General features: G+C 68.8%; 53 protein-coding genes (2 of these 53 cut by a window edge). 40 read left to right on the top strand and 13 right to left on the bottom strand.

Going from position 1 to position 57,671, the window contains the following annotated elements:
• On the top strand, positions 1-209 hold the 3' portion of the coding sequence (locus ABIC25_RS06980; protein ID WP_354560601.1) for a carboxylesterase/lipase family protein. It extends 1,339 nt beyond the left edge of the window; 209 of the gene's 1,548 nt are visible here — the last part of the coding sequence; its start codon lies beyond the left edge, outside the window; the stop codon is at positions 207-209.
• Positions 210-212: 3 nt separating this feature from the next.
• Here the strand turns inward: ABIC25_RS06980 and ABIC25_RS06975 are convergent, their stop codons facing one another.
• On the bottom strand, positions 213-1,016 hold the full coding sequence (locus tag ABIC25_RS06975) for an alpha/beta fold hydrolase (protein WP_239400019.1): 804 nt from the start codon (positions 1,014-1,016) through the stop codon (positions 213-215).
• Between the two features lie 245 nt (positions 1,017-1,261).
• Between ABIC25_RS06975 and ABIC25_RS06970 the strand changes: the two genes are divergently transcribed.
• The 4 genes from ABIC25_RS06970 to ABIC25_RS06955 are packed head-to-tail and all read left to right on the top strand — an operon-like array spanning position 1,262 to position 8,053.
• The gene (locus ABIC25_RS06970) at positions 1,262-3,223 is read left to right on the top strand and encodes a hypothetical protein (protein WP_354560599.1); all 1,962 of its coding nucleotides are present in this window, start codon (positions 1,262-1,264) and stop codon (positions 3,221-3,223) included.
• 5 nt (positions 3,224-3,228) lie between these two features.
• Positions 3,229-4,836: a hypothetical protein gene (locus tag ABIC25_RS06965; RefSeq protein ID WP_354560598.1), complete on the top strand. Its 1,608-nt coding sequence runs from the start codon at positions 3,229-3,231 to the stop codon at positions 4,834-4,836.
• On the top strand, positions 4,833-6,401 hold the full coding sequence (locus ABIC25_RS06960; RefSeq protein ID WP_004020887.1) for a glycosyltransferase: 1,569 nt from the start codon (positions 4,833-4,835) through the stop codon (positions 6,399-6,401). Before ABIC25_RS06965 ends, ABIC25_RS06960 begins: the two co-directional genes overlap by 4 nt.
• Positions 6,398-8,053 (top strand): glycosyltransferase family 39 protein, encoded by a 1,656-nt coding sequence (locus tag ABIC25_RS06955; RefSeq protein WP_354560597.1) that lies wholly within the window; start codon positions 6,398-6,400, stop codon positions 8,051-8,053. Before ABIC25_RS06960 ends, ABIC25_RS06955 begins: the two co-directional genes overlap by 4 nt.
• A gap of 13 nt (positions 8,054-8,066) precedes the next feature.
• On the opposite strand, the gene ABIC25_RS06950 is transcribed toward ABIC25_RS06955, so the two are convergent.
• Positions 8,067-9,215 (bottom strand): beta-mannosidase, encoded by a 1,149-nt coding sequence (locus ABIC25_RS06950; protein WP_354560595.1) that lies wholly within the window; start codon positions 9,213-9,215, stop codon positions 8,067-8,069.
• 13 nt (positions 9,216-9,228) lie between these two features.
• Here ABIC25_RS06950 and ABIC25_RS06945 point away from each other — a divergent pair, with 13 nt between their 5' ends.
• On the top strand, positions 9,229-9,774 hold the full coding sequence (locus ABIC25_RS06945; RefSeq protein WP_239400009.1) for a DUF2599 domain-containing protein: 546 nt from the start codon (positions 9,229-9,231) through the stop codon (positions 9,772-9,774).
• 27 nt (positions 9,775-9,801) lie between these two features.
• On the opposite strand, the gene ABIC25_RS06940 is transcribed toward ABIC25_RS06945, so the two are convergent.
• Genes ABIC25_RS06940 through ABIC25_RS06930 form a run of 3 tightly spaced genes read right to left on the bottom strand, consistent with a single transcriptional unit; the run spans position 9,802 to position 12,493 of the window.
• Complete coding sequence (locus ABIC25_RS06940; protein WP_033205332.1) at positions 9,802-10,671, bottom strand: metal ABC transporter permease; 870 nt, start codon at positions 10,669-10,671, stop codon at positions 9,802-9,804.
• The gene (locus tag ABIC25_RS06935) at positions 10,668-11,525 is read right to left on the bottom strand and encodes a metal ABC transporter ATP-binding protein (protein ID WP_354560593.1); all 858 of its coding nucleotides are present in this window, start codon (positions 11,523-11,525) and stop codon (positions 10,668-10,670) included. The genes ABIC25_RS06940 and ABIC25_RS06935 overlap by 4 nt, the downstream gene beginning before the upstream one ends.
• The gene (locus ABIC25_RS06930; RefSeq protein ID WP_354560591.1) at positions 11,522-12,493 is read right to left on the bottom strand and encodes a metal ABC transporter solute-binding protein, Zn/Mn family; all 972 of its coding nucleotides are present in this window, start codon (positions 12,491-12,493) and stop codon (positions 11,522-11,524) included. Before ABIC25_RS06930 ends, ABIC25_RS06935 begins: the two co-directional genes overlap by 4 nt.
• Positions 12,494-12,620: 127 nt before the next feature.
• Here ABIC25_RS06930 and mshA point away from each other — a divergent pair, with 127 nt between their 5' ends.
• The 3 genes from mshA (at position 12,621) to ABIC25_RS06915 (ending at position 16,295) form a co-directional block, all read left to right on the top strand.
• Entirely contained in the window at positions 12,621-13,970 is a 1,350-nt protein-coding gene (gene mshA, locus ABIC25_RS06925; protein WP_101820229.1) for a D-inositol-3-phosphate glycosyltransferase, read from the top strand.
• Positions 13,971-13,991: 21 nt separating this feature from the next.
• Positions 13,992-14,606 (top strand): type III secretion system chaperone family protein, encoded by a 615-nt coding sequence (locus ABIC25_RS06920; RefSeq protein WP_004020514.1) that lies wholly within the window; start codon positions 13,992-13,994, stop codon positions 14,604-14,606.
• Between the two features lie 81 nt (positions 14,607-14,687).
• On the top strand, positions 14,688-16,295 hold the full coding sequence (locus tag ABIC25_RS06915; RefSeq protein WP_354560589.1) for an AMP-binding protein: 1,608 nt from the start codon (positions 14,688-14,690) through the stop codon (positions 16,293-16,295).
• A gap of 67 nt (positions 16,296-16,362) precedes the next feature.
• Here the strand turns inward: ABIC25_RS06915 and ABIC25_RS06910 are convergent, their stop codons facing one another.
• Positions 16,363-17,811, bottom strand: coding sequence for an APC family permease (locus tag ABIC25_RS06910; protein WP_239399997.1), 1,449 nt, complete (start codon positions 17,809-17,811; stop codon positions 16,363-16,365).
• A 151-nt stretch (positions 17,812-17,962) separates the two neighbouring features.
• Between ABIC25_RS06910 and ABIC25_RS06905 the strand changes: the two genes are divergently transcribed.
• The 4 genes from ABIC25_RS06905 to ABIC25_RS06890 all read left to right on the top strand — a co-directional run bounded on the left by ABIC25_RS06905 (position 17,963) and on the right by ABIC25_RS06890 (position 21,328).
• Positions 17,963-18,709, top strand: coding sequence for a phosphoglyceromutase (locus ABIC25_RS06905; protein WP_004019975.1), 747 nt, complete (start codon positions 17,963-17,965; stop codon positions 18,707-18,709).
• An 81-nt stretch (positions 18,710-18,790) separates the two neighbouring features.
• A complete protein-coding gene (locus ABIC25_RS06900; RefSeq protein WP_004019974.1) occupies positions 18,791-19,111 on the top strand; it encodes a GNAT family N-acetyltransferase in 321 nt (106 codons plus the stop codon).
• A 118-nt stretch (positions 19,112-19,229) separates the two neighbouring features.
• Entirely contained in the window at positions 19,230-20,645 is a 1,416-nt protein-coding gene (locus ABIC25_RS06895; protein ID WP_248644738.1) for a sensor histidine kinase, read from the top strand.
• Positions 20,642-21,328: a response regulator gene (locus tag ABIC25_RS06890; RefSeq protein ID WP_354560586.1), complete on the top strand. Its 687-nt coding sequence runs from the start codon at positions 20,642-20,644 to the stop codon at positions 21,326-21,328. Before ABIC25_RS06895 ends, ABIC25_RS06890 begins: the two co-directional genes overlap by 4 nt.
• 27 nt (positions 21,329-21,355) lie before the next feature.
• Here the strand turns inward: ABIC25_RS06890 and ABIC25_RS06885 are convergent, their stop codons facing one another.
• Positions 21,356-22,216, bottom strand: a complete 861-nt coding sequence (locus tag ABIC25_RS06885) for a DUF3109 family protein (RefSeq protein WP_248644739.1) — start codon at positions 22,214-22,216, stop codon at positions 21,356-21,358.
• Positions 22,217-22,271: 55 nt separating this feature from the next.
• Here ABIC25_RS06885 and ABIC25_RS06880 point away from each other — a divergent pair, with 55 nt between their 5' ends.
• From ABIC25_RS06880 to ABIC25_RS06830, 11 genes are all read left to right on the top strand, one after another.
• Complete coding sequence (locus ABIC25_RS06880; protein WP_172622045.1) at positions 22,272-23,249, top strand: Ppx/GppA family phosphatase; 978 nt, start codon at positions 22,272-22,274, stop codon at positions 23,247-23,249.
• Positions 23,250-23,300: 51 nt separating this feature from the next.
• On the top strand, positions 23,301-25,076 hold the full coding sequence (locus ABIC25_RS06875) for an Rv0497 family membrane protein (RefSeq protein WP_239399988.1): 1,776 nt from the start codon (positions 23,301-23,303) through the stop codon (positions 25,074-25,076).
• Positions 25,077-25,090: 14 nt separating this feature from the next.
• On the top strand, positions 25,091-25,984 hold the full coding sequence (locus tag ABIC25_RS06870; RefSeq protein WP_239400332.1) for a sugar phosphate isomerase/epimerase family protein: 894 nt from the start codon (positions 25,091-25,093) through the stop codon (positions 25,982-25,984).
• A 38-nt stretch (positions 25,985-26,022) separates the two neighbouring features.
• Positions 26,023-26,880, top strand: a complete 858-nt coding sequence (locus ABIC25_RS06865) for a thioesterase family protein (protein WP_354560584.1) — start codon at positions 26,023-26,025, stop codon at positions 26,878-26,880.
• 6 nt (positions 26,881-26,886) lie between these two features.
• On the top strand, positions 26,887-27,747 hold the full coding sequence (gene proC / locus ABIC25_RS06860; protein ID WP_101820112.1) for a pyrroline-5-carboxylate reductase: 861 nt from the start codon (positions 26,887-26,889) through the stop codon (positions 27,745-27,747).
• A gap of 188 nt (positions 27,748-27,935) precedes the next feature.
• Entirely contained in the window at positions 27,936-28,169 is a 234-nt protein-coding gene (locus ABIC25_RS06855; RefSeq protein ID WP_004019963.1) for a helix-turn-helix domain-containing protein, read from the top strand.
• A 325-nt stretch (positions 28,170-28,494) separates the two neighbouring features.
• Entirely contained in the window at positions 28,495-28,596 is a 102-nt protein-coding gene (locus ABIC25_RS06850) for a 30S ribosomal protein bS22 (RefSeq protein WP_003402602.1), read from the top strand.
• Positions 28,597-28,693: 97 nt separating this feature from the next.
• Positions 28,694-29,746, top strand: coding sequence for an NAD-dependent epimerase/dehydratase family protein (locus tag ABIC25_RS06845; RefSeq protein ID WP_004019962.1), 1,053 nt, complete (start codon positions 28,694-28,696; stop codon positions 29,744-29,746).
• Between the two features lie 189 nt (positions 29,747-29,935).
• Positions 29,936-31,108, top strand: coding sequence for a lysophospholipid acyltransferase family protein (locus ABIC25_RS06840; RefSeq protein ID WP_180819348.1), 1,173 nt, complete (start codon positions 29,936-29,938; stop codon positions 31,106-31,108).
• 39 nt (positions 31,109-31,147) lie between these two features.
• Complete coding sequence (locus ABIC25_RS06835) at positions 31,148-32,311, top strand: zinc-binding dehydrogenase (RefSeq protein WP_354560582.1); 1,164 nt, start codon at positions 31,148-31,150, stop codon at positions 32,309-32,311.
• A gap of 329 nt (positions 32,312-32,640) precedes the next feature.
• Positions 32,641-34,314 (top strand): HNH endonuclease signature motif containing protein, encoded by a 1,674-nt coding sequence (locus tag ABIC25_RS06830; RefSeq protein ID WP_354560580.1) that lies wholly within the window; start codon positions 32,641-32,643, stop codon positions 34,312-34,314.
• A 21-nt stretch (positions 34,315-34,335) separates the two neighbouring features.
• Here ABIC25_RS06830 and ABIC25_RS06825 read toward each other — a convergent pair whose 3' ends face one another.
• Together ABIC25_RS06825 and ABIC25_RS06820 are read right to left on the bottom strand one after the other, a co-directional pair.
• Positions 34,336-36,702, bottom strand: a complete 2,367-nt coding sequence (locus ABIC25_RS06825; protein WP_354560578.1) for a transketolase-like TK C-terminal-containing protein — start codon at positions 36,700-36,702, stop codon at positions 34,336-34,338.
• A 31-nt stretch (positions 36,703-36,733) separates the two neighbouring features.
• A complete protein-coding gene (locus tag ABIC25_RS06820) occupies positions 36,734-37,861 on the bottom strand; it encodes an HAD family hydrolase (RefSeq protein WP_064569619.1) in 1,128 nt (375 codons plus the stop codon).
• Between the two features lie 159 nt (positions 37,862-38,020).
• On the opposite strand from ABIC25_RS06820, the gene ABIC25_RS06815 reads away from it, so the two are divergent.
• The 9 genes from ABIC25_RS06815 to mce1N all read left to right on the top strand — a co-directional run bounded on the left by ABIC25_RS06815 (position 38,021) and on the right by mce1N (position 46,137).
• A complete protein-coding gene (locus tag ABIC25_RS06815; RefSeq protein WP_064569635.1) occupies positions 38,021-38,275 on the top strand; it encodes a glutaredoxin family protein in 255 nt (84 codons plus the stop codon).
• A gap of 152 nt (positions 38,276-38,427) precedes the next feature.
• The gene (locus ABIC25_RS06810) at positions 38,428-39,216 is read left to right on the top strand and encodes a redox-sensing transcriptional repressor Rex (protein ID WP_354560576.1); all 789 of its coding nucleotides are present in this window, start codon (positions 38,428-38,430) and stop codon (positions 39,214-39,216) included.
• The gene (locus tag ABIC25_RS06805; RefSeq protein WP_101820117.1) at positions 39,213-40,601 is read left to right on the top strand and encodes a glutamyl-tRNA reductase; all 1,389 of its coding nucleotides are present in this window, start codon (positions 39,213-39,215) and stop codon (positions 40,599-40,601) included. Before ABIC25_RS06810 ends, ABIC25_RS06805 begins: the two co-directional genes overlap by 4 nt.
• A complete protein-coding gene (gene hemC / locus ABIC25_RS06800; RefSeq protein ID WP_004019953.1) occupies positions 40,598-41,542 on the top strand; it encodes a hydroxymethylbilane synthase in 945 nt (314 codons plus the stop codon). The genes ABIC25_RS06805 and hemC overlap by 4 nt, the downstream gene beginning before the upstream one ends.
• A gap of 49 nt (positions 41,543-41,591) precedes the next feature.
• Positions 41,592-43,277 carry a bifunctional uroporphyrinogen-III C-methyltransferase/uroporphyrinogen-III synthase gene (locus tag ABIC25_RS06795; RefSeq protein WP_354560574.1) on the top strand — a complete coding sequence of 562 codons (1,686 nt, stop codon included), beginning with the start codon at positions 41,592-41,594 and terminating at the stop codon, positions 43,275-43,277.
• Between the two features lie 16 nt (positions 43,278-43,293).
• Positions 43,294-44,271, top strand: a complete 978-nt coding sequence (gene hemB / locus ABIC25_RS06790; RefSeq protein ID WP_004019951.1) for a porphobilinogen synthase — start codon at positions 43,294-43,296, stop codon at positions 44,269-44,271.
• A 47-nt stretch (positions 44,272-44,318) separates the two neighbouring features.
• Positions 44,319-45,086 (top strand): hypothetical protein, encoded by a 768-nt coding sequence (locus tag ABIC25_RS06785; RefSeq protein WP_354560572.1) that lies wholly within the window; start codon positions 44,319-44,321, stop codon positions 45,084-45,086.
• Entirely contained in the window at positions 45,083-45,517 is a 435-nt protein-coding gene (locus ABIC25_RS06780) for a hypothetical protein (RefSeq protein ID WP_064569615.1), read from the top strand. Before ABIC25_RS06785 ends, ABIC25_RS06780 begins: the two co-directional genes overlap by 4 nt.
• Positions 45,514-46,137, top strand: coding sequence for a transport-regulating membrane protein Mce1N (gene mce1N / locus ABIC25_RS06775; protein ID WP_354560571.1), 624 nt, complete (start codon positions 45,514-45,516; stop codon positions 46,135-46,137). Before ABIC25_RS06780 ends, mce1N begins: the two co-directional genes overlap by 4 nt.
• On the opposite strand, the gene ABIC25_RS06770 is transcribed toward mce1N, so the two are convergent.
• Positions 46,119-46,823 (bottom strand): hypothetical protein, encoded by a 705-nt coding sequence (locus ABIC25_RS06770; protein WP_354560569.1) that lies wholly within the window; start codon positions 46,821-46,823, stop codon positions 46,119-46,121. The two genes, mce1N and ABIC25_RS06770, sit on opposite strands and share 19 nt — an antisense overlap.
• A 171-nt stretch (positions 46,824-46,994) precedes the next feature.
• Complete coding sequence (locus tag ABIC25_RS06765) at positions 46,995-49,088, bottom strand: acyl-CoA dehydrogenase family protein (protein ID WP_354560567.1); 2,094 nt, start codon at positions 49,086-49,088, stop codon at positions 46,995-46,997.
• 157 nt (positions 49,089-49,245) lie between these two features.
• Here ABIC25_RS06765 and ABIC25_RS06760 point away from each other — a divergent pair, with 157 nt between their 5' ends.
• Both ABIC25_RS06760 and ABIC25_RS06755 read left to right on the top strand, forming a co-directional pair.
• A complete protein-coding gene (locus ABIC25_RS06760) occupies positions 49,246-49,941 on the top strand; it encodes a TetR family transcriptional regulator (protein WP_101820122.1) in 696 nt (231 codons plus the stop codon).
• A 170-nt stretch (positions 49,942-50,111) separates the two neighbouring features.
• The gene (locus tag ABIC25_RS06755; protein ID WP_064569611.1) at positions 50,112-51,275 is read left to right on the top strand and encodes an acyl-CoA dehydrogenase; all 1,164 of its coding nucleotides are present in this window, start codon (positions 50,112-50,114) and stop codon (positions 51,273-51,275) included.
• Between the two features lie 152 nt (positions 51,276-51,427).
• On the opposite strand, the gene ABIC25_RS06750 is transcribed toward ABIC25_RS06755, so the two are convergent.
• Both ABIC25_RS06750 and ABIC25_RS06745 read right to left on the bottom strand, forming a co-directional pair.
• Positions 51,428-52,030: a YdcF family protein gene (locus ABIC25_RS06750; protein ID WP_004019943.1), complete on the bottom strand. Its 603-nt coding sequence runs from the start codon at positions 52,028-52,030 to the stop codon at positions 51,428-51,430.
• 82 nt (positions 52,031-52,112) lie between these two features.
• Positions 52,113-53,582 carry an NAD-dependent succinate-semialdehyde dehydrogenase gene (locus ABIC25_RS06745; RefSeq protein WP_354560565.1) on the bottom strand — a complete coding sequence of 490 codons (1,470 nt, stop codon included), beginning with the start codon at positions 53,580-53,582 and terminating at the stop codon, positions 52,113-52,115.
• Between the two features lie 135 nt (positions 53,583-53,717).
• Here ABIC25_RS06745 and ABIC25_RS06740 point away from each other — a divergent pair, with 135 nt between their 5' ends.
• From ABIC25_RS06740 to ABIC25_RS06720, 5 genes are all read left to right on the top strand, one after another.
• On the top strand, positions 53,718-54,680 hold the full coding sequence (locus tag ABIC25_RS06740; RefSeq protein ID WP_354560563.1) for an SGNH/GDSL hydrolase family protein: 963 nt from the start codon (positions 53,718-53,720) through the stop codon (positions 54,678-54,680).
• Positions 54,681-54,763: 83 nt separating this feature from the next.
• Positions 54,764-56,113 (top strand): glutamate-1-semialdehyde 2,1-aminomutase, encoded by a 1,350-nt coding sequence (gene hemL / locus ABIC25_RS06735; RefSeq protein WP_354560561.1) that lies wholly within the window; start codon positions 54,764-54,766, stop codon positions 56,111-56,113.
• Positions 56,113-56,739, top strand: a complete 627-nt coding sequence (locus ABIC25_RS06730; RefSeq protein ID WP_004019939.1) for a histidine phosphatase family protein — start codon at positions 56,113-56,115, stop codon at positions 56,737-56,739. Before hemL ends, ABIC25_RS06730 begins: the two co-directional genes overlap by 1 nt.
• 68 nt (positions 56,740-56,807) lie before the next feature.
• Positions 56,808-57,401: a TlpA family protein disulfide reductase gene (locus ABIC25_RS06725; RefSeq protein ID WP_354560559.1), complete on the top strand. Its 594-nt coding sequence runs from the start codon at positions 56,808-56,810 to the stop codon at positions 57,399-57,401.
• Positions 57,401-57,671 carry the beginning of a cytochrome c biogenesis CcdA family protein gene (locus ABIC25_RS06720; RefSeq protein WP_064569633.1) on the top strand. The gene runs 572 nt beyond the window's last position, so the window shows 271 of its 843 coding nt (coding positions 1-271); the start codon lies at positions 57,401-57,403; the stop codon falls past the right edge of the window. Before ABIC25_RS06725 ends, ABIC25_RS06720 begins: the two co-directional genes overlap by 1 nt.

The raw sequence follows: 57,671 nt of genomic DNA, 5'->3' as shown, positions 1-57,671 counted from the left end.
TCGCGGACTGGCCCGCCACCGGGCGGGTCACGAAGAACGTCCAGACGCGGTGGGGCGGATTCGCCCGCACCGGCGATCCGGGGTTCGGCTGGCCCGCCTACACCACGACAGACCGCAAGGTCCTCGTCCTCGACGACCCCGACCACGTCGAGGCCGACCCGGACACCCTGCGCCGCCAGGCGTGGTACCGCGTGCACTCGCCGGCCTGAGGGTCACCCGAACTCCCACACCGACGGCGGGTCGGCGGCGAGGAACGACAGGACGAGCGGGTTGAACAACTCGGGCGACTCCACCGGCAGGATGTGGGTGCCCGGGATGACCGCCAGCCGTCCGCGCGGCAACGTCCGGGCGAGTTCCAGCGCGTGTTCGAGGCGGACGAGACCGCGGTCGGCGACCACCACGAGCGTGGGCACCTCGACCCCCGCAAACCCGGCGACGTCACATTCCGGTTCTGTCGTCAGCATCCGGGCCGCCTTGTCGAAGACCGTGTCGAAGTGCTCGGGGCCGTCGGGTGATGTGGTGTCGTAGTAGATCCGCAGGTAGTCCATCGTGACCGGATCGCGCCGCGTGACCTGGTCGATGAAGGCGTCGGCGGTCCGGCCTGCGGCGTTGAGGTAACCGCCGACGACGACCAGCCGCGCGACCAGGTCCGGCCGCTCGCGGGCGACGAGCAACGCGACCGCGGCGCCGTCGGCCCATCCCACCAGATGAGCCGGTCGGCCCACGACACTCTCGAGATAGACGATCGTGCGTTCGACGATCCGCTCGATGCTGAAGTCGCCCGGGAGGTCGGGGCTGTGACCGTGACCGGGCCGTTCGGGCACGAACAACTGCCGGCCGGCGTCGAGGAACGCGGGGATCTGGGTTCCCCACGAGGACGCCGAGGCGAACAGGCCGTGGAGCAGCACCGTCGGCGGGCCGTACGCCTCGCCCGCGGTGAAGTGCCAGATCGTCGCGTCGGCGATGTCGACGTAGACGCCGCCGTCGACGTGTTCGCCGGCGTGAACCTGTCGCATCGCGCTCCCTCGAGTTCGCCGGACTCCTCGACCTGCAGGACATGGTCCCAGAGTCGGGTGGCGGTTCGTGGCGTCGTTCGCGAATCGAAACGGCATCGATCCATCGGATGCACCCACCGGCCCGAGCGCGCGACGTGGGGATCGGGAGCGCGGTCGCGCGAAAATATGTGCCACCCCGTCCGGTGCGATAGGTTTCTACGGGGTGGTACTGGGTCGGGCAACGGGGGTCACTCGGAGGGTGACATATGCACGTGTCCTGGAGATTCCGCGCGCGCGGGCACGCGGCGCGACGTCGCGGGCCGGCGGTACTGCTGGCCGGCCTGTTGCTGGCCGGTGTCGCATCGGTGGGGGCGTGGACGGCCCCGCAAGCCGACGCGGCGCCCGGTGATCCGCCTGCGCCGCTGAGCCTTCGGGATCTCGGCTCGTCGTCGACCATCGCGTTCCCCGGTCAGCAGGGCGAGGTGAGCCTGTCGCTGGCCGTCCCACCGAATCTGACGCCGACCGAGTTGCGTGGTGTCACGCAGTATCCCGCGTTCGTCACCGGTGGGAACATCGACGTGCTGCAGGACGACCGGTTGATCTCCCGAACACCGATCAATCCGACTGTGAACTCGCCGATCTCGCTGTCGTTGCGCGGAGTGCGCGTGGAGCGCAACGCCGCTGACATCGTGCTACGGACCTATCTGCGCACCGCGGGCTCATGCCTGTTCGATCCCGACTCGGGCCTGCGCATCCAGAACGCCACGGTCACCTACGGCGGCCGGGAGGCCGAGCCGAACAGCGTCGCCGAGTTCCTGCCGCCGGTCCTGCGCAAGCTGACCATCTTCGTGCCCGCCGACGTCCGGCCCGCCGAGGGCGCGGCCGCGGTCTCGCTCGCCACCGCGGTGGTCGCGAATTACGGTGCGGCGACGGTGGAGATCGAGACCGGCTCGCTGCCCCGCGGTGTCGCCGCACCCACCGAGGAGATCGAGCCGCTCGAACGACAGGTGGTCATCAACTCGGATCTCCCCGACGGCCTGAGCCTGGGCCCGGGTGCCGGCTGGCCGGTGTTGCGTATCGGCGGCAACGAGGACGAACTCGCCACCCAGGTCGACTTCCTCACCTCCGATCTGTCGTCGATCGCCGTCAGCTCCGCGGCGGTCGCCGGACCGCCCTTTGCCGCACCGCAACTCGCGCCCGAGGTGACCACACTGGCCGAACTGGGCGTCGGAGACCAGCGCGTCTCCGCGACGGGCTGGCCGACCATCTCGTTCGGGATCGACCAGACCCGCCTGGGACGGCCGTCCAAGAACATCCGGATGCAGTTGAAGGGCACCTACACCCCGATGGGTGGTCAGATCGCGGTGTCGATCGGTGACCGGGTGATCGCGTCCTGGCCCGCGGATGCCTCCGGCAGCTATGACGCATGGGTCGACGTACCCGCCGACCTGCTGACGCGGTACACCGAGGTCACCGTCACCTACAACCACGGCGACGTCGGCGAACAATGCGGAACGGGAGTGCGTAGCTCGCTGAGCCTGGATTCCTCCGGCGAGGTGCGATCCGAGGTCGCCGACCCGCCGACGCCGTCCGGGTTCGCGTCGCTGCCGCAGGCCCTGATGCCGCGCAACTCGCTGGCCTGGACGACCGGTGACGTCGATGACGTGGCCCGCGCCGTGGCGCTCATGTCCGGCCTGCAGCGACTGTCGGCGGTGCGCCTCGGCGTCGACGTGGTGCCGCTCGACGACGCGATGTCCTCGTCCGCGCCGGCCGTCGTCATCGCGGCCGACGGCGAGGGACTGCCCGACCTCTCGCTCCCGGTGACCGCCGACGGCGGCACGGTCTCGGTGCTCAATCCCGACGGTCAGCGCGCCGAGGTCCTGCTCTCGCCGACCGTGCGTTTCGGCTCACTACAGGTGGCGCGCGACGCCGGACGTACCGTCCTCGTCGCGACCTCGACCCGGGACGCCGCCGACCTCGATGCCCTGCTCGACTGGCTGGCCGCCGACCCCGACCGCTGGCCGTCACTGAACGGGGACGCCCTCCTGCAGGTGTCCGGTCAGGAACCGGTCCTGGTGGTCGACGACAACGCGCAGGACTCGGAATCATCGGCAGGCGGCACGACGTGGGTGGCGTTCGCCGTGGTCGGGGTGGGCATCGTGGTGGTGGCCGCCGTCGCTGCGACGCTGGTCCTGCGCCGCCGCCGGCACCGGACCGCCGAGGGCTGATCGCCGTGCCCGAGGCGTCTGCGACGACCACGGCCCAGCCCCCGGACGCGGTCCCGGCCGCGGGACCGGGTGCGTCGGCGAGGGCGGTCGACGCGATCGTCGGAGTCCTCACCCGACGCAAACCGGAGACGCCGAATCAGGTGTTCGTCGACCACCCGGAGTATCTGGTCGCTGCCAGATGGCTGTTCCTGATCGGGTGCACGGCACTCGGATTCTGGAACACCATCATCGCGGTCGTCGACGAACTGATGGCGCAGACGCTGATCCTCTACGTCCCGGTGCTGATCGTCCTGTCCCTTGTGGCCGTCATCGGCGTGTCGTGGCGCGACGTCGACGAACTGCCGATCTACGACCGGCAGACCGACGTCATCGTGGGCATCGTGGTGCTGATCCTGGCGCTGGCGATGAAGTACCTGGTCAATCCGCGCTATGCGCGCGCGTACCTCACGACCCACATGGACCTGCTGGCCCTGTGGCTGTTCGTCCTCGGCGCCGCGATCATGCTGTTCGGACTGCGGCCGGTGGGTCGCTACCGGTGGGCGTGGCTGCTGCTCCTGCTCATCTTTCCGCCCCCGGTCCGCGCGGTGGTGCTGCTACTGGGCGGCACGTCGCTCGCCGCCGGCTTCGTCGTGGTCCTGATGGCGGTGGCCGCCACCGCCATCGCCGTGGGCCGGACATGGCAGCGCAAAGTACTGGCTGCGCTGCTGGCCGGCGCCGTCGGCCTGATCGCGCTGTTCCTGTTCGACGCGCTCGGCGCGCCCCGCAGCGTCGTGGTGCCGTTTCCCGCGCTGATCGCGGCGTTCGCGACGTCGGTGTTCATGCTCGTCGACTATCGGCGCCGCGGCGGGCGGAAGTGGTCTCCACCGGTGGCCGGGCAGATCACCCCACCCAAGGTCGCGTTCGTGGGTCGTCCCGGCCTGGTGGTGCTGCTCGCGGCGATCCTGTTGGCCCTCAACCCGGTTCCGCCGGTAGGGAGCAACTACCAGAGCAACCGGTATGCGCAGCTGGGCATCGGATCTCCGCTCGTGGTCCCGGCGGGGTGGCGCCAGGAGTCCTTCGGCGTCTACGGCTGGGTGTCGCGACTGTACGGCCCGGGCTCCGTGCTGATCCGGCAGGTCCTGGTGCAGACCCGCGGCGACCGGGCGTACGACAAGTTCGCCCGCCCCCGACGTGTCGTCGTCGACAGCGTGGACAGTCGGCGACCACTGGTTCTCGACGTCTACCAGGACATCTTCCGATACGACCTCTCCGAGGATCGGACCAGCATCCCGATCGAGGTGGAGCTGTCCAACGGGGTGCGCGGGAGGCTGTGGAGCATCGTCGACGACAAGCGCTATCTCACGTACACGGTGGTGTCGTGGCGGTGGAACAACGGCAACCGAACGCAGCAGATCATGTTGTGGGCGGTCGACAACCACGAACCGGAAGCCTATTTCCCGGAGCCGCGCATCACGATCCTGGCAAACATGAACTCGCTGATGACCATCTTGTTGCGCGGCGACTCGGTGCTGCTGGACACCGACCCTCAGCTGAAGGACCGGGCGCTGCTCGTCGGACTCGGCGGCGCGCTCATCCGGGCCCAACTCGGCGCCGGCCAGGGGGGCGCCTCGTGACCATCGAGGAGGCGGGTTCACGCGATGCCGACGCCGACGCACCGGGAGTCGCACGCAGTACGCGACCGACGCGGCCGGTGCCCGAGCTGCTCGCCGACCCGGTCTATCGCGCTCAGGCCCTCGAAGACGCCGTCAACCGGTTGCGCAACGCCGACGAGGACATGTCGGCGTCGGTGGCCTTCAGCCGGATTCAGAAGATCATCGGATTCACACTGCTCGGCATCATCGCCGTTGCGATGGTGCTCGAGCCGGTCGGGACGTGCGCGACCCTCGTGTCGATCGCGACCGTCGGATACGTGGTCACCCTCGCCGACCGCCTGGTGATCTTCCGGCGCGGACTGGTCAACGGCGCCATCCGGGTCTCCGACGACGAAGCCCGTTCCATCCCCGACGACGAGCTGCCCGCCTACACCGTCTTCGTCCCGGCCTACGGCGAACCCGAGGTGGTCGGCCAGCTGGTGGCCGCGATGGAGACGATCGAGTATCCGCGGGACAAGTTGCAGGTCCTGTTGCTCCTCGAGGAGGACGACGAGCCGACGATCGAAGCGGCACGCGGGGTGGAGGACAACGGGATAGTCACCGTCGTCCTGACACCACCTGCCCAACCCCGGACGAAGCCGAAGGCCTGCAACTACGGCATGCACTTCGCAACCGGCGACATCGTCACCATCTTCGACGCCGAGGACAAACCGGACCCACTGCAGTTGCGCCGGGCGGTCTACGTACTCAACAACTCCGGTGACGACTCGGTGGTCTGCGTCCAGGGAAAGCTGAGCTTCCACAACGTTCGCGACAACATGCTGACCGAGTGGTTCACCGCCGACTACGGGATCTGGTTCGGCTTCCTGTTGCCGGGCATGATGGTCAGCCGGGCGCCGATTCCCCTGGGCGGCACGTCCAATCACTTCCGGCGGGATGTCCTCGACACGATCGGCGCCTGGGATCCGTACAACGTGACCGAGGACGCCGATCTCGGTGTCCGCATCGCCGACCACGGCTACCGCACCCTCGTGCTCGACTCGGTCACGATGGAGGAGGCGAATGTCGACGCCATCAACTGGATTCGTCAGCGCTCCCGTTGGTACAAGGGCTACATGCAGACGTGGCTCGTCCACATGCGTCATCCGGTCAAGCTGTGGCACATCCTCGGACCCGTCGCCTTCGTGCGGTTCACCCTGCTGATCGCCGGCACACCCGTCATCGCCTGTCTCAACATGGTGTTCTGGCTCATCCTGGCGCTGTGGATCGGCGGACAACCGCCGGTCGTCGCCGAGCTGTTCCCCGGGCCGATCTACTATCTGGCGCTCATCTCGATGCTCCTGGGCAACGGGGCGGCGATCTACATGAACCTCATCGCGATCCGGGAGGACGACCGGAGCGAACTCCTGCTCTCGGCGCTGCTCATCCCGGCGTACTGGGTGATGATGAGCGTCGCCGCCATCAAGGGTATGTGGCAGATCCTGGTGAATCCGTCGTACTGGGAGAAGACCTTTCACGGTCTGTCGACCAGCAGCGCGGCGGAGCCGGCGGACGATGACCCCCAGAAGACCGGAGAGGCCACGTGACCCGCCGCGTCCCGCCCGGGGTGCTCATCTTCCTCGCGACGTGGATTCCGTACCTCGTGATCGGGGTCTACCTCGCCAGCGAGGTGCAGCTGTTCTTCGGCGACGCGCTGTCGCGCGTCCAGTCGGCACAGAGCGTGTTGTTCAGCCGGACACCGCATCTCGCCGCGATCGGTTTCATCTTCACCCCGCTCACCGCGATCGTCCAGCTGCCGCTGACCGCGCTGACCCCGTGGATCCCCGAGATGACGACGCAGGCGCTCTCGGCGGTGATCATGTCCTCGGCCTTCATGGCGGGTTCGGTGGTCCAGGTGTCGGGGATCGCGCGTGATGCGGGCCTGAGACCCCTTGTCGCAGGCACGTTCACGGTGTTCTACGCCATCAACCCGATGATCGTCCTCTACGCCGCCAACGGGATGAGCGAGGCGCCCTACCTGTTCTTCCTGGCCTGGGCGTCGCGTCGCCTGATCCGCTGGGTGTCCTCCGACGACGTCCACGAACTCGTGGTCGCCGGTATCGCACTCGGGCTGTCCTACCTCACCCGCTACGACGGCGGTGCCGCCGCACTGGCCGCGGCCTTCGTCGTCGGCTGGGTGACCTATCGGCGGCACGACCACCGAAAACGGGTGCCGCGCACGCTGCTCGACATCACGTTGGTCGTGGCGCCGAGCGCGCTCGCCTTCCTGGCCTGGGCTGCGGCGGGATGGCTCATCACCGGAGACGCCTTCGCCCAGTTCACCTCCGAGTACGGCAACGCCGCCATCATCGCCCAATCCGGTGGTAGCGGGTCGTCGACGGCCGGGGACGCGCTCAGGTTCTCCCTCACCGAACTCTTCATCCTCGCACCACTGCTTCCGATACTCATTCTCGGAGTCATCGGAGTCCGTGCCCGACGTCGTCGGCTTGCGGCGATGTTGCCCGCGCTGCTGATCGTGGCAGTTCTGGCGTTTCAGGTTTTTGGTTACTCACGCGGCTCGACGTTCGGCTTCCTTCGGTTCTACATGACCGTGGTCCTGCTCGCCGCGGTCATCGCCCTCTTGGCTGTGCCCCTGCGGAAGCAGGTTCCGATGCGTCGCGAGGGCGGGCATTCTGACATTCTGCCGGCACGCCCCTATGCCTCGCGTTGGAGTAACAAGATCGCCGCGACGATCGTGATCGTGGTGGTGGCCACCGCGATCCCGGTCACCGCCATCGGGATGACCTCGCCGAAGTACGCGCCGCAGGAGTTCGCTCTCGGCTCGGTGGTCGACCCGCAGCCGGAGTCGGTGGACCAGAAGTACCTCGACGAACAGCGGATTGTGCGGTCCTTCTCCACCGAGCGTGCGCTGGCGCAGTATCTCGACGATCTGGATCTGCCGGACGGCGCCGTCCTGTGCGACACCGTGTACGGCTTCGCGGTGGTGGTCCAGTCCACCCGGCCGCGCCAGTTCGTCATCCCGTCGGACAGTGACTTCACCCAGTTGCTCAACGACCCGGTCGGCGGCGGAGTGCGCTACCTCCTGACCGTTCCCCGGGAGGGGCGAGGTCTCGCCGACGCCATCAACGAGCGCTATCCGACCGTCTACGAGAACGGTGCCCAGATCGCCGTGCTCGAACTCGAGGCCCGCAATCAGGGTGCGGACCTGCCGGACTGGCGCCTGTACCGGCTCGTGTGACGGACAGTCCCGGTCAGGAGGCGTTCTCGCGCACCACGTTCCATGCCGGGTCGTTCGGTCCGATGTCGTAGGTGCACTCCGTCCCGCGCGGATCCGGCACGAAGGACCACAGCAGTGCGCCGGCGACCCCGGCGGCGCGGTGTCGCGCGATGATGGTCTCGAACTGCTGGGCCCGGCTCGCGACGGAGCCACATGAGCCGGCGTGGATCCCGATCTCGTTGACCACGAGTGGTTTACCGAGTTCGCGAGCCTGCTCCAGTCGTGCGCGCAGATTGCTGCCCGCGGGCCCCGATTCGGGATCGACGTCGGAACGGTAGTCGTGGAAGTCGAGCACGTCCAGACCGGCCGAACGCCCGACCGCGGTGAACCCGGGGCCCGCGAGACCGCACTGGTCGCCGCCCACCAGACCCGAGAAGATCGGGCGGTCCGCGTCGAAGTCGCGGAGGTGGGCACCGGCCTGGTCGAAGAACGATCTCAGCACGGCCGTGGCGTCGGCAGGGCAGGTGCGGTAGCGCCAGTCGCAGGAGGTGGCGCCGCATTCGCTGGCCTCGGGTTCCCCGACCAGTTCCCAGCCGGCGATCGACGGCTCGTCGTGCCACCGCGTCACCGCGATCTCGATCCACTCCGCGTAGGACAATCCGCCGACCCGCTCGTCGGTGCGCCAGCCGTCGACGTAGAAGTCGCGCTCCTTGAACCGCTCGTCCTCACAGTCGCCCGACCCGCCGGTGAGCACCGGCAGCACCATCTGCCGGTGCCGGGCCGCGGCCGCGAAGACGCGGTCGATCGGACCGAAGTCGAGCAGTCCGCTGCGCTTGTCGACGGCGAACACCGAGTACAGGTTGAAGCGGGTGAGTGCTCGGGGCGGGAGTTTGGCGAAGTATCCGTCCGCGTCGACCTGGGCGCCGCAACCGCGGTTGACCGACCAGTCGGTGCTGAGCTGGTAGGCGTTGAAACCGGAGGGCCACCACGGCTTCCCGTCGAGCATCAGACCGTCCGGGGTGGCCGAGGCCCGGTGCGACTGGGTCGACCGGGGAGGTCCCGGATCGGGTGTGCGCGCACACCCGGCAAGGCACAGCAGGGCGACGACGATCGCGGTCAGCAGCACCGCGAGCGCCCGCTTCGTCGTGCGTCGGTGGACCACAAGGAGCAGGCTACCCGTCACCTAAGGTGTCGGTATGTCGACCGGGTTTCACAGGGCGGGTACGGGAGTGGCGGGCGCAGCGCCCAGGTCGTGGCGGGCCGCCGCCGGCGCGCTGGCCGTCGTCGCGGTCCTGTCGGCCTGCGGCACCGACGCCGCCGAGTCCGGACCGCAGGGGACGAGCACGGCCGGCGCGAGCACGACGAGTCCGTCGCCCACCCCGTATTCCTCGGGCCCGTACTCGCCCACCGAGAGCGCGCCGGCGATCGTCTACCGCCCGCCTTACATCGAGCGAACCGAATGGACCGACACCGCAGTCGGCCCGAGCCTCTCGGTGTTCCCCACGAACTCGGGGCGTTACACCACCGAGCCCGGCGCGATGACCGCGGCGTGGGCGGAGGTCGTCGCGCTCGATCCCACCGCCGACACCCCCGGCATGCAGGCCCAATTCGACTGCCACTGGCGGTTCGCGCGCCTCGTCGAACCGGAAAAGCCCAGCTGGAACCTGGAACCCGGCCGCCCCGTCGTCGCCGAGGAGGACATGGTCGGCGCCGGTTGCAATCCCGGCTTCGCCGAGGAGTGACTCAGCGCGTGCGATGCACGCCGTGACTCAGCGCGTGCGATGCACGCGGCGGTTGCCGATGATCCGGCACACGACGTAGATCGCGAACGAGATGATCGTGACGAACACCGACACCGGCAGTTTGGGGGCCAGCGACATCAGCAACCCGCCCACCGCCGCGACTTCGGCGAACACGACCGACAGCACCAGCGTGCGCGTCGGATTCGACGTGACGCGCGCGGCCGCGGCGCCGGGGGTGATCATCAGCGACATCACCAGCAGCGCGCCGATGATCTGCACGCCCTGTGCGGCCGCGAGGCCCATGATGATCGCGAACACCACGGACAGCGTCCGGATGGGTACGCCCTGCGCCTGTGCGACACGGGGGTCGGTCGAGGCGAACAGCAGCGGCCGGTAGATCAGGGCCAGCACGACGACGACGATGCCGGTCGTGATGGCGATCGCGACGAGGCCGTTGATGCCCACGCTGACGACCTGCCCGGTCAGCAAAGCGAAGCCGGTGCCGATCCGGCCGTACAGGGCCAGGAACAGCACGCCGATGCCGAGGCCGAACGCCATGACGACGCCGATCACCGAGTCGCGCTCCCGCGCCTTGTTGCCGAGGAAGCCGAACACCGCCGCGGCGATGACCGCACCGATGACACCGCCGAGGTTCACGCTGAACCCGATCAGCAGGGCCGCCGCGGCGCCGGTCACCGACAGCTCGCTGGCACCGTGCACCGCGAACGACATCTGCCGCGCGACGATCAGGGGACCCAGCAGGCCACCGAGGAGGCCGAGCAGCACCATCGCGAGCAGCGCCTGCTGCATGAAGTCGTAACCCAGCAGGTCGACGGTGGTGGAGAAGTCCCAGAGGTCGCTCAACGAGCGATCCGCGGCGGTGTAGGTGATGCTCACGCCGGACCTCCCGAGCGCGCGACACCCGAACCCGTCTCCGCGGCACAGTGATGGGCGTCCTCGCCGCCGATCACGACGAGGCGGCCGTTGACGCGGAGCACCTCGACATCGCTGCCGTAGAGCTCGCTCAGTGTCTCCGTCGTCATCACCTCGTGCGGCTCGCCGATGCGGAACCGGCCGTCGACCAGGTACAGGACGCGGTCGACGTAGGGGAGGATCGGGTTGATCTCGTGGGTCACGAAGACCACGGCCGTCCCCGCCTCCCGGCGCCGGCGGTCGATGAGTTCGACGACCACCTGCTGGTTGGTGGGGTCGAGGCTGGCGAGCGGTTCGTCGCACAGGAGCAGTCCGGGATCGCTCACCACCGCCTGTGCGACCCGCAGCCGCTGCTGCTCACCGCCGGAGAGGACGCCGAGCGGCGCATCGGCGTACGGCAGCGCATCCACCGCGCGCAGAGCGCGGTCGACGAGTTCGCGTCGACGCGACCGTCCGCGCAGACCCACACCCCAGCGACCCCCGTCGACTCCGAACCCGACGAGGTCGCGCCCGCGGATGGCCATCGGGTCGGCGTCGTCCTCGGCGTGCTGCTGCGGGATGTAGCCGACCGCGTCGGTGGTGGTGACACTGCCGCGGTCGAGCGCGTACTGGCGCAGCAGGACCCGCAGGAACGAGGTCTTTCCCGAACCGTTCGGCCCCAGGACCGCGATGAATTCGCCGGGCTCGATGGTCAGGTTCAGGTCGTCCCAGAGGATCCGGTCGCCGAACGCGAGTCGGGCGCCGGTGAACGCGACCACGGGCCGGCTGCCCGTCTGCGATCCACCCCGGTCGGCGTCATCGTGGTCTGCCCCGCTCAATTGGAACCGGAACCCAGTGCCGCGGTGAGCGCGTCGATCTGGGCGCCCTGCCAGACGAGGTAGTCCGTGACGCCGTCGGGAAGGGTCTCGGTGAACTTCACGACCGGGACGCCCGCCGCACCCGCGACGTCGAGCATCGCCTGCGTCACCGGATCCACGGCCTGGGTGTTGTAGATGAGCACCTTCGCGCGGCGGTCGGCGAGGATGTCCTGGAGGGCTGCGCGGTCCGCGGCCGCCGGCGACTGGCCCTCTTCCACGGCCTGGGTGAAACCGGCCGGCGCGATGTCGACGAGTCCGGCCTCGGTCAGCATGTAACCCGCGAGCGGCTCGGTCTGCGCGACCTCGGTGCCCGCATGCTGCTCGCGGATCGTGGTGAGCTTCGCCCGCAGGCCGTCGATGCCCGTGGTGAAGGTCTCGGCGTTGGCGCGATAGGTCTCCGCGTTGGCCGGGTCCTGCTCGGCCAGGGCGTCGGCCACCTTGTCGGCCACCTGGGCGACGACCGGCAGGTCGTAGAAGACGTGCTCGTTCTGGTCGTCGTGCGAGTGGTCGTGGGCGCCGTCGGAGTGGGCACCGTCGGAGTGGTCACCTTCGGCGTGGTCGGCCTCGGCGTGCTCGTCGCCCCCGAGCAGGCCGAACGCGTCGACCGCGGTCGCGTCGGAGTTGGCCGCGGCCTCTTCCATGTAGGAGTCGTAGTGGCCGCCGTTGAACACGAGGATGTCGGCGTCGGCGATGGTCGCGGTGTCGGCGGCGGACGGCTCGAACTCATGGGGGTCGCCGTCTGCGTTGTTGTACAGCGCCGTGACCTGGGCCTTGTCCCCGGCGACGGCCGTCGCCACCGAGCCCCACACGTTCGTGGAGGCGACGACGGTCGGCGGGCCGTCGGACCCGCCGGAATCGCTTGAGCAGGCGGACAGCACCAGGGCGGCGGCAGACAGCACGCCGGCCGCGGCCAGCAGGGATTTCTTCATCGACAACCTTTACGCAAATGACAATCGTTACCGAAAACAGTCTAGGTGATCGCGCCGGCGGGCGTGCAGGGTGTCCGCGCGCCGGGGGACGCGTCACCCGATGCGGCGTTTCTCTATGGTGGAGACCATGACCTCCAGCCCGTTCCCGCGGCGTGTCGCGCTGATCTCCGTGCACACCTCGCCGCTGGCGCAACCGGGTACCGGGGACGCGGGGGGAATGAACGTCTACGTGTGGCAGACGGCGACCCGGCTGGCCCGTCGAGGGGTCGAGGTCGAGATCTTCACGCGCGCGACGTCCTCGGCCGACGCGCCGTCGGTCGCCGCCGCGCCGGGGGTCACGGTGCGCAATGTGGTCGCCGGACCGTTCGAGGGCCTCGACAAGCGCGACCTGCCCGCCCAGCTGTGCGCGTTCACAGCCGGGGTGCTCCGCGCCGAGGCGGCCCAGGCGCCCGGCCACTACGACGTGATCCACTCGCACTACTGGCTCTCCGGCCAGGTGGGCTGGCTCGCCCGCGACCGGTGGGGGGTTCCACTGGTACACACCGCGCACACCCTCGCCGCGGTCAAGAACGCGTCATTGGCCGAGGGCGACACGGCCGAGCCCCAGCTCCGCGTGATCGGGGAGCAGCAGGTCGTCGGCGAGGCCGATCGGCTGGTCGCGAACACGCAGACCGAGGCGGCCGAACTGCTGTCGATGTACGGCGCCGCCGCCGACCGCATCGATGTCGTGACTCCGGGCGCCGATCTGGACTGCTACACACCGGGATCCGCCTCGGCGGCGCGCGCGGCACTCGGCCTCGATCCCGACGAGATGATCGTGACGTTCGTCGGGCGCATCCAGCCGCTCAAGGCCCCGGATCTCCTCGTGGCCGCTGCCGCGCCGCTCATCCGCGAGTCCGCCGAGTCCGGCCGAAAGCTGCGACTGCTCATCGTCGGCGGACCGTCGGGGTCGGGCCTGCAACGACCCACCGCACTGATGGACCAGGTCGCCGAACTCGGCATCGCCGATGCGGTGACCTTCCTGCCACCGCAGCCGGCGGATCGTCTGGTGCAGGTCTACCGGGCGTCGGATGTCGTTGCGGTGCCGAGTCATTCGGAGAGCTTCGGGCTGGTCGCGATCGAGGCGCAGGCATGCGGGACGCCCGTCATCGCCGCGAATGTCGGCGGTCTCGGCGTGGCCGTCGACGACGGCCGGACCGGCGTCCTCGTCAACGGGCACGGGGTCGGCGACTGGACGAACGCGCTCGAGAAACTCCTCGCGCAACCCGAACGTCTCGTCGAGCTCGGCCACAACGCCCGTTCCCACGCCGAGCAGTTCTCGTGGGAACACACGGTGGATCAGCTGCTGGAGAGTTATGGCCGCGCCATGCGGTCCTTCGCCGCCCACCGGAGTCCGGAGTCGCCCGACCCGTCGGCGACGGCTGCGGCTCGCGTCCGACGCCGCTGGCGGCGCCGGCGCAACCGGGTGACCGTCTGAATTCACCGAAGAGAGGATGCCGTGAGCCGCACCGAGGTCGTCGACCTGCTCGAGAAGACGCTGGGCGAGAACGAGATCGCCTTCACACGCAAGAGCGGCGGCGGCGCCGACGTCGACCATGTGGTCGTCGAGTTGCCCGGCGAACGCAAACTCAAGACCACCGTGCTGCTGACGGCGAGCGAGCACGGTGTCCGAGTGGAGGCCTTCGTCTGTCGTCGGCCCGACGAGAACCACGCCGGGGTCTACAAACACCTGCTGAAGCGCAATCGCCGGCTGTACGGCGTCGCCTACACCATCGACAACACCGGTGACATCTACCTGGTGGGTCGGATCTCCGCCGATGCGTTGAGTTCCGGCGAGGTCGATCGCATTCTGGGTCAGGTCCTCGAGGCCGCCGACGGCGACTTCAACACCCTGCTCGAACTCGGCTTCCTCACCTCGATCCGGCGCGAGTGGGCGTGGCGGGTGTCGCGCGGTGAGTCCCTGCGCAACCTGCTCGCGTTCGAGCACCTGATCGACAAGGAGTCCCTGCCGGAGGCCGGGGCGCCGCTGGAAGGCCGCTACGTGCCCGGCGAGTCGGTCGTCGAGGGTGCAGACCAGGCGACTGACGTCGGGTCGAAATCGGACGAATCGTAGACTCGTCGCGAGAGGTCCACGTCACATCGTGTCAATAGTCGTTGATACGATGCGGGCGAGAAATTCCCCAATGGAGGTGTCATGAGCTTCACGAGTCCGTTCCCTGACGTCGAGATCCCCGACGTGAGCGTGTTCGAGTTCCTGTTCGGTGCGGTGGCCGAGGAGGATCTGGGACGCACCGCTCTGGTCGATCCGAAGTCGGGGGCGACGACGACGTATGCGCAGTTGATCTCGCAGATCGATGCGGCGGCGGGTGCGTTGGCGTCGCGGGGGATCGGTGTGGGTGATGTGGTGGGCATCCTGTCGCCCAACATCCCGGCGTTCGCGACGGTCTTCCACGGCATCTTGCGGGCCGGCGGCACCGCGACGACGATCAACGCGCTGTTCACCGGGCCCGAGATCGCCAAGCAGCTGCGGGATTCGGGCGCGAAGATGCTGGTGACGATCTCGCCGATGCTGGAGCAGGCCAAGGCCGCCGCCGCCGAGGTCGGGCTGGCGGATGCGGATCTGATCGTCCTCGACGGCGAGGGTCAGGACGCCTCGGGGCATCCGAACGCCGCCGATCTGTTGGGGGCGGGACTGTCCGCGCCGGAGGTGTCGTTCGATCCGTCGACGCATGTGGCGGTGCTGCCGTATTCGTCGGGGACGACCGGCAACCCGAAGGGTGTGGCGCTCTCGCACCGCAACCTCGTCGCCAACGTCGCCCAGATCCGTCCGCTGCAGGGCATGGGCGCGGACGACGTGGTGATCGCGGTGCTGCCGTTCTTCCACATCTACGGCATGACGGTGCTGCTCAACGCCGCCCTCTACAACCGGGCGTCGCTGGTGATCATGCCGCGCTTCGATCTGGTCGAGTTCCTGGAGAACATCCAGAACCACAAGGTGACGATGGCCTACATCGCCCCGCCGGTGGCGGTGGCGCTGGCCAAGCACCCGATCATCGACAACTACGACCTGTCCTCGCTGCACACGATGATGTCGGGGGCCGCACCGCTGGATGACGAGCTGGGTCAGGCGGTGGCCAAGCGTCTGGACCTGCACATGCTGCAGGGCTACGGCATGAGCGAGTTGTCACCGGTCAGCCACATCATCCCGGCCGACACCCCGGGTCTGCTGGGGCAGCAGGATCCGCCGCTGTCCTCCACGGGCTGGGCGGTGCCGAACTCGGAGAACAAGATCGTCGACCCGGCCTCGGGCGCGGAGATCGAGCTGCCGAGCGAAGGGTTGTCCGAACCCGGCGAGCTGTGGGTGAAGGGCCCCAACGTGATGCTGGGTTATCTGAACAACGAGCAGGCGACCGCCGACACCATCGACGCCGACGGTTACCTGCACACCGGTGACATGGCGCAGGTCGATCCGACCTGTTGCGTCTACATCGTCGACCGGCTCAAGGAACTGATCAAGTACAAGGGCTACCAGGTGCCGCCGGCCGAGCTCGAGGCGCTGTTGCTGACCAACGACAAGATCGCCGACGCGGCGGTCATCGGCGTCATCGAGGCGGAGTCCGGTGAGGAGATCCCGAAGGCGTTCGTGGTGCGTCAGCCCGATGCCGACATCTCCGCCGAGGAGGTCATCGAGTTCGTGGCGTCGAAGGTCGCCCCGCACAAGAAGGTTCGTGCGGTGGAGTTCATCGAGGCGATCCCGAAGTCGGCCTCGGGCAAGATCCTGCGCAAGGACCTCCGGAAGTAGTTCCGGCTCGTGACACCCGTATGACGTTGTGCCCGGAATCCGGGCACAACGTCATACTCTTCTGTGCTCAGGGGATCTCGTGCGGCGGGATGTCGTCATACGCCGAGGTGGCGGCAGTTCCCGAGCGCTTGTTCCACCAGTAGGTGAGGGCCCACAGGACGATGCCGAGGAGCAGCAGCCAGCCGGCGACGACGTACTGCTCGGGGTCACGTCCGGTGATCGGCAACGTCAGGTAGCCGCAGGTGACCGCGCCGAGGACCGCGATGGGTGTGTAGGTGCGGAAGTGCTTGTGCCCCACCTTGTCCTTGCGCAGCACCAGAACCGACACGTTGACGACGGTGAACACCGCGAGCAGCAACAGTGCGGTGGTGCCGCCGAGCAGGCCGACGATCGAACCCTCGGGATCGGCGCTGACGTAGGTGAGCAGGCACAGCGCGATGACGGTGGTGAAGACGATGGCGGCGAAGGGCGTCCGGCGCCCCGGGTGCACATAGGCGAGGAACTTCGGGAGCACGCCCTGCTTGGCCATGCCGTACAGCAACCGGCTGGCCATCATCATGTTGATGAGCGCGGTGTTGGCGACGGCGAACATCGAGATCCAGGGGAGCAGGTCCGACATCGGGAAGTCCGGGGCCGCGGTCTGCACGACGTCGACCAGCGGGGTCTCGCTCTCGGCGAGGACGCCGACCGGGACGATCGCCACGGCGCAGATCGCGATGAGCACGTAGACGACCGCGGTGATGCCGAGGCCGCTCAGCATGACCTTCGGGAAGATCCGGGTGGGTTCCTTGCACTCCTCGGCCATGTTCACCGAGTCCTCGAACCCGACCAGGGCGAAGAACGCCAGGGACGTCGCCGCGGTGACCGCGATGAAGACGTTCTTGTCGTCGGGACTCTCGAAGGCCACCACCGCATCCCAGTGATCGGCGTTGCCGCCCACGATGAACCAGTAGCCGATGAACAGCACCAGGAGCAGGCCGGTCAGCTCGACGAGGGTCAGGACCACGTTGGTGCCCACACCTTCAGCGACGCCGCGGAAGTTGATGAACATGACCAACAGCAGGAATCCGATGGCGATGGCGAACAGTGCCGGACTCGTGGCATCGGGCTTGTCGCCGCTGAAGGCGGCCAGCATGTTCACCGCGAATGCGCGGGATGCGGTGGTCGCCGACGTGATGCCCGAACACATGACGGTGAACAGCACGATGAACGTGATGAAGTGGACGCCGAATGCCTTGTGTACGTACAGCGCGGCGCCGGCGGCCTGGGGATACTTCGTCACCAGCTCCAGGTAGGAGAACGCCGTCAGCGTCGCCACCGCGAAGGCGATCAGGAACGGCAACCAGGCCGCGCCGCCGACCTCGCCGGCGACCTGACCGGTGAGCGCGTAGACGCCGGTGCCCAGGATGTCGCCGATGATGAACAGCAACAACAGCTTCCAGCCCAACACGCGTTTGAGCTCGGGCTGCTTCTCCGCATTCTGGCCGGTCGCGCCGGCGTCTGTACTGGCTGTCATGCGCTCACGCTAGACCTGCCCTGGTCCGTTCGCGCGGCGAATCGACGGGTTCTTTACCATTTCGCCGATCCGCGGCGTTCACCGGGGGTCGGCCAGGGGCGGGGCCGCCGGTGCGGAGAGGTCGCGCATCGACTGTGGAAAACTATCGGCCATGAGCAACGGCACCTTGATCCTGATGCGTCACGGCGAGAGCGAATGGAATGCGTCCAACCAGTTCACCGGCTGGGTCGATGTGGCGCTCACCGAGAAGGGCAAGGCCGAGGCCGAGCGCGGCGGCGAGCTCCTCGTCGAGCACGACCTGCTGCCCGACGTCGTCTACACATCGCTGTTGCGCCGGGCCATCACGACGGCGCACATCGCGCTCGACCGCGCGGACCGCCTGTGGATTCCGGTGATCCGTGACTGGCGGCTCAACGAGCGGCATTACGGCGCACTGCAGGGCCTCAACAAGGCGGAGACCAAGGAGAAGTTCGGCGACGAGCAGTTCATGCTGTGGCGTCGTAGCTACGACACCCCGCCGCCGGCGATCGAGCCCGACGCGGAGTACAGCCAGGTCGGCGATGCGCGTTACGCCGACCTCGCCGAGGTCCCCCTCACCGAGTGCCTCAAGGACGTGGTCGACCGCTTCATCCCGTACTACCTCGAGACCATCGTGGCCGACGTGAAGGCGGGCAAGAACGTCCTGCTGGCCGCCCACGGCAACTCGCTGCGCGCGCTGGTCAAGCATCTCGACGGGATCTCCGACGACGACATCGCCGGGCTGAACATCCCCACCGGCAACCCGTTGCGCTACGACCTCGACGACGACCTGAAGCCGCTGAACCCGGGTGGTACCTACCTCGACCCCGAGGCCGCCGCCGCCGGCGCCGCCGCGGTCGCCGCGCAGGGGCAGAAGTAGGCGTCGGAGTCCGTTCGGACATCCAGACGTGACACGTTTCGCCATGGCGTCGATGGTGTGGCGCGCGCTACATTAGACGGCATGGCGGACGTGGGAAACCTGCGAATTGAGCATTCACCTGCGCGGGAGCGGTACGAGGCGATCCTCGTCGCCGAATCCTCGGGCGAGGATGAGGTCGTCGGATACGTCGACTATGTCTCCGAGCCGTACCAGGTGGTCGTCACGCACACCGTGATCCGGGAACAGTTCAGTGGTCACGGCTATGCGGGACAACTGGTCCGGGCCGTCCTCGAGGACATCCGTGGCAGCGGCAAGCAGGTGGTGCCGGTCTGCTCCTATGTGCAACGTTTCATCGAGCGCCATCCGGAGTTCGCCGACATGGCGGTACCGGTTCCCCAATGACCGTCCCGGTCGGGCTGATTCCCACGCTCGCGGGGTCTCCGGCCAACTCCGCGTGAACAACTGCCGAACACCTTCGTCAGATGTGCGTTCGGAGTTGGTCGAGCCGTAAGCTGCCCCTGTGACCGCCGCAATCTCCGCCGCGACGATCGCGTTCGTACTCGCGCTCTGCCTCGGTGTCCTGATCGGACGACGCACCCGGGACCCCAAACGGTCTCGCGGATTCGCGTTCATCGATCGCCTCTCACGTGGTTCCGCGTCCGCAGACGCCACCGCGACCGTCCTCCACGACACCCTCGGCCCCCGTGCTGTGCCGACCTGGGCGGAGGTTCGCGACTCCGATGTCCAGGCGACCACCGATGACGGTCGGATGACCAAGGCCGGACTGCTGAGCATGGTGGTGCGCAACACCGAGACCGCCATCGCCGTCGTCGACGAGTTCCGCGACGTCGTGCTGTACAACCAGCGGGCCGTCGAACTCGGACTCGTGCGCGAGATGCTGCTGGCCGACCCCGTGTGGGATGCGGTGAAGGAAGTCCTCGACACCGGGGTCGCCCGCCGCTTCGAGTTCAGTCCGCCGATGTCGAGTCTCGGCTTCGTCTCGACGGGCCGGACCCCACGGCCCAGCGTCGAACACGTGCGCTGCCACGCCAAGATCGTCGCGCAGGGCGACGAACGCTACGTCGTCGCATACGGGCTCGACGACACCGAACACAAACGCGTGGAGGCCACCCGGCGGGACTTCGTCGCCAACGTCTCACACGAACTCAAGACACCGGTGGGGGCCATCGGCCTGCTCGCCGAGGCGCTGCTGGAGTCGGCCGACGACACCGACTCGGTACAGCACTTCAGCCGTCGCGTGGTCGGCGAGACCAAGCGCATGGGCAACATGGTGAGCGAACTGCTGGCGCTGTCCCGGCTGCAGGACGGCGTCACGCCGGAGTTCACCTGCATCGATGTCGATTCGCTCATCGACGACGCGCTGGCGTCGGCGACCCTCGCCGCCGAGGCGGCGGCGATCGAGTTGCGCGCGGACGACCCGATCGGGGTGATCATCCGCGGTGACCGGCCGCTGCTGCTCACCGCGTTGAACAACCTCATCTCCAACGCCGTCTCGTACTCACCGTCGGACACCGTGGTCTCCATCAGTCGCCGGGTCATCAAGATCGACGGCCGGCCGATGGTGGCCATCGCGGTCACCGACCGCGGGATCGGGATCGAGCCGGACGATCAGCAGCGCGTCTTCGAACGGTTCTTCCGGGTCGACAAGGCCCGCTCGCGGATGACCGGCGGCACCGGCCTCGGTTTGGCCATCGTCAAGCACGTGGCCGCCAACCACGGCGGCACCATCAACCTGTGGAGCAAGCCCGGTACGGGCTCGACGTTCACTCTCTGCATTCCGGAGGACCTCTCGGACACCGGCTGGCCGGTGGCGGCCGAGCAGGCCCTGTCCGATCCCGATTCCCCGCCCCGCGCACTGCCCTCCACGGAGGGTGACGACCCATCTGCCCGACCCACCGAAGGACACACGAGTTGACCCACGTTCTGATCGTCGAGGACGAGGAATCGCTGGCGGACCCGCTGGCATTCCTGTTGCGCAAGGAGGGCTTCGAGGCCAGCGTCATCACCGATGGCGCACAAGCCCTGTCGACCTTCGATCGGGTGAGTCCCGACATCGTGCTCCTCGATCTCATGCTGCCCGGGATGTCCGGTACCGAGATCTGCAAGGCCCTGCGCACCCGGTCGAATGTCCCGGTGATCATGGTGACCGCGCGGGACAGCGAGATCGACAAGGTCGTCGGCCTCGAACTCGGCGCGGATGACTATGTGACAAAGCCGTATTCGGCCCGCGAGCTGATCGCCCGGATCCGCGCGGTGCTGCGTCGCGGCGGGGACGTCCCCGACGATGGTCTGGATATCGGGGTCCTGGAGGCCGGCCCGGTTCGGATGGACGTCGAACGGCATACCGTGGCGGTCAACGGGACCCCGATCACGTTGCCACTCAAGGAGTTCGATCTCCTCGAGTACCTGCTGCGCAACGCCGGCCGGGTCCTGACCCGGGGCCAGCTCATCGACCGGGTGTGGGGCGTCGACTACGTCGGCGACACCAAGACGCTCGACGTGCACGTCAAGCGGCTGCGCTCCAAGATCGAGCCGGATCCGGCGAATCCCAAGCACCTCATCACCGTTCGCGGTCTCGGGTACAAACTCGAGGCCTGAGCGGCGGGCCGGACGACCCCCGCTCGACTACTCCGGGGGTTGCAGCTCGTATTTGACGTCGGTCTCGCGACGTCGTGTCGCGGCCTGCGTCGCCGGGTGAACAGCGATGAGGCCCAGTCCGTTTCGGCGCCGGCAGGCAGCCGCGAGGGCGGCGTAGGCGGCTTCGCCGAGCAGGGCGGTGAGCTCGGGTGCATACGATTCCCAGACCTGCTTGGCGCCGACGTGGGCGTCGGGGGAGCCCGAGCAGTACCACTTCAGATCGTGGCCGCCCTCGCCCCACCCGCGCCGGTCGAATTCGGTGATCGTCGTCTGGAGCACCTGTGTGCCGTCCGGCCGTTCCACCCAGTCCTGCTCGCGCCGTACCGGGAGCTGCCAGCACACGTCGGGCTTGACCGTCAGGGGTTCGAGTCCCTTGCGCAGTGCCATCGAGTGCAGCGCGCAGCCGACGCCGCCGGCGAACCCGGGGCGGTTGAGGAAGATGCACGCCCCCTTGTGAAGTCGGGTCTTGAGGGCGGGTTCGTCGTCGAGGTCGCTCTCCTCGAGGTAGCCCTTGGGGCCGACCGGATCCTTGCCCGAGCCCTTCTTGTGGAACTGCCAGTCCGCAGGCGTCAGCATCGCCACCCCGCGGGCGAGGGTCTCGCGATCGTCGTCGTCGGACAGGTACGCGCCGTGACTGCAGCAACCGTCGGTCTCCCGGCCGGGCAGGATGCCCTGACACGCCGGCGTGCCGAACACGCACGTCCAGTGCGAGAGCAGCCAGGTGAGGTCGGCCCTGATGACGTGCTCCGGATCGGCGGGATCGGCGAATTCGTACCATTCGCGCGGAAAGTCGAGTTCGACCTCCGGCGCGGGATCGATGCGGGGCGCGGACGGCGAGATGGCGGTCACCTCTCATACGGTAGCCGGGATCGGGCGGGGGAGGCCGCTGCACTACCGTTGACCCGTGCGCTTAGGAGTCCTAGACGTGGGCAGCAACACAGTCCACCTCCTGGTGGTCGATGCCCACCGTGGCGGCCATCCCACCCCGATGAGTTCGACCAAGGCGGTTCTGCGTCTGGCCGAACAGATAGACGTCGACGGCCGGATGAGTGACCGGGCCGTCGCCAAGCTCATCGACTCGATCGACGAGTTCACCCATATCGCGCGGACGTCCGGCTGCGAGCAGATGATGGCGTTCGCGACGTCGGCGGTGCGAGACGCGACGAACTCCGACGATCTGCTCGACGAGATCGAGCAGCGGACCGGGGTACGGGTGCTGGTGCTGTCGGGTCGCGACGAGGCCCGCCTCACCTCGCTGGCGGTGCGCCGTTGGCGAGGGTGGAGCGCCGGGCGCATCCTCGCGCTCGACATCGGCGGTGGCTCGCTGGAGATGTCCAACGGTGTCGACGAGGAACCCGACGTGGCGTTGTCGTTGCCGCTGGGTGCCGGACGCCTCACCCGCGAGTGGTTGCCCGACGATCCGCCGGACCGTCGCCGGGTCGGTGTACTGCGCGACTGGCTCGACGCCGAACTGCGTGCGCCGGCGGCACAGCTGCTGGCACCCGGTGCGCCCGATCTGTGCGTCGGGACGTCGAAGACCTTCCGGAGTCTCGCCCGCCTGACCGGGGCGGCGCCGTCGAGTGCCGGACCACGGGTGCGCCGCGAGCTGACGACGAGCGGGCTGCGTCAACTCATCTCGTTCATCTCCCGCATGACCAAGGCCGATCGTGCGGAACTCGAGGGTGTCAGTTCCGACCGCGCCGGGCAGCTCGTCGCCGGTGCGCTGGTCGCCGAGGCGGCGATGCGCGCGTTGCAAGTCGATACACTGGAAATCTGTCCGTGGGCACTTCGCGAGGGTGTGATCCTGCGCAGGCTCGACGCCGAGCAGGCCGACTCGCTGGAGCCGACACCGGCGCGCGGCGTACACGAGGGCGTCGGCTGAGCCAGAGCCCCGGAGCAATGACGTTCGAGAACGAGGACGGAGAGCCACTTCATGCCGAAGGATTCGGAGCCCGAATCTCGACCCATCTCGGTGTCGGAACTTCTCGCCCGCTCGCAGGGGGCGGAGAAGGACTCGCCGGCACCCTCGCGCGAGGGACGGGGACGCAGGCGCGCCGGACGTGACGGCTCGTTCTCGGTGTCCGCCCTGACCGGTGAGATCCCCAGGGTCACCGACGCCGACCCGGCACCCGAAACCCCGGCCCGGCCCGAGCCGGCCGCCCAACCCGGATCGACCGCCACGCCGGACTCAGCTGCCGAGCCGAAGACCCCGGCCCGGCCCGAGACCCCGACCAGGCCCGAGCCGGCTGCCCGGCCCGAACCGGCCGCACCGGCCGCGCGCGCCGAACGTCCGGCGCGGGTCACCCCGCCCGAGCGGGACACGACCCCCCGGGCCCGGCCGGACGCGACCGCAGCACCGTTCCCGCGTTCCGGGAACCCGATCGCACGTCGCCCGGCCGACGATCAGCCGGTCGTCGACCGCCCGCGTGCCGATCAGCAGCAGGGGCGGCCCGGCGGACGCACCGCCAGCGGGATGCCCGGTTACGGCCAGGGTTCCGTCCCGCCGATGTCGACCCGCGACTTCAGTTCGGAGGCGGTGGCACGCCGTCTCGGCCAGACCCCGCCGCGCGACTCCGCTCCCGTCGACCAGGAGTCGGCGAACGCCGTCACCGGGATCATCCCGGTGGTCGGTGAGAACGGTCAGGATCTGTCCGTCGTGGACTCCGACGATGTGGTCACCTACGACCTCAGCGAGGTCGACGCGGGCCCCGGCGGCCCCCGCGAGCGGGGTGACGGCGGGTTCTCCGAGGTCATGGACTTCGACGCCTACCGCAACTTCGCCGACGTGGAGGGGGACGGCGACAGGACCGGCGGTCGAGACCGTGCCGACGCGGGGGCGCGGAAGAGCGCAGCGGCGAAGAAGTCCAAGACGTCCGGTGTCGGCGGACTGGCACGGAAGCTCTTCGGCACCAAGAAGCGCGACCAGACCCAGAACGAGCGGACTGTCGACGAGCGCCGATCCGAAGAGGACGACCAGCACGACCGTGCCGGTGACGACTCGACGTCCGACTGGGCGGCGACCGCGGCAGCCGCCGCAACCGCGGGCGGGACGACGGCGGCGATCGCCGCGGCGCGGCCCGACGCGCACCCGGCCGACGACGACCTCGCCCACAGCGACCCGACCGATGTCCACGCCGGTGACACCCGAGCGACGGACCGCGCCACCGACGACCACCCGACCGAGGCCATCGCGCCGGTCGCGTCCGAGCAGGAGGTTGCCGGCCGGGTCGACCTCGTGAAGGACGACACTCCCGAGGGGCCCGTCGAGTCGGGGGAGCCGGATGAGTTCGACGCCCTGCACGACACGACGGACATCGACGAGACGCCCGGTGCCGAATCCGGGCACCCGACCCCCGCGGACGATCCGGCCGGGCACGACGCCGGCACGGTCCCGGTTGAGCGTGCCGAGGCCGACGACGCCCCCGACGGGGCAGTAGACGATGCCGAGCAGTCGCCGGTGAAAGCGTGGCTGCTGTTGTTCGGGCAGGCCGTGGCCGGTCTGGCCGTCGGCGTCGGTCTGTTCTGGGGCTTCACCGAACTGTGGCGCTGGAATCCGTACTTCGCGCTGGTGCTCGCCGTGCTGGTGATCTTCGGCATCGTGACGCTCTCGCACGTGGTCCGGCGCACCAAGGACCTGCCGACGACGCTGCTCGCGCTCGGTGTGGGTCTGCTGGTCACCATCGGGCCGCTGGTGTTGTTGGCCGCGTGAGCCGGCCCGAGCCGATGAACCCGCGTCCGGCGGCCGAGATCCCGATCGGGCTCTCGACGGCGTCGGTGTATCCCCAGAACACCGAGGCGGCCTTCGCCTATGCCGCCGAACTGGGGTTCGACGGTGTGGAACTGATGGTGTGGGGTGACTCGCTGAGCCAGGACATCCGGCGCGTCGAATACCTGTCGGACCACTATCAGGTGCCGGTGCTGTCCATCCACGCGCCTTGTCTGCTCATCACCCAGCGGGTCTGGGGGCGCGACCCGGTCGTGAAGCTGGCGCGCGCGGTGGAGGCGGCCGAGGACCTCGGCGCGTCCACCGTCGTCGTGCATCCGCCGTTCCGGTGGCAGCGTGGCTACGTCGCGGCCTTCGACGATCTCGTCGACGAGCTCGAGGCGGACAGCGGCATCGCCGTCGCGGTGGAGAACATGTTCCCGATGCGCGCCGACCGATTGTTCGGCGCGGGTGAACCCTCGGTCCGCCGCCTGGCCAAGCGGGGCGGCGGTCCCGGCCTGGCGGCGTCGGCGTTCGGCAAGTCCATCGACCCGACCGACGACGGTTACGCGCACTACACCCTCGACCTCTCGCACACCGCCACCGCAGGCGTCGACGCCCTCGCCCTTCTCGACCGGATGGGTTCGCGGCTCAACCACCTGCACCTGGCCGACGGCCACGGGGCGGCCACCGACGAGCACCTCATCCCGGGTGACGGCGGCCAGCCCTGCGCGGAGGTGTGCCGGCGCATCGCCGCGAGCGACTTCGCCGGGGCCGTTGTGCTCGAGGTCACCACCGGCAGTGCGCGCACGAAACCCGAACGCAGCGCGCTACTGGCCCGTTCGCTAGATTTTGCGCGGCGGCATCTCAAACGGGAGCTGCACCCCGAGCCGCTCGGCCAGTTCAGCCGCTGACTTCTCGGGGGACGAGTCTCCTCGACGAAGGCGGGACGATGACCAGCAAGATCACCGAGGTGCAGGAGCTGACCGAGGTGGGCCGGGGCGGTCCGGACTCGATCACCCTGCGGGCGCACATCGACGCGACGTTCACCATCGGTCCCAAGGTGCACGGCGGCACGCTGCAGATGGTGGTCGCCAAGGCGGCGCGTACGGCGCTCACCGCACTGACGCCGGACGGTGACCGGCTCGCGGAGTCGGCCGCCGCGATGATCCCGGTGGCGATCTCGAGCGACTACCTCACCGCCCCCGATGCCGCGGACATCGATCTGGAGATCTCCGTGCGCAAACGCGGACGCACCGTCACCGTGCTCACCGTCGACGCGGTCCAGCTCGGCCGTACCGTCGTGTCGTCGTCGGTCACCATGGCCCGGCCCGACAGCGGCCGGCCGCACCACTCCGCCCCCACGGTCCTCGACGCGCTGCCCGCGGAGCCGTCGCCGACGGGTATCCCGCTCGACGGTTCGCCCATCGCCGAGGTCAATCACCTGGGGGCCGCCATCGATCTGGTCCTCGACTCGGAGACGTTCCCCGTTGTCCGCGGCGAGACGGGCGAGCCGCTCGTCCGGGGGTGGATCCGGCCGAAGGGTGTCGAACCCGACGAATACTTCACGGTCCTGGTGGGCGACATCTCGCCGCCCGTCGTGATGAACCTGGCCCTGTTCGGGTGGGCACCCACCGTCCAGTTGACCACCTATGTCCGGCGGCATCCCGCGCCCGGCTGGCTGCGATTCGCCGCCACGAGTTCCGAGGTCGGCCCCGGGATGTTCGAGGAGGACCATCTCGTGGTGGACTCGACCGGGACGGTCGTCGCACAGTCCCGCCAGCTCGCCCTCATCCCCTCAGGAAGGTAGACATCCGTGTCCGAACGCATCGCCATCATCGGCGGAGGCAAGATCGGCGAGGCACTGCTCGCCGGTTTGATCGGTGCAGGCACCCCGACCAAGGACCTCGTCGTCGCCGAGCGACTGGAGAGCCGCGCCACCGAGATCGCCGATGAGTACGGCGTGCTGGTCACCGACGTCAAGAGCGCCGCGGAATCGGCGCAGTACGTCTTCTTGGCGATCAAACCGGACGACGTCGACTCGATCCTGCGCATCCTGGCCTCGGCGGAGGACAACGCGGATTCCGAGCGGGTGACCGTGACGCTCGTCGCCGGTCTGCCGCTGTCGCGATACGAGAGTGCGCTGCAGGCCGGGTCGCCGGTCATCCGGGTCATGCCCAACACCCCGATGCTCGTGAACGAGGCGATGTCGGCGGTCTCGGCCGGACGCTACGTCGGTGACGAGCAGCTGCAGGCCGTGGTCAAGATCCTGCAGACGGTCGGCCGCGTCACGGTCGTGCCGGAGAAGCAGATGGACGCGGTCACCGCGGTGTCCGGTTCGGGACCGGCCTATGTCTTCCTGCTCGCCGAGGCGATGATCGACGCCGGCGTGGGCCTCGGCCTGACCCGCGCCCAGGCCTCCGAGATGGCGGTCCAGACCATCCGCGGCGCGGGCATCCTGCTGAGCGACTCCGGTCTGTCCGCGGTCGATCTGCGCGCGGCCGTGACGTCGCCCGGCGGCACCACCGCCGAGGCCATCCGTGAATTCGAGGCCAACGGCCTACGGCACGCCGTCTACCAGGCGACTCGCGCCTGCGCGGCCGCCAGCGCGCGGGGTGGACGTCGAGTGGAAGTCGAGGGTTTGGCGCAGGGACACGCCGTCACCGACACCCCATGAATTGTGGTCCAAGGGCCGACAAACCCCAGCATGTTGGGGTCGAGTCACAGGAATCTCAGAAATACCGGTCTCTCACGTCGCTTTTTTCACATCTGCCACGCTAAGCTTCTTTAAGCACGTGCGTGTCTGATGTCCGCAGGAGGGGAAGCCTGCGGCCGCGACGCGTGCACCGGAGGTATGAGTGATTCATGGCACCTGCAGACACTCCTGGTGACAGGACAGGCGCAGTGAGCAATGCGGCTTCGGCGTCGCAGTTCCTCACTGTCGCCGAGGTTGCATCGTTGATGCGCGTTTCGAAGATGACCGTCTACCGTCTCGTCCACAACGGCGAACTGCCCGCGGTTCGGGTCGGACGCTCGTTCCGTGTGCACGCGAAAGCGGTCCACGACTATCTGGAGACGTCCTACTTCGACGCCGGCTGATCCGGCGCGTTGGACGCCTGAACAGCAGTTTTCTCGACAGACCTCCGTGGCCGGCCCTGTGCCGGCCACGGGGGTCTTCTGCTTCGACGGTGCCGGCGGCGGCGGGTGTGGGTCGCGTCGAAGGCCCGGTTCGGTGCTGTTCGGCGACCGCGATTTCCTGATCCGGCGTGCCGCCCGGTAGGCTCGGTGGTCGCGTACCTGGATGCGCCGGTGAGCCCTACGTGACACACCGCCGCTCGTCGCTTCGCTCCCGGCGCCGTTCCCGGCTGAAGTGCAGACCAGGGCCGAACAAGTACATCAGTGTCAATCGTGAGGAAGCGCCCCGATGGGTTCAGTGATCAAGAAGCGCCGCAAGCGCATGTCGAAGAAGAAGCACCGCAAGCTGCTGCGTAGGACCCGGGTGCAGCGTCGCAAACTCGGCAAATAGGCCTTTCTTCGGCATGGGGACCCGCTTCGGCGGGTCCTTTTGTCGTTCCGGGCGGCCTCGTCGGGCCGAATCGCCGGACTGCCGATAGCCTCGGGGTATGGCCGAACCCACCTCCGCCCCGCCCCGGGTGGTCCTGGTCACCGGGGCGTCGACGTTTCTCGGTGGCTACCTCGTGGCGCGCCTCGCCGCCAACCCCGACATCGAGAAGGTGCTCGCCGTCGATTCGCGGGTGCCGCGCAAGGATCTCCTGCGCCGGATGGGGCGGGCGGAGTTCCTGCGGGTCGACATCCGGCGACCCACCATCGCGAAGGCACTCGCCGCCTACGACGTGGACACCGTCGTGCATGCGGCGACCTCGATCGCCGACACCGCCCCGCACTCGGCGGCGATCAAGGAGTTCAACCTCGTCGGGGCGATGCAGGTGTGCGCCGCTTGCCAGCGCACGCCGTCGGTCAAGAGACTCGTGTTGCGCTCGACCGCGATGGTCTATGGGGCGAGCAGTCGTGACCCGTCGCACTTCGCCGAGGAGACCCGGGCGCCCCGCGAGCCGAAGCGTGGATACGGTCGAGATCTACTCGACGTCGAGGGTTATGTACGCGGACTCGGCCGTCGGCGGCAGGACATCGACATCACCATCGTCCGCCCCCAGGCGATGTTGGGTCCGCGGATCACCACACGGATGAGTTCGTACCTCTCGCTGCCGGTCGTGCCGACGGTGATCGGTTTCCAGCCGCGTCTGCAGTTCCTGCACGAGGAGGATGCGCTGGCCGCGATGGAGCACGTGACCCTCGCGGGCAAGGTCGGCACGTTCAACATCTCCGGTGAGGGCGTGGTGACCCTCACCCAGGCGATCCGTCGTGTGGGACACGTCGAACTGCCTGTTCCGAGCAGTCTCCTGGCCCCGATCGCGGGTGTGTTCCAGGACCTGCGGTCGGCGAAGTTGAGGTCGTCGCAGACGGAATTCCTCACCTACGGCCGGGTGCTCGACACGACTCGGATGCGTACCGAACTCGGCTTCGTGCCGCGGTACACGACGCTCGAGACGCTGGACGATTTCATCCAGCGCAGCGGAGTGACGCCGGTGATCGGGTCCGATTCGTGGAGATCGCTCGAACAGCGGGTCGTCTCGGCTGCCCATCAGCTGCAGTGAAATTTCGGGTCATGATGGTGACGAAGTCGACGTGGGCATGCGCAACGTGAGTGCAACCTCTAGACTTGGACGTCAGACCCACATCGCGCCTACGCCGCGAATCGTTCTCCGCGACGGCTCGAGCGCGGAACATCAACGCAGATCCGGGCCCGGCCCGGTCCGGATCGCGTACCCAGGAAACAAGTAGGGGTGAGCACTTTGGCAGGTGGCGGAGCGACAGATGCACGTACCGCGAAAGTCATTCAGCTCTACACGTCGCCCTCGGGTCCTGATGCGCGTGGCGTCCGGGAGTCCGGCCGCCGCCGCCATCCGAGCCAGCAGGTCGGGCATGACCGATCGAAAACCGCAGCAGCGCAACGTGCTTCGACGCTCGGTCATCCCAACACCGACGGCTTCGGTCGGGCGCCGGCGCGGGTGACCCCGATCAGCGACGAGATCACACTGCCCGACGAGGCGCTGGGTGTCGAGCACCGCGGCCCGTCGAAATCGAGTCCGCTGTTCAGCCTCGGCGGACTCCGCGGTGCGGTCGCCGACACCCTCACCTCGACCGCAGGGTTCATCCGGGAACGGATGGCGGGGGAGTACGAGGTCGACGAGTTCGGTTTCGACCCCCACTTCACCGATTCGGTGTGGTTCCCGGCCGTCCGCCAGGTCTATGAGAAGTGGTTCCGGGTCGAGGTCACCGGCATCGAGAACCTGCCGCGCGAGGGCGGGGCGCTCCTGGTCGCCAACCACGCGGGCACCATCCCGATCGACGCGGTCATCACCTCGCTGGCCGTGCGCGACAATCACCCCGAAGGCCGCTTCCTGCGCGTGCTGGCCGCCGACATGGCCTTCGACACCCCGGGGATCAGCGAGGTGGCCCGGCGGATCGGGGCGACGCTGGCATGCAACTCCGACGCCGACCGGCTCCTGCGCGCCGGCGAGCTGACCGCGGTCTGGCCCGAGGGGTACAAGGGCATCGGCAAGCTGTACAAGGACCGCTACAAGCTCCAGCGCTTCGGTCGCGGCGGATTCGTGACCACGGCGCTGCGCAATGCCGCGCCGATCATCCCGGTGTCGATCGTCGGTTCCGAGGAGATCTACCCGATGCTCGCCGACCTCAAGCCGCTCGCCAAGATCCTCGGCCTGCCGTACTTCCCGGTGACCCCGCTGTTCCCGTGGCTCGGTCCGCTGGGCATGGTGCCGTTGCCGTCGAAGTGGCACATCCATTTCGGGCGCCCCATCGAGACCGGGTCCTACGACGAGGCGTCGGCCGACGACCCGATGGTGGTCTTCGACCTCACCGACCACGTGCGCGAAGAGATCCAGCAGACCCTCTTCCGGATGCTCAGCCGACGCGGGAGCGTCTACTTCGGCTGACGGTGCCCGCACCGCTCCGTCAGCTGATAACCATGAAGCATGCGTGCAGTCGTGTGCCGGAACGGCGAACTGACGGTCGAGGAGATCCCCACCCCTGAGCCCGGTGCGGGGCAGGTGTTGCTACGGGTGCTGCGGGCCGGGATCTGCGGGTCGGATCTGCACGCCCGCGTCCACTGCGATGCCACGGCCGAGGTGTCCGCGGCGGTGGGTTACGACGCCTTCATGCGGTCCGGACAGTCGGTGGTCATGGGACACGAGTTCGCCGGCGAGGTGGTCTCCTACGGGCCCGGGTGCCGTAAGCGGTGGGCGCCCGGCACGCCCGTGGTGTCGGTGCCGATGATCCGGCACGGTTCGGAAGCGCACCTGACCGGACTGTCGGAGTCCGCGGCCGGTGGCTACGCCCAGTTCGTGCTGGTGTCGGAGGACATGACCTTCGAGATCCCGGAGGGTCTGCCGGCCGAGCATGCCGCCCTGACCGAACCGATGGCCGTCGCCCACCACGCGGTCCGGCGCGGCGAGGTCGGGCGCCGCGATGTCGCGGTCGTGATCGGCTGCGGGCCGATCGGCCTCGCGGTCATCACCATGTTGAAGGCGGACGGGGTCCGGACCGTCATCGCGAGCGACCCGTCACCCGGGCGGCGGGTGCTCGCACATCGGGTGGGTGCCGACATCGTGGTCGACCCGGCCACGACCTCGCCCTTCGAGCGGTGCGCCGAGACAGGCAAGTACATCACCCGGGCCCAGGACCTGCTCGGCGCGGCGTTCGACGCGATGCGGACCCTTCGCCGGATCCCGCTCGTGCCGTGGTCGTCGCTGTTCCGGACGGCCGATCGCCTCGGTGCGACACCGAAGGGCCCGGTCGTCTTCGAATGCGTGGGTACGCCCGGGATGATCGAGCACGTGGTGACCGAGGCGCCGTTCCGGTCACGCATCGTCGTGGTCGGGGTGTGCATGGAACCCGACACCTTCCGTCCGGCCATGGCGCTGAACAAAGAACACGAGTTGCGGTTCGTGTTCGCCTACGACCCGGCCGAGTTCTACGACACCCTGCACATGATGGCTGACGGAGACGTCGACGTCGCACCGCTGATCACCGCGACGGTCGGTCTCGAGGGCGTCGGTGCGGCATTCGACGCCCTCGGCGGTGCCGAGCACCACGCCAAGGTGCTCATCGATCCGATGAGTGAGGTGGACTCGCTGTAGGACCGGGGCGACACGGTTCGGTGATCGAATCTGGTTGTCGCAGTGGATTTTTGACGGTGCGTCGACACTCGTCGACGGCGCGGCCCCCTCCGCTGGTTGAGCCGGCAACGAGCCGCTGGGCGAGTCGCCGTGTCGAAACCACCTGGCGACCCGAGGATCTCAGCTGTCACGAGCCGGTCGGCACCATACCGCAACGACCAGAGCCCGTTTCGGTCACGGCGATGTCATCTGCTGACACCGATCAGGGTTTGTCGGTGGTCGGGTTTAGATTGGTTGGCATCAGATCGCGCCCCGGCCGGGGTGGGTCGGGGGCGATGTATCGGGGGGGCATGGTGAGGGTGTGGACCGATCTGCCGGGCGAGTTCGTCGCCGGGGTCGATCCTGACCACGTCGGTGAGACCGACATGGTGATGTTGATGGCCGGCTTCGATGCCACACGACGCGGAGAGTCCTACCTGGCGTGGCATCGGTATCAGACGATCGCCGTGATGGCCGACCGTCTGGTCACGACCACCGCGGACGGGTTTGTGATGGACGGCCACGCCGACTGCGCCGCCCGCATCGCCCGCCAGGCCGCGGTGTCGCGCCGGCAAGCCGAGAACCTGATCGACGAGGCGATCGCGCTGCGTGACCGGCTCCCCGAGACCGCTGAGACATTGCGCGACGGGATTCTGGCGCAGTGGCAGATCCGGCTGATCATCTCCCGCACCTTGTTGATCCCCGCCGATGACCCGATCACCCCCGCCCTGGATGCCGAGATCGCCGCCACCCTCCGTCGTCGCAAGGGTGTGTGGGACCGGGCCCGGCTACGGGACATGGTCGACCGGCTGGTGTTCCGCCACGACCCCGATGCGGTACGCCAACGCCGCAAAGACGCGATGGACCAGCGTGGCGTGTGGACCCACGAACTACCCGACGGCACCGCCGAACTGACCGCGGTGATGTCGGCGGAGAACGTGCGGATCTCCGCGAAAGCCATCGGCATCCTGGCCGATGCTGTCTGCACGCGGGACGGCCGCACCAAGGGGATACGTCGGTCTGATGCGATGTTCGCGCTGTTGACCCGCACTACGTTCGAGTGTCAGTGCGACGGCGAACAGGAATGCACCGCTGTCATTCCGGATCCGCAGGATGTGCTCGTCGCGGTCCGCGCCGAGATAGTGATCCATGTGGTCACCGACGCCGCGACCCTCGCCGGGGCGCCTGGGGTCGGGTTCCTCGACGGCCACGGCATCATCTGCGATGAGCATGTGCGTGACCTCGCCGCTCGCCCGGACGCCACTCTCACCCCGGTCACCCCGGCGCGTACCGCGCCCATCTACGTAGCCGAAACCGCCGACGATGCTCAACGGTGGACCGCCCAGCGCCCGGCACCAGCCCAGAAGGATTGTGCCGACGACGGAAACGAACCCGCCGCAACGCACTCTGACGAACAGGCCGGTGACACCACAGCGTCGGTAGCCGTGGTCTTTCCAGCAACCCATCCCGGTAACGGGTATCGGCCCACCACCGCGTGTGCCGATTTCGTGCGGGTCCGGGATGGCTATTGCACCGAACCGGGTTGTACCCGTTCGGCCTTCGACTGCGATCTGGACCATGTCGCCGAGTACGACCACGCTGATCCCGCCCGGGGTGGGGCGACGTCGAGTGAGAACATCAACGCCAAATGCCGGCCCGGTCACCTACTCAAAACATATGGGGACTGGGTCGATGAGCAGTACCGCGACGAAGACGGACGCCTGGTCACCGAATACACCACCCCCGAGGGCGTCATCCTGTACGGGGATGCCGAAACACTGGAAGACACTTTCCCCAACCTGCGGCGAATCCGGTTCGAGCAAGCCGCCCAAGCACCACCCTCACCCCGCGTGATCGCGCCCGCCGACAACCCAGAGCGCACCCACAACCGACTGGACGCCAAACTCGCCCGCCGGCGAAACGAACGCGCCCGCAACAGACGAGCCCGCGAAGAACTCGACCGCCTCGATCCACCACCCTTCTGACAGTGGGACGGGCGGGGACCGTCAGCGTCGAAGATCCAGTGCCGCCCGGATGATCGACTCGGTGTCGATGCCGTGGAGGCGATAGACGTCGTCGAGCGAACCCACCTGGCCGAACCTGCTGACACCCAGGGCGGCACCGCGAACCGCGTTGACGCCGGTCAGGAACGCGAGGGTGTGCGGGTGGCCGTCGAGGACGGTGACCATCGGTGCCGCGCGGTCGGCGGGGAAGACCTGGTCGAGGATCCACGACGGGGAGTCGGACAGGCCGCGGCGTGCCTGCATCGCCTCGAAGAGCAGCCCGGGGCTGGTGACGCACACGACGTCGGCGTCCACCCCCTGGTCGGCGAGCCGGTCCGCCGCGGCGAGGGTCTCGGTGACCACCGCACCCATCCCGACCAGGGTGACCTGCGGGGAACTCGTGCGCCGCAACAGATATGCGCCCGCGACCGCATGTCGGCGGCGTCGTTCCCGGGCGGCGGGATCCGTGGGGACGTCGGCGAGCCGCTGGTCGACCGGCCGCGTCGACAGGCGCAGGTACGACGACGTGCCGTCCGGCCGTCCGAGCCGGCCGATGCAGGACAACAGGATCCACTCCACGTCGAGCGCGAAGGCCGGTTCGTAGGTCACACATCCGGGTTGTTCGAGGCCGATCGACGGTGTCGTGATCGACTGGTGCGCACCACCTTCGGCTGCGAGCGTGACCCCCGACGGGGTGCCGACCAGGATCGACTGCCCGCCCGCGTAGATGCCGTACGACCATGGTTCCAGGGTCCGTTCGACGAACGGGTCGTAGAGCACGCCGATCGGGAAGAGTGGTTGACCCCACCTGCTCCACGTCGCACCGAGTTCGCCGATCAGGCCGGCCAGGTTGGTCTCGGCGATCCCGAGTTCCATGTGCTGGCCGGATGGACGTTCCCGCCAGTGCATGATCGTCTCGGAGTCGTCGTCGAACCAGTTGCGCCGCTCGTCCGGCGACCACACGCCGACCTTGTTCAGCCAGCCCGCGAGATTCGTCGTGGAACTGACGTCGGGACTGACCGTGACCACGCGCGCCGACGCCTCGGGCGCAGCCCGCGACAGCGCGAGCAACGCTCGGCCCAGGGCCGCCTGCGTCGTCGATGTCCCCGTCGGGGTCTTGCTGATGTCGGTCGGCACCGCCGGGGGAGGGGTGGGTTCGACGGGGTCGCGACGCAACCTCCGCGCCACCGATTCGCACAATGCGGCGGCCTCGGTGCCATCGGCGAATCCGGACCACGGATCGTCGACAGACGTCCCGAGGGCGGTGGCCAGTTCCCCGTACTGCTCGACCGTCAACAGCGACGAGTGGTTCTGCGGGTGGCCTTCGGTCGGGAGGCCGTGCCCCTTGATGGTGTAGGCGAGGATGACCGTGGGACGGGTGTCGTCGATCTGGTCGTAGGCCGTGCGCAGGGCGTCGAGGTCGTGACCACCGAGGTTGCGGATCGCGGCGAGGAGTGTTGCGTCGTCGACGTCATCGATGACCCGGGTGACCGATTCGGCGTCGGAGCCCTTGCCCGGCAGCCGCTTTCGCACCTCATCTGCGTCACAACGCAGGAGCCGCTGATATTCGGGGTTGGGCATGTCGAGGATGCGGCCTCGCAGTGCCGAGCCGCCCTCACGGGCGAAGAGGGTCTCGAGCAGGCGACCGAACTTGACGGCGATGACCTGCCACCCCGCCGCGGCGAACATCGCCTCCAGCCGGCCGGCGGCGATGTTGGGGACGACCCGATCCAGGGACTGCCGGTTGAGGTCGACGATCCACACCAGCTCGCCGAGTTCGGCGACCGACGGATCGAGGATCGCCTCCCACACCGCCCCCTCGTCGAGCTCGGCATCGCCGACGAGCGAGTACTGACGGCCGAGCACTGTTTCCGACCGGCGGTCGGCCCGGACTGCCTCGATGCCCGCGGCGTCGGCGCCCAGCCTGGTGTCGATGTAGCGGCGGGCCATCGCGCCCCAGATCGGCGCGGTGGCGCCGATGCCCACCGATCCTGTCGAATAGTCAACGGGGTCTGGATCTTTGGTGCGACTGGGGTAGGGCTGCAGGCCGCCGAACTCGCGCAGCGTCGTCAGGTACGACTCGTCGAGCAGTCCCAGCAGGTAGTTGATGCCGTGGAGTACCGGTGCGGCATGGGGTTTCACCGACACGCGGTCACCGGGTCGGAGTTGTTCGAACCACAACGACGTCATGATCGACACCATCGAGGCACATGACGCCTGATGGCCGCCGACCTTCATTCCGGTCGCAGTGGGACGAACGAGGTTGGCGTGGTGGATCATCGAGGTCGACAACCACAGCACGCGGTCCTCGACCTTCCGCAGCGCGTCGGTTGTCGTCCGAGCGTCGCCGGTTGGGCTCGCGATCGTCATGGTGCTCTCCCGGTGGAGTGATCGGCGGAGGTCAGCGCTGGCGTAAGAACCGGGCGGCGGCCGCGGCGCCCCCGCCCGCGGCGCCGAGCACGATCGCGGTCCCGGCCCCGTACTTGGCGGCCTTGCGCGCCGTGCGGAAGTCGTACATCTCCCATCCGCGGACCTTGGCGACGTCGCGCAGGTCGGTGTCGGGGTTGATGGCCACCGCGCGACCGACCAGCGACAGCATCGGCACGTCGTTGTGCGAGTCCGAGTACGCCGTGCAGCGCTTGAGGTTGAGCCCCTCCCGGATCGCGAGGGCGCGGACGGCGTGGGCCTTGCCGGGGCCGTGCAGGATGTCGCCGACGAGCCGTCCGGTGAAGACCCCGTCGACGCTCTCGGCGACGGTGCCCAGCGCCCCGGTGAGGCCCAGGCGGTCCGCGATCGTCTGCGCGAGCTCGACCGGCGTCGCGGTCACCAGCCAGACCTGCTGTCCGGCGTCGAGGTGACGCTGGGCTAGGGCCCTGGTGCCCGGCCAGATCTTGTCGGCGATGTAGTCGTCGAAGATCTCCTCGCCGAGTTCGACGAGTTCGGAGGTCGGTTTGCCGGCGATGAAGGACAACGCCTTCTCCCGGCCCTCGGCGACGTCGCGCGCATTCTCCTTGCCGGTGATCCGGAACTTCGCCTGCGTCCATGCGAAGTCCATGATGTCGCCGTAGGTGAAGTACTTCCGGGCCGCCAGGCCGCGGGCGAAATGCACGATCGAGGCGCCCTGGACCAGGGTGTTGTCGACGTCGAAGAACGCTGCAGCGGTGAGGTCTCGCCGGGGTTCGCCCGGGATGTCGGCCGTCTCGCGCGACCGCAGCGAGTCGACGGCGGCCTTGGCGCTGGCCTCGCCGGCGAGGGTCTGGCGGAGTTCGTGGGCGGTCTGGCGGAAGCGGCCGGTGGCCGCGGTCGCCCGCTGCGAGATCCAGGTCGTGACCCGGTTGTTCTCGTCGTCGCCGAGTTCGTGGAGTTCGGCGTCCTCGTCGAAGTCGTCGGTGAACTCCACTCGGGCGGCGTGCGACTCCCAGTCGTCGCCGGTCGGGCCGTCGCCCTGCATCGGATTGGGCGGGAGATCTGTCGCGTCGTCGGGCGTCTCGTCGTCCTGACGGTCTTCCGGGCCCGGGATCTCGCCCACTGCCCACCTCCCACGCGTAGCGCCAGCACTGCTTGCCCGGTACAGCCTAGTGGTGCCGAGGCCCGAAGTCCGACCCCCGCGCGGTGGCGGATCGCACATCCGCCCCGGGCCGCGTCACCCGGGTGATCGTGCGCGCGCGACGCTGGGAGGATGGTCGCCATGACGGTGGAACTGTTGACCCGTGCAGGCTGTCAGGCCTGCGCGGCGGCCCGAGCCGACCTGACCCGGATCTGCACCGACCTGGGCGTCGGGTTCACCGAGGTCGACGTCGACCGGGCGGCGGACGACGGGCGTGCCGACCTCCGCGCCGAGTTCGGCGACCGGCTTCCCGTGGTCCTGCTCGACGGCGACGAACACAGCTACTGGGAGGTCGACGAACCGCGCCTGCGGTCCGATCTCACCGGCCGTCGGTGAATCGATTCCCACGTCGACGCGGCGTTTAACACAGCACGACCGGTCGCGAGGGGCCGTGTGAACAGATTCACAGGCAAGTTATATCCTCGTTCCCATTCAGAAGAGTCGGGTCTCGGCGTCCGGTCGACGCCGACGAGTGTGCGGGAGTGAGCGTGGGCGCGGAACGTGCGAAGTCGGCTGACGCCGACCCTCCCGCGTCTGCCGTTCCCACCGCCGACATCCCCGCCGCCGACATCCCCGGGCCGACGGTGACCCGGCTGGCCACCTACCTGCACGTGCTGCGCTCGTTCAGTCGCCGCGGCATCCTGCTGGCGTCCAGCGGCGAGCTGGCGACGGCCGCCGGGGTCAATCCCGCCATCCTGCGCAAGGACCTCTCCTACGTGGGCGCCAACGGCGTTCGCGGCGTCGGATACGACGTCGGCCGCCTGACCGCGCGGATCTCGATGACCCTGCACACCGACAGCATCCACACCGTCGCGCTCGCGGGTGCCGGTTCGCTCGGCCGCGCGCTTCTGTCGCACGCAGGCTTCGGACGTGGGTTCCGGGTCGTGGCGATGTTCGACGCCGATCCCGCCCTGGCCGGCGCGGTCCTCGAGTCGGGTGGTCCGCAGGTGGCGCCTCTGACCGACATCGCGACCGTCTGTGCACGGGCGGTCCCGACGGTCGAGATCGCGGTGATCGCCACGGCCGACGACGACGCCCGGCTCGCCTTCGACGCCTTCGTCGCCGCGGGTGTACGGCAGGTGCTCAACGTCACGCCGGTCTCGCTTCCGGCGGAGTCGGATGTCGTCGTCAGACAGGTTGATCTAGCCTTGGAGCTACAGGTGTTGGCTTTCCAGGCCTCTCGCGGGCCGCGCGACGACGTCAAGGAGCCGCGCGGAACGAAGCGGGCTCGCGGGCACCAGGGAAACGCAATGGGTGAAGAAACGGTGACAGCGTGAGTGTTCTGTTGTTCGGGGTGTCGCACCGCAGTGCTCCGGTCGAGGTGCTCGAGCGGTTGGCGGTCTCCGACCACGACCGTCCCAAATTGATCGACGAGCTGCTCTCCTCGCGAGCGATCTCCGAGGCCATGCTCGTCTCCACCTGCAATCGGGTGGAGATCTACGCCGTCGTCGACGCCTTCCACCCGGCGCTCGAGGCCGTCGGCGCCGTCCTCGGCGATCACTCCGGCATGACCGTCAACGAGATGACCCGCCACGCCTACGTCCGGTACTCCGAGGCCGCCGTCGAGCATCTCTTCACCGTCGCGGCGGGCCTCGATTCGCTGGTCGTCGGCGAGCAGCAGATCCTCGGCCAGATCCGCAACGCCTACCTCAGCGCCGACGCCAACGACTCCGCCGGGCGCGTCCTGCACGAACTGGCCCAGCAGGCACTGCGCGTCGGCAAGCGGGTACACACCGAGACCGGTATCGACCGGGCGGGTGCCTCGGTGGTCTCCGTCGCACTTCACCGCGCCAAGGCGCTGCTCACCGATCCCGCGACCGGCGCACACCGCCTGCGCCGCGCGGTCGTCGTCGGTGCCGGTGCGATGGGTGGTCTGGCCACCGCGCAGCTGGCCCGTGAGGGCGTCACCGAGATGGTCGTGGTGAACCGGACCGTCGACAAGGCCGACCATCTCGCGGGCAACATCGCCGCCAATCACGGCATCGACGTCCGGGGCGTCGGACTCGACGACCTGCCGGCCGCGATGGCCACGGCCGACGTCGTCGTGACGTGTACGGGTGCGATCGGCGCGGTCGTCGGCGTGGGATCGGTGCACGAGGCTCTCGCGTCTCGCGCCGGCGCCGGGAACGCGGCCGCGCCGCTCGTCATCTGCGACCTCGGTCTCCCGCGCAACGTCGACCCGGCCGCCGCGCGACTTCCCGGCGTGCACATCGTCGACATCGAGGGTCTGCGGGGCGACTCCGAGACCCAGGCCGCCGAGAACGACACCCTCGCGGCGCGGTCGATCGTCGCGTCCGAACTCGCCGACTACCTCACCCACCAGCGTCAGGCCGAGGTCACCCCGACCGTCGCAGCATTGCGCCAGCGCGCCGCCGACGTCGTCGAGGCGGAGATCCTGCGTCTCGAGACCCGGCTTCCCGACCTCGAGGGCGCACAGCGCGACGAGGTCGCCAAGACCGTCCGTCGCGTCGTCGACAAGCTCCTGCATGCGCCGACCGTTCGGGTCAAGCAACTGGCGTCGACCCCCAACGGGGACCACTACGCCGAGGCGCTGCGCGAACTGTTCGAACTCAAGCCCGGTGCGGCCGAAGCTGTTTCGGCTCCCGACCACATCGGTGGCCTGCCCGCGGGTGACGCGGCGGGCGAGCTGGGCGACCGATGAGCGCAACCTCTCCCGCGCCGATCCGGATCGGCACGCGGGGTTCACTGCTGGCGACCACCCAGTCGCAGACCATCGCCGATGCGTTGACCGCCGCCGGGCATCCCGCCGAACTGGTCATCATCAAGACCGCCGGTGACGCCTCGGCCGCGCCGGTGGCCGAGATCGGCGTCGGGGTGTTCACCACCGCGATCCGCGTGGCGCTCCGGAACGACGAGGTCGACGTCGCCGTGCACTCGTACAAGGACCTCCCGACGGCGCCCGAGGACGACCTCACCATCGCGGCCGTCCCGACGCGCGTCGATCCCCGCGATGCACTGGTCGCACGCGACGGACTGGTGCTCGGCGAGCTCCCACCCGGCTCGGTCATCGGCACCTCGGCCCCGCGACGGGCCGCGCAGCTTAAGGCATTGGGTCTCGGTTTGGAAATCCGCCCCCTACGAGGCAACCTAGATTCTCGGTTGGGCAAAGTCGCCAGCGGCGAACTCGACGCAGTCGTGGTCGCCCGCGCCGGGCTCGTGCGGATCGGACGGACCGAAGTGGTCTCCGAAGCGCTCGAACCGGTGGTCATGCTGCCGGCTCCGGCGCAGGGTGCACTCGCTGTGGAGTGCCGCTCAGACGATGCCGAACTGGTGAGAATTCTCGCCGAGTTGGACGACAAGTCCACCCGCGCGGCCATCGATGCCGAACGGGCGGTACTCGCGGCTCTCGAAGCCGGCTGTACCGCACCGGTCGGAGCGATCGCGGAGGTGGTCGAGTCGATCGACGAGGACGGGCGCATCTTCGCCGAGCTGTCGCTCCGAGCGGCAGTGGCGGCCGAGGACGGATCGGACGTGATCCGCGCTTCGGCGGTGGGTCCGGTCGATCATGCCGTTCAGCTGGGCAAGGATCTCGCCGCCGAACTGCTGGAGCTGGGAGCGGGCGACCTCGTCAACTCTCCCTAGCAGAGAACGAACTGCAGCCCTCGCCGAGAGGGCAGGAGAGTGCGAACCCATGAGCCGTACGAAGAAGGCAAATCCCGGACGGATCCTGTTCGTGGGGTCGGGTCCAGGGGACCCAGACCTGCTCACCGTGCGGGCGCGCACCGTGATCACCAACGCGACCACGGCCTACATCGACCCCGATGTGCCCGCGCCGGTGGTGTCGCTGATCGGTAGTGCGCATCGCGACGAACCCGCCGCCGACACTCGCCGATCCACCAAGAAGGCCGAGAAACCCGCCGACGACGCGGCGACTGCCGCTCCGGCCGACGAGCCGCAGGCCGTCGGTGACGAGACCGGCAAGGCTGATGCCGGACAGGCCGACGAGGAGTCGGTGGTCCGACCGGCACTCGGCGACCCGGCCGAGGTCGCGAAAACCCTCGTTGCCGCGGCCCGCAACGGCGACGACGTCGTGCGCGTGGTCTCCGGAGATCCGCTGACCACCGACTCGGTCCTCGCCGAGGTGAACGCCGTCGCCCGCACGTCGGTCACCTTCGAGGTCCTGCCCGGCCTGCCCGCCGCCTCCGTCGTGCCGAGCTACGCCGGCATGCCGCTCGGCTCGACCCACACCGAGGCCGACGTCCGCGGCGAGGTCGACTGGGCCGCACTGGCCGCCGCCCCGGGCCCGCTGGTGCTGCACGCGACGTCGGGTCACCTCGCCGAGACCGCGAGTGCGCTCACCGAACACGGCATGGCGCCCCAGACCCCGGCAGCGATCACCATCAACGGCACGACCTGCGCCCAGCGCACCATCGAGGCCACGCTCGCGACGCTCAACGAGCAGGGCAACGCGCTCACCGGCCCGCTGATCGTCACGGTCGGCAAGGTGGTGGGTGCGCGCGGCAAGCTCTCCTGGTGGGAATCGCGCGCCCTGTACGGCTGGACCGTCCTGGTTCCGCGCACCAAGGACCAGGCCGGCGACATGAGCGAGCGGCTCGTCAGCCACGGCGCCATGCCCAAGGAGGTGCCGACCATCGCGGTCGAACCGCCGCGGAGTCCGGCGCAGATGGAACGCGCCGTCAAGGGACTGGTCGACGGGCGTTACCAGTGGGTCGTGTTCACCTCCACCAACGCGGTCCGCGCGGTGTGGGAGAAGTTCGCCGAGTTCGGACTCGATGCCCGCGCGTTCTCCGGCGTCAAGATCGCCTGTGTCGGTGAGGCCACCGCCGAGAAGGTCCGATCGTTCGGTATCAACCCCGAACTCGTGCCGTCGGGTGAGCAGAGCTCACTGGGACTCCTCGAGGACTTCCCGCCCTACGACGACGTCTTCGACCCGGTGAACCGAGTCCTGTTGCCGCGCGCCGACATCGCCACCGAGACGCTGTCCGAGGGTCTGCGTGACCGCGGTTGGGAGATCGATGACGTGACGGCCTACCGCACCGTGCGCGCGGCACCGCCGCCCGCCGAGACCCGCGAGATGATCAAGACCGGCGGCTTCGATGCGGTCTGCTTCACCTCGAGCTCGACGGTCCGCAACCTCGTCGGTATCGCCGGAAAGCCGCACGCGCGCACCATCGTCGCGTGCATCGGACCCAAGACCGCCGAGACCGCAACCGAATTCGGACTCCGGGTGGATGTGCAGCCGGAGAACGCGTCGGTGCTCGAACTGGTCGACGCGCTCGCCGAGCACGCCGCCCGGCTCCGGGCCGAGGGTGCACTTCCGCCCCCGCGCAAGAAGTCTCGCCGCTCGCGTTCGTGAGTTCGAAGGGACCTCAATGTCACCCGTGATCCGGCCCCGGCGGCTGCGTACCACCCCGGCGATGCGTCGGCTGGTCGCCGAGACCTCACTCGAGCCGCGACACCTGGTCTTGCCGATGTTCGTCGCCGACGGCATCGACGAGCCGGTGCCGATCTCGTCGATGCCGGGCGTCGTGCAGCACACGATGGACTCGCTGCGCGGTGCCGCAGCCGAGGCGGTCGCGGCCGGCGTCGGCGGGCTGATGCTGTTCGGTGTGCCGCGCGCGGAGGACAAGGACGCCACCGGGTCGGGCGCCGACGCCGAGGACGGGATCCTCAACCGGGCCCTGCGCACCCTCGCCGACGACCTCGGGGACTCGACGGTCCTCATGGCCGACACCTGCCTCGACGAGTTCACCGACCACGGGCACTGCGGCGTCGTCGACGGCCGGGGTCGCGTCGACAACGACGAGACCCTCGAGCGGTACGTGTCGATGTCCCTGGCGCAGGCGCGAGCGGGTGCACATCTCCTCGGGCCGAGCGGGATGATGGACGGTCAGGTCGCCACGATCCGTGCCGCCCTCGACGCGGAGGGCTTCACCGACACGGGGATCCTGGCCTACGCCGCGAAGTACGCCTCGGCGTTCTACGGCCCGTTCCGGGAAGCGGTCGGCTCGTCGTTGCAGGGCGACCGGCGCACCTACCAGCAGGATGCGGCCAACCGGCTGGAGGCGCTGCGCGAGGTCCGTCTCGACCTCGAGGAGGGCGCCGACATCGTGATGGTGAAGCCGGCGATGAGCTACCTCGACATCGTGCGCGACGTCGCCGAGATGAGCGACGTCCCGGTCGCGGCGTATCAGATCAGCGGCGAGTACTCGATGATCTCCGCGGCCGCCGAACGGGGCTGGATCGACCGGGACGCCGCGATCCTGGAGTCACTGACCGGCATCCGGCGGGCCGGCGCGTCGATCGTCCTGACCTACTGGGCGGCCGAGGTGGCACAGCGCCTGTCGTGATCCCGCGCGCAGCGCTCGCGGCGATCCCGGTTCACTAGGCTGGTCCCATGTCCGCACCGTACGGCCCCGCGCCCGAGTCCGACCCCGGCGCGTCGTCGCAACCGAAGATCCCCGACTCCGTCTCCATCGCCGTCGAGCTGTGGGTGGTGGTGATCGTCGGCCAGATCGTGGCGCTGTTCGCGCAGACCGGCACCTTCGTGGACATGATCGGCGAGCAGGTGCGTGCGGCTCCCCAGGAGGGCATCCCACCCGAGCAGGTCGACTTCATGACGTCGTCGGGATTCGTGGTGGGTGTGCTGGTGGTGACCTCGCTGTTCCTGACCGCGATCACCGCGTTGATCGTCTGGTTCACCCGGAAGGGCTACAACTGGGCCCGCGTCGTGCTGTCGGCGATGGGTGTCTATGTCGTGGTCAGCCTGCTGTTCTCGCTGTTCGGCGACACGTCACCGGCGTGGGCGATGATCCCGCAGGTGATCAGTGGCGTCGCGGCGCTGGGTGCGACGGTGCTGCTGATGCGGGGCGACTCCGAGAAGTACTGCCGGGCCATGGCGCAGGCGCGCAAGCCGCAGCCGGTACACCCGCCGATGCCACCCTATCCGTACGGCCAGAATCCGTACGGCCAGAACCCCTACAGCCAGAACCCGTACGGCCAGAATCCGTACGGCCAGAACCCGTACGGCCAGAACACGCCGTATGGTGACAGCGAGTACCGAGGTGAGCGCATCGGCCCGCACCCGGAGAACCCTCACCCGGAGAACCCCCAGCCCGGGAAACCGGCCCCCGAGAACCAGAACGAAGGACCGAAGAACCAGTGACAAGTCCCGATCCGGCGCTGCGTCCGAAACTCGTCGTCTGGGCCTACCGGTGCTGGTTGACCTCGGGTGCGCTCCTGATCGCGCTCGGCGCACTCGTCATCGTCGTGTCCGCGGTCGGCGACTCCGGGACCGTCACGTCCGGAGTGCTGGGCGCCATGGTCGTCGTCGTGGGTGTCGCCTACATCCTGCTGGGCAGCAAGGCGTTCACCGGCGACGCGAGATGGCGCTCGTCGCTGGCGGCGCTGACCCTGGTCGTCGTGGCGATGCTGCTGTTCCTGAGCCTGGGGATGAACTTCTTCGCGTTCCCGTTGCTGGCGGGCATCATCGGCCTGTTCGGGTCGTTGCTCGCCTACCGGCCACCCGCCGAGACCTGGTACACCGGCAAGGAGCCGGAGGCCCCGGCTCGCCGGTCCCGCAAGAAGAACACATGACGGCCGACCCGGCCGGCTCCGAGCCCGACCCCGAAACCGACGCCCCGGAGTCCGACGGCACCGATTCCGACGTCCCGGCGCCCGACCCGGTCGAACCGGCGGGGGAGGTTCTGTTCGCCGAGTCCGGCGGTAGTTGGTGGGTGGTCCTGATCGGCCCGATCCTGGTCGGCGCGGTCCTGGCCGTGGAGATCACCGGGCCGGGTCAGGTGCACTGGCCGGTGCTCATGATCTTCTTCGTGCTGCTTCTCGGGTTCTCCCTGGTGCAGGTGTCCGCCGCCCGCCGCCACGTCAGCGTCGAGCTCACCGAGACCACGCTCCGGCAGGGCGCGGTCACGACCCCGCTCGCGGACATCCGGAAGATCTTCCCGCCCAACCACGGTCACGCCCCGGAGGACTGGGAGAGTGCGTCGGCGCTCGGTGAGCTGCACGGCGTACCCCGGCGGCGTAAGGGGATCGGTGTGGAGCTGACCTCGGGGACACTCGCGCAGGCGTGGGCCCGGGACGTCGAACGGTTGCGCAGCGAACTCACGCAGGCACACGAGGCCGTCCGGTTGGGTCTGCCGCCCCGCGGCGCCTCGACGACGGGAACCGACCCGGCGGATCAGGAATCGACCGAGTGACGGCCCGCCCGGCTGTCGCGGTAGGCGCGGCGTCGTAGGTCGCCGAGCCAGGACGGCGCGAACTCGACGCCTTCGGGCCGGTGCAGGATCGGGTCGAAGTCGACGTCGAGTCCGGTGAGGACGTGGTCGAGCTCGATCCGGACCACCGGCACGAAGCGTCCGACGCCGGCCTCGAGGACGATCACGATCGGCTGGTTGCGGCGCAGGCGGGCGGCCAGATCCTCGATCGAGAGTCCCGAGGACTCCGACGGCTCGAGGATGCGGGCCCGAATCCAGTACAGCTCGCCGTCGTAGCGGTACGGAGTCAGGCTCGACACCGCGGTGGCCCAGTGCGTCGTCGGGAGCGGCACGGGCACGCGGCCGGCGAACGGGGCCGGGCCGGCAAGCAGGAGGTCCCAGGCGCCGGTGGCGTTGGTCGAGGACGAGACGCCGCCGCCACCCACCGCGCCATGGTCGGTCGACGGAAAACGGATGGCGAGCCCCACGATGTCCGGTAGGCCGCCGGGCGTGCCGATCCCCTTCGACACCCGCACCGACACCGGGCCGCTGCGGAAGGGCAATGGGTGATCCGCGGACAGTGCGGCGCGTCCCCCGCACAGCAGACCGTCGGGGTGGAACACCCGGGCGTGCCTGAGGGCGGCGAGCCAGCGGAACGGGGTCGTGAGGAGGTCGGGTACTGCGGTCATGAGAACTCCGGTTGTCGGGTGGTCGCACGCGCCCGGTCGCGGACCGCGCAGCGTGGTCTCCACAGCGGCGTCGGCGGCAGTATGCCCGCTGTGCCGATGGGCAAACACCGGCCCGGAACGCACCGCGGCCACCGTCTACTCGACGGTGGCCGCAGTGGTTGTGAAGCGGGTTCAGCCGTTCTGCAACATGGGTGCGCGCAGCAGTTCTTCGGGGACACCGAATGCGTCGACGAGCGACCGAGCGTGCGGGCGCAGCTCCTGGCAGAGTTCGTTCACCCCGCGCCGGATGGCCTTCGCGCGCTCCACCGAGATGTGCCGGTGCATCAGGAACCAGGACAGGTCGTCCTCCAGCGCCGAATAGACGAACAGATCGCACACCTTGCCCAGAAGATCTGCCGCGGAACGAGAATCGCAGTTCTCGATCGCCTCGACGAAGGCCTCGAGCACAACACGCTCGATGTGTGCGTGCCCCACCTTCAACAGGTGGTCCTGGGCATTGTTGAACACCTCGAAGGCGTCGTTGTCGTCGTCGAGGGCGCGGCGCAGTCGTTGCGCGCACGTGCGGACCAGGTGGTCTTCGCGATTGCGGAACAGTCGGATCTGCGTGCTGCGGTCGGTGAGCGCGGACTTCTCGGTGTCCTCGTCGGAGCCGTCGAGCAGGGTCTGCACGACCTGCCGGACCGCGGTCTTCTCGGCCACCACATCACGTGCCATCCCGGCGATGAACCGTACCCAGCCACCGGCCGAGAGTCCTTGCACGTCTTCGGAGTACGCCGACAGCAGTTCTTTCGCGATCAGCTGCGTCATGATCGTGTTGTCGCCCTCGAAGGTGGTGAACACGTCGATGTCGCCGCGCATGATCGACAGCTGGTTCTCATCGAGATAGCCTGCGCCGCCGCATGCTTCGCGGCTGACATTGATGGCGTGGGAGGCGTGCCAGGTGGCGTAGGCCTTCAGGCCGGCGGCCTGGCCCTCGAGCTGGCGCTGACGACCGGCGTCGGAGTCGTCGGGCGCGACCGACTGGACCTCGTGCAGCTCGTCGACGATCTCGTTCTGCGCGAAGCCGATCGCGTACGACTTGGCGATGAGCGGCAACAGCTTTCGCTGGTGGCCGAGGTAGTCCATCACGGTGATCTCGTCGGTGCCCTCGGGTGCCTCGAACTGCTTGCGGATCAGTCCGTAGCGGGTCGAGAGGGCCAGGGCCTTGCGGCCGGCCGCACCCGCCGTCGCGGCCACGCTGACGCGACCGCGGATGAGCGTGCCGAGCATCGTGAAGAAGCGGCGGTTGGTGTTCTCGATCGGGGAGCTGTAGCTGCCGTCGTCGGCGACGTCGGCGTACCGGTTCAGCAGATTCTCCGCGGGGATGCGGACGTCGTCGAACATGATCCGGCCGTTGTCGACGCCGGCCAATCCGCCCTTGTATCCGCAGTCGCTCGTCGTGACGCCCGGCAGGTCGTTGCCGTCCTCGTCGCGGATCGGCACCACGAAGCAGTGCACGCCGCGGCCCTCGGGCTCCTCGTCGGGCCCGCCGGTGACGAGCTGCGCGAACACCGCGGCGTAGCGGGCGTGGGCGGCGGCGCCACCGATGTAGTCCTTGCGCGACGACGGGGTCGGGGAGTCGATCACGAACTCGCGGGCGTCGCGGTCGTAGGTCGCGGTGGTCTCGATGGCCTGGACGTTCGAGCCGTGGCCGGTCTCGGTCATCGCGAAGCACCCGAGGACGCTGAGATCGATGATCCCGGGCACGAATTTCTCGTGATGTCGTGCGGTGCCGAGGTTTTCGACGGCACCGCCGAAGAGGCCCCACTGCACACCGGCCTTGACCATCAGCGACAGGTCCGCGTAACCGAGCATCTCGATGGCGGTGATCGACGCGCCGATGTCCCCGCTGCCGCCGTGGTCTTCGGCGAATCCGGCGGCGGCGAAGCCCTGGGAGGCCAGTTCGCGCATCACCTCGAGGGTGTGGGCGCGCGCCTCGTCGAGGGTCCGGGCCGGGTCGGGCAGGAGGTCGGCGCGATTGGAGTTCTCCCGCACCGTCTCCCTCGTCGCGCGCCAGCGACCGTCGAGAACGAACCGCAGATTGTCGACGAGCAGGGCACGCTCGTCCGCGGACAGCTCGTCGTCGGCGGATACCGATGCCGGCGTCACCGGGTCGTCGACGGTCGGCTCGGTGGCGATGGGCGTCGGGCTCGTCATCGACGGGGTCTTCTCGTCCGAGCTCTTCTCGGCCGGAGTCTTCTCGGAGGGAGCGGTGGGGGTTGCCATGGCTCCACCGTACGTAGTGACCCGGCGTCGGACCTAGCTTTTGTGGCGCCTGCTACTGACGAGTAATGATCGCCATCCGCAGTACGGGTCGGCGCCGAACCGCCTTCTCGGGGCCGGTCTGCCGACCACTCCGCCGCGGTGTGGTGATACTTGATCCATGTCAGTCGTGGACACCGATCCGGCCGCGTTCCGCATGCGCGTCGTCGCCGAGTCCATCCGGTTGTTCAGCGAGCACGGCTACGAGTCGACGACCGTCGAACAGCTCGCCGCGGCCGCCGGCATGTCACGTCGCACGTTCTTCCGGCAGTTCGGATCCAAAGAGGATGTGATCTTCGCCGACCACGAGTCGTTGCTGACGCAGGTCGGCGACCGGCTCGCCACCGGTGACGACGACCCGTGGCTTGCCGTCTGTGCCGCCGCGGAGCTGGTGTTCGGCCACTTCGTCCGGGACCGGGAACTCGCGGTGCGTCGGGCGCAGGTGGTCCAGGAGGTGCCGGCGCTGCGGGACCGGGAACTGGTCACGACCTATCGCTACCAGGGCGCTTTCGAGGAGTTCTTGCGTGCACGCCTGCCCGAGGAGTCGCCGGTCCACGTCGTCGCCTACGTGGCGGCGGTCACCGGCACCCACAACTTCCTGCTCCGGCAGATGATCCGCGGCGACGCCGGGGCCACGCCGGAACGTCTGCGCGTGGAGCTGGAACGGGTAGCGGTGGCACTCGGTGCCGCACGTGGTGGGACTGCATCGACGCCGGTGGTGGAATCGGGCAGACAGGTCACCGTCGTCACCTACCCGGCGGGCACTCCGCCTGCCGAAGTCGCACGTCGCGTAGCCGAAGAGCTGGGGGAGGGCTGAGCCCGACGAACGGCCGCGGGACAATGGCCGCGGATTCGAGGACAATCGCCCGGGTAAGGGTTCGTGCGGATTGACATGGCACTGAGTGCCGTGCTGCACTGGTCGTCAACATCTGCCGGTACACGCGTGCCGGGAACGAACAGGCACCGCAGGTGCCGTGAGGAGTTGTCATGGGTTACGGAAATCCCGACTTCAACGTCTTCGAGCTCCCGGAAGAGCACATCGCGCTGCGCGAGGCGATCCGTGCTCTCTCGGAGAAGGAGATCGAGCCCCACGCCGCCGACGTCGACGAGAACTCGCGGTTCCCGCAGGAGGCCCTCGACGCCCTCGTCGCCTCGGGTTTCAACGCCATCCACGTCCCCGAGGAGTACGGCGGCCAGGGCGGCGACTCGATCGCGGCATGCATCGTCATCGAAGAGGTCGCCCGTGTCGACGCGTCGTCGTCGCTGATCCCCGCCGTCAACAAGCTGGGCACCATGGGCCTGATCCTGAACGGCTCCGACGAACTCAAGCAGCAGGTGCTGCCGTCCATCGCCTCCGGCGAGGCGATGGCGTCGTACGCACTGTCCGAGCGCGAGGCCGGTTCCGACGCCGCGGGTATGAAGACCCGCGCACGCAAAGACGGCAACAACTGGGTCCTCAACGGCACCAAGTGCTGGATCACCAACGGCGGCAAGTCGTCCTGGTACACGGTGATGGCGGTGACGGACGCCGACAAGAAGGCCAACGGCATCTCCGCGTTCATGGTCCACAAGGACGATCCCGGCTTCACCGTCGGACCGCTGGAGAAGAAGCTCGGTATCAAGGGTTCGCCGACCGCAGAACTGTACTTCGAGGACTGCACGATCCCGCTCGACCGCATCATCGGCGACGAGGGCACCGGCTTCAAGACCGCCCTGCAGACCCTCGACCACACCCGCCCGACCATCGGCGCGCAGGCCGTCGGCATCGCGCAGGGTGCGCTCGACCAGGCGATCGCATATGTCAAGGACCGCAAGCAGTTCGGCAAGCCGATCAGCTCGTTCCAGGGCGTCGAGTTCATGATCGCCGACATGGCGATGAAGGTCGAGGCCGCGCGCCTCATGGTCTACACCTCGGCCGCTCGCGCCGAGCGTGGCGAGAAGAACCTGGGCTTCATCTCGTCGGCGTCGAAGTGCTTCGCGTCCGACGTCGCGATGGAGGTCACCACCGACGCCGTGCAGCTCTTCGGCGGCGCCGGATACACGCGCGACTTCCCGGTCGAGCGCATGATGCGCGACGCCAAGATCACCCAGATCTACGAGGGCACCAACCAGATCCAGCGCGTCGTCATGAGCCGCGCGCTGCTGCGCTGATCGCCCCGACCGCTGGTTGAGATATCACGATCTCGCCCCGTCGGCTTCGGCCGGCGGGGCGAGCTGCGTTCCCGCGGTGCCGTTTCCGTCCCGCTGATGGGATCGAATCAGCGGCACGGAATTGGCGACGCGGGAAGGGTGTCCGTGAGGTGCTAGGCGTACGCCGACCGGAACTCGATGCGGGCGTGCTGGTTTCGGGCCGCGTCGCGGAAGTTCTTCATCGCACGCTCCATGTGAAAGCCGTTGGTCACGATGATGGCGCCGTTGGCGCCCATGGCCTTGAGCATGCCGACGGTGTAGTGGGCGTTCTGCACGGTCGAGGTCGACCGTCCCTCGTTCACCATCTGCCACATGGGGATTCCGCGACGGATGAGTCCGAGATTCATGAACTGCGCCTCGGTGACGGGCAGCCAGTGGGTGTCGCCGCCGGAGACGATAATGCGGTTGAACGGGTGCTTCTTGCCCAGGTTGGCTGCCACGTTCAGGCGGCGCTTGAGCACGTCCGGGGTCTGGCCGAGGACGCCGAACTTGGCACCGAGTACGACGATGTACCGAGTTCCCGGGCTCTGCCACAGGAAGTTGCTGTTGGGTGTCCCCAGTTCGGAGCTGCCGAGATCGACACTGCCGAAATCGGTGCTGACCGCGGCATTCTGGACATTCGCGACCGGTTCCGACGGTGCGACCGCGATCGCCACCGAAGCGGCGGTGGCGATCGCGGTCGCGGCAGCCGCGGTCGTGAGGGTTCTACGACGCATGGTGACCGAGTGTAGGGATCAGTACGGCCGTGCAGGTATCAGATCGATAACACCTGCATCACTAGTCACATACGTAACACCGTCACGTCAGGGCGACGTACTTCACCGAGAGGTACTCGTCGATGCCCTCGCTACCGCCCTCGCGCCCGATCCCGGACTGCTTGATCCCGCCGAACGGCGCTGCGGCGTCGGAGATCACGCCTCGATTCACCCCCACCATGCCTGAGTCCAGACGCTCCGCGACCCGCATGCAGCGCTCGAGATCGCGACTGTAGAAGTACGACGCCAGGCCGTACTCGGTCGAGTTCGCCGCTTCGATGCCGGCGGATTCGTCGTCGAACGTGCTGATCACCGCGACGGGGCCGAAGATCTCCTCGCGTGTCACCGGCGCGTACGGGTCGACGTTGTCGAGAACCGTTGCCGGATAGAAGAAGCCCCGACCTTCCGGACGTTCACCACCCAACCGCACCCGGGCGCCGTCGGCGACGGCCTGCTCGACCGCCTCGGCGACCTTGTCCCGCTGATCGGCGTTCACCAACGGTCCCAGGGTCACCCCGTCGGAGTACCCCGGGCCCATGCGGACCTCCGACATCTTCGCCACGAGCTTCTCGGTGAACTCCTCGGCGACGCCGGCCTGCACCAGGAATCGGTTGGCCGCGGTGCAGGCCTCACCGCCGTTGCGCATCTTGGCGGCGAATGCGCCCTCGACGGCAGCATCGATGTCGGCGTCGTCGAAGACGAGGAACGGGGCGTTGCCCCCGAGTTCCATCGACGTCCGCAGAACGCGATCGGCGGCCTGGCCGAGCAGGCTGCGGCCCACCGGCGTCGAACCGGTGAAGCTGATCTTGCGGATGCGGTCGTCGGTGATGAGCGTCGACGACACGTCTCCGCTCGACGTGGTGGGCAGGACCGACAGCACGCCGGGCGGGAGGCCGGCCTCGGCGAAGGCCTCGGCCAGCGCGAGCATCGTCAGCGGTGTCTCGCGGGCCGGTTTGACGAGGATGACGTTGCCTGCCGCGAGCGCGGGGCCGATCTTTCGGGTCCCCATCGCGAGCGGGAAGTTCCACGGGGTGATCGCCAGGCACGGCCCGACCGGTTGGTGGGCCACCAGGATGCGCCCGTTGCCGGCCGGTGCCGGACTGAATCGACCCCCCACGCGCACGGCTTCTTCGGCGAACCAGCGCAAGAACTCGAGGCCGTAGGTGGTCTCGGCGCGACTGTCGGGCAGGGCGCGGCCGAGTTCGAGGGTCATCAGCATGGCGATGTCGGCGGCGCGGTCGGTGAGCAGTTCGAAGGTCCGGCGGAGGATCTCCCCGCGCTCACGTGGCGCGGTGGCCGCCCAGCCCGCCGACGCGGCGACGGCGGAATCGAGAGCGTGGCGGGCGTCGGCGACTCCTGCGTCGGCGACCGCGACAAGCGACTCCTCGGTCGCGGCGTCGTGGACCTCGAAGGTCGCGCCGTCGGCGGCCGGGGTGGACCGACCGTCGATCCAGAGTCCGGTGGGCACGCCGTCGAGCACGGCCTGCGGGTCGAGAATCTCCTTGTCGCTCATGCGCATTCACATCCTCGTCACTCGGCTGCGGGACTCCGCCCGGAGCGGAGGTCCCCTCGGCGCACCACGCTACTCGCGTGGGCCGGGGACTGGTCGATGGTTGCCGACGGGCTCCGCCGCACGCAGGATGGCGGGATGAACGCACGCAGGTTCGGCGATCGACGTCCACGGCGACTGATCCGGTCCGGACTCGTGCTGCTCGTGGCGGGCACCGTCCTCGCCGGATGCGCACAGTCGACGCAGAACGATGCACAGTCGACGGAAACACCTGCACGGTCGACGCAAACGCCCGCACAGTCGACGGAAACGCCTGCACAGTCGACGGAGAACGACGCACGGTCGACGAAGCACGTCAACCTCGGCGACAGTTTCAGCGCCGGGACCGGCGTGAGCCCGCTCGAGGCGGACTCACCGATCTACTGCCAGCGGTCGTCGAAGAACTACGCGCACATCGTCGCCGTGGACGAGGACTTCGACCTCACGGACGTCAGCTGCGCGGGCGCCGACACCGACGACTTCCGGGAGGCGCAGCACCAGGGCGTACCGCCGCAGCTCGACGCCCTCGACGACGACACCGACGTGGTGACGCTGATGATCGGTGGCAACGACAAGCAGACCTATGGCCGGGCGATCCGGCTCTGCAGCGAACTCGCCGACGTCGACCGCTCGGGGGCGCCGTGCACCGATCGCTATGGGAGTTCGCTGATCGACCCGGTCGCCGCCGACATCTACCCGGCCGTCCGGCAGGCGTTGCGCGACGTCCGGGACCGCGCGCCGAACGCCCGCATCTTGTTGACCGGTTACCCGTGGCTGCTTCCGCCGACCGTCGGCTGCTACCCCGAGATGCGTCTCGCCGAAGGTGACGTGCCGATGATCCGCGAACTGCAGACGGCGCTGAACACCTACGGGCGGCGGGCGGCGGAGGACGAGGGGGTGGAGTTCGTCGACATGTCCCAGGTGTCCGAAGGTCACGACGCCTGTGCCGGCGACGAACGGTGGATCGAGCCGATGACCACGGCGGGCCCCGGCGCGGTGCACCCCAACGAGCAGGGGCAGGCGGCGATCGCCGAGCAGGTGCGCAAGGCGCTCGCGGGATAGTCCGGCCACCGCACGACCACGTTCCGACACCTCTGACCAGCGAGGATTTGGGTCACCCGGTGCCGTTTGGAACACTGTAGGCCGTGACTCCTTCCGCTGCTGCCACGCCTGCTCCCGGAACGGCCGCCTCCGCCGCGCTGTTCACCCGTGCGACGCAGGCCATCCCGGGTGGCGTCAACTCCCCGGTGCGCGCGTTCTCCGCGGTCGGCGGGACCCCGCGCTTCATCTCCTCCGCAGCCGGGTGCCGGCTCACCGACGCCGACGGCAACGACTACGTCGACCTCGTCAGCTCGTGGGGTCCGATGATCCTGGGACACGCACACCCGGCCGTCGTCGAGGCGGTCCGTGAGGCGGCCACCGGCGGTCTGTCCTTCGGTGCGCCCACCGAGGCCGAGATCGAACTCGCCGAGGAGATCATCGGCCGCGTCGATCCCGTCGAGCGTGTCCGGCTGGTGAACTCCGGCACCGAGGCGACGATGTCGGCGATCCGGCTCGCCCGCGGGTACACCGGCCGCTCCAAGATCATCAAGTTCGCCGGCTGCTACCACGGTCACGTCGACGCGTTGCTGGCCGCCGCGGGTTCCGGCGTCGCCACGCTCGGCCTGCCGACCAGCCCCGGTGTCACCGGCGCGTCGGCACACGACACCCTCGTCCTGCCCTACAACGACCTCACCGCCGTCGCCGACGCCTTCGCCCAGTTCGGCGACGACATCGCCGCTGTCATCACCGAGGCGGCGGCCGGGAACATGGGCGCGGTCGCGCCGGTGGAGGGCTTCAACGCCGGACTGCGCGACCTGACCCGACGCCACGGCGCGTTGCTCATCATGGACGAGGTCATGACCGGTTTCCGGGTGAGCCCGAGCGGCTGGTACGGGCTCGAGGGCGTCGCCGGCGACCTCTACACCTTCGGCAAGGTGATGAGCGGGGGACTGCCCGCCGCCGCGTTCGGCGGCCGGGCCGACGTGATGGAACGGCTCGCGCCGACCGGGCCGGTCTACCAGGCCGGCACGCTGTCGGGGAATCCCGTCGCGGTCGCCGCCGGGCTCGCGACCCTGCGCCACGCCGACGTCGAGGTCTACCGCACGCTCGACGCCAACGCCGACCGGCTCGGGGCGCTGCTGCACGAGGCCCTGACCGCGGCCGGGGTGGCCCACCGCGTGCAGAAGGCGGGCAGCCTGCTGAGTGTGTTCTTCACTACCGACCCGGAGATCCCGATCGTCGACTACGCCGGCGTCTCGGCCACCGAGACCTGGCGGTTTGCGCCCTTCTTCCACGCTCTGCTCGAGCGCGGCGTGTACGCACCACCGAGCGCCTACGAGGCCTGGTTTGTGTCCGCGGCGCTCGACGAGGATGCTTTCTCGCAGATCGCCGATGCGCTGCCCGCGGCAGCGCAGGCGGCCGCGACCGCAGCCACACCGGGGGACAACGCCTGATGCACACGATCGTCCACATGATGCGCCACGGGGAGGTCGACAACCCGGACGGCATCCTCTACGGCCGTCTGCCCGGTTTCCGCCTCTCCGGCGACGGCCAGGCACAGGCACGCAAGGTCGCCGACGCGCTCGCCGACCACGACGTCAAAGCCGTGTTCGCCTCGCCGCTGCAACGTGCGCAGGAGACGGCCACGCCGATCGCCGCCGCACACGGCGTCCCCATCCTGACCAACGACGACCTCATCGAGGCCGAGAACGTCTTCGAGGGCCTCAAGGTCTCGGTCGGCGACGGTGCGCTGAGCAAACCGCGGCACTGGCCGAAGCTGCGTGACCCGTTCACACCGTCCTGGGGTGAGCCCTACATCCAGCTCGCGCACCGCATGCTCGCCGCGGCCAACACGGCGCGCGACGCGGCCCGCGGACACGAAGCCGTCTGCGTCAGTCACCAGCTGCCCGTCTACACGCTGCGCCGGTTTCTCGAAGGTCAGCGTCTGTGGCACGACCCGCGTCGCCGGCAGTGCTCGCTGGCCTCGCTGACCAGCCTGATCTACGACGACGACGCGCTCGTCGACATCATCTACTCCGAACCGGCCGGGGCCTCGGACCCGCTCGCCACCGGTGCGTGAGCCGGCTGTGACAGAAGTCCCGCTCGCTGCGCTCCCGGCGACAGAAAAAGAAGTGAAGGTCTGACGTAGTGCGCAAGTTCCTCCTGCCGGCGATGTTGTCGGCCCTGGTCATGCTGATCGCCGGCTGCAGCACCGGCGACGACGCGGTCGCGCAGGGGAATACCTTCCAGTTCGTCTCGCCGGGCGGACAGACCGTCATCACCTATGTGCCCGACGAGCGCAAGCCGATCGCCGATGTCACCGGCGAAGACCTGGTCTCCGGGCAACCGCTGTCGCTGTCCGATGACCGCTTCGCCGGCAAGGTCGTCGTCGTCAACGTGTGGGGATCATGGTGCGGCCCCTGCCGCGGCGAGGCCGACGACCTCGAGCGCGTCTACGAACGCAACCGCGCCGACGGGGTGGAGTTCCTCGGCATCAACCTGCGTGACGACCGCGAGTCCGCGAAGGACTTCGTCATCGACCGCAACGTCGGATTCCCGTCGATCTACGACTTCCCGGGCATGTCGCTCGCCGCGCTGACCACGCCCACCTCGGTGGTGCCGACGACGATCGTGCTCGATCGGGAGCACCGTCCGGCGGCGGTGTTCCTGAAGGCGATCTCCGACAACGAGCTCGACGAGGTCGTCAAGCGCGTCGTGGCCGAGCCGGCAGGGTCGGTGTGATGCTCGCGTCCACCCTGCAGCCGTCCACCTCGGAACCGGCGACCCTGATGCTCGCCTCGTCGATCGGCGACACATTCGCCGACACCGTCTCCAGCGGACCGCTTCTACTCGCCGTCGCCGCCTGCCTGCTCGCCGGACTCGTGTCCTTCGCCTCTCCGTGCGTCGTCCCGCTCGTCCCGGGTTACCTGTCGTACCTCGCGGGTCTCGTCGGGGCGGAGGCGCCCGCGGTGAAGGTGGGCGAGAGCGCGAAGAGCGGCCGCTCGCGCGTCG

It is taken from the genome of Gordonia sp. PvP123 (genome assembly GCF_040547295.1).
Classification (GTDB): domain Bacteria; phylum Actinomycetota; class Actinomycetes; order Mycobacteriales; family Mycobacteriaceae; genus Gordonia; species Gordonia terrae.
This window is presented reverse-complemented; position numbering and strand designations above follow the sequence as displayed.

Bases quoted from the DNA above. Each gene is read 5' to 3' on its own strand.
- ABIC25_RS06975 (WP_239400019.1), bottom strand. From the start codon at position 1,016: ATGCGACAGGTTCACGCCGGCGAACACGTCGACGGCGGCGTCTACGTC.
- ABIC25_RS06970 (WP_354560599.1), top strand. From the start codon at position 1,262: ATGCACGTGTCCTGGAGATTCCGCGCGCGCGGGCACGCGGCGCGACGT.
- ABIC25_RS06945 (WP_239400009.1), top strand. From the start codon at position 9,229: ATGTCGACCGGGTTTCACAGGGCGGGTACGGGAGTGGCGGGCGCAGCG.
- ABIC25_RS06930 (WP_354560591.1), bottom strand. From the start codon at position 12,493: ATGAAGAAATCCCTGCTGGCCGCGGCCGGCGTGCTGTCTGCCGCCGCC.
- mshA (WP_101820229.1), top strand. From the start codon at position 12,621: ATGACCTCCAGCCCGTTCCCGCGGCGTGTCGCGCTGATCTCCGTGCAC.
- ABIC25_RS06915 (WP_354560589.1), top strand. From the start codon at position 14,688: ATGAGCTTCACGAGTCCGTTCCCTGACGTCGAGATCCCCGACGTGAGC.
- ABIC25_RS06910 (WP_239399997.1), bottom strand. From the start codon at position 17,811: ATGACAGCCAGTACAGACGCCGGCGCGACCGGCCAGAATGCGGAGAAG.
- ABIC25_RS06905 (WP_004019975.1), top strand. From the start codon at position 17,963: ATGAGCAACGGCACCTTGATCCTGATGCGTCACGGCGAGAGCGAATGG.
- ABIC25_RS06900 (WP_004019974.1), top strand. From the start codon at position 18,791: ATGGCGGACGTGGGAAACCTGCGAATTGAGCATTCACCTGCGCGGGAG.
- ABIC25_RS06875 (WP_239399988.1), top strand. From the start codon at position 23,301: ATGCCGAAGGATTCGGAGCCCGAATCTCGACCCATCTCGGTGTCGGAA.
- ABIC25_RS06870 (WP_239400332.1), top strand. From the start codon at position 25,091: ATGAACCCGCGTCCGGCGGCCGAGATCCCGATCGGGCTCTCGACGGCG.
- ABIC25_RS06865 (WP_354560584.1), top strand. From the start codon at position 26,023: ATGACCAGCAAGATCACCGAGGTGCAGGAGCTGACCGAGGTGGGCCGG.
- ABIC25_RS06855 (WP_004019963.1), top strand. From the start codon at position 27,936: ATGGCACCTGCAGACACTCCTGGTGACAGGACAGGCGCAGTGAGCAAT.
- ABIC25_RS06850 (WP_003402602.1), top strand. From the start codon at position 28,495: ATGGGTTCAGTGATCAAGAAGCGCCGCAAGCGCATGTCGAAGAAGAAG.
- ABIC25_RS06845 (WP_004019962.1), top strand. From the start codon at position 28,694: ATGGCCGAACCCACCTCCGCCCCGCCCCGGGTGGTCCTGGTCACCGGG.
- ABIC25_RS06835 (WP_354560582.1), top strand. From the start codon at position 31,148: ATGCGTGCAGTCGTGTGCCGGAACGGCGAACTGACGGTCGAGGAGATC.
- ABIC25_RS06830 (WP_354560580.1), top strand. From the start codon at position 32,641: ATGGTGAGGGTGTGGACCGATCTGCCGGGCGAGTTCGTCGCCGGGGTC.
- ABIC25_RS06825 (WP_354560578.1), bottom strand. From the start codon at position 36,702: ATGACGATCGCGAGCCCAACCGGCGACGCTCGGACGACAACCGACGCG.
- ABIC25_RS06815 (WP_064569635.1), top strand. From the start codon at position 38,021: ATGACGGTGGAACTGTTGACCCGTGCAGGCTGTCAGGCCTGCGCGGCG.
- hemC (WP_004019953.1), top strand. From the start codon at position 40,598: ATGAGCGCAACCTCTCCCGCGCCGATCCGGATCGGCACGCGGGGTTCA.
- ABIC25_RS06795 (WP_354560574.1), top strand. From the start codon at position 41,592: ATGAGCCGTACGAAGAAGGCAAATCCCGGACGGATCCTGTTCGTGGGG.
- hemB (WP_004019951.1), top strand. From the start codon at position 43,294: ATGTCACCCGTGATCCGGCCCCGGCGGCTGCGTACCACCCCGGCGATG.
- ABIC25_RS06785 (WP_354560572.1), top strand. From the start codon at position 44,319: ATGTCCGCACCGTACGGCCCCGCGCCCGAGTCCGACCCCGGCGCGTCG.
- mce1N (WP_354560571.1), top strand. From the start codon at position 45,514: ATGACGGCCGACCCGGCCGGCTCCGAGCCCGACCCCGAAACCGACGCC.
- ABIC25_RS06770 (WP_354560569.1), bottom strand. From the start codon at position 46,823: ATGACCGCAGTACCCGACCTCCTCACGACCCCGTTCCGCTGGCTCGCC.
- ABIC25_RS06765 (WP_354560567.1), bottom strand. From the start codon at position 49,088: ATGGCAACCCCCACCGCTCCCTCCGAGAAGACTCCGGCCGAGAAGAGC.
- ABIC25_RS06760 (WP_101820122.1), top strand. From the start codon at position 49,246: ATGTCAGTCGTGGACACCGATCCGGCCGCGTTCCGCATGCGCGTCGTC.
- ABIC25_RS06755 (WP_064569611.1), top strand. From the start codon at position 50,112: ATGGGTTACGGAAATCCCGACTTCAACGTCTTCGAGCTCCCGGAAGAG.
- ABIC25_RS06750 (WP_004019943.1), bottom strand. From the start codon at position 52,030: ATGCGTCGTAGAACCCTCACGACCGCGGCTGCCGCGACCGCGATCGCC.
- ABIC25_RS06745 (WP_354560565.1), bottom strand. From the start codon at position 53,582: ATGAGCGACAAGGAGATTCTCGACCCGCAGGCCGTGCTCGACGGCGTG.
- ABIC25_RS06740 (WP_354560563.1), top strand. From the start codon at position 53,718: ATGAACGCACGCAGGTTCGGCGATCGACGTCCACGGCGACTGATCCGG.
- ABIC25_RS06730 (WP_004019939.1), top strand. From the start codon at position 56,113: ATGCACACGATCGTCCACATGATGCGCCACGGGGAGGTCGACAACCCG.